This window comes from Trinickia soli, from assembly GCF_002879855.1.
GTDB classification, from domain to species: Bacteria; Pseudomonadota; Gammaproteobacteria; order Burkholderiales; family Burkholderiaceae; genus Trinickia; species Trinickia soli.
On record NZ_PNYB01000003.1, the window covers coordinates 222,654 to 279,140 of the forward strand.

Sequence of the window (56,487 nt, forward strand, 5' to 3'; positions counted from 1 at the left end):
ATTGCGTCGTCGGTATTTCGACGGCGATCCAAATTGGACGATTCAAGAGGGATCGGTGCTTAATCCGGAATATCTCGGACAACTCGGAAAATTCGATATTGTTTATTCCTGGGGTGTTCTGCACCACACAGGAAAAATGTGGGAGGCTTTAGAAAACGTAACGCCACTCGTCGCTAACGGGGGCAAGCTTTTTATTGCGCTCTATAACGATCAAGGCGGTGCAAGCGTCCGCTGGAAAATGCTCAAGAAGCTTTACAATAGCTTTCGAATTCTTCGCTTTCCGCTTTCACTCTATACCCTGGCCAAGCAATGGACTGTTACCGTCGTGAAAGAAATGTGTCGCGGCCAGTTCTTCAGGGCGTGGCGCACGTACAAGAGTGAGCGAGGCATGTCGCCGTGGCACGACATCGTCGACTGGATCGGCGGCTATCCGTTCGAAGTATGCAAGCCCGAGGAAGTTTTCGAGTTTTACAAGTCGAAGGGGTTCTCGCTGACAGCGCTAAAGACGTGCGCAGGCGGCCTCGGCTGCAACGAGTTCGTGTTCCGCCGAAACTCCGCTGGCCACTGATTGGTTTGAATCTGGGCATACACCGCAGCGACCCCGGTGGGCTTCGGCCTCCTGGACGCCCGCGGCGGTCGCGGGCACGCCAAAATCGTGTACACTCGCCCACGCCGAACGCCCCGTCGGCATAGCGCCGCCCCGCAACGAAAGCGAGCCATCCGCCGTTACGCTGCCCCATACCGAGTGACGGGTTCTCATCACCTTCCCCAAGACGAAGATCTTGATCAAAGCTGCTCTCATTCTTGACGACTGCGCGCTCGCCGCATGGCAAAAGAACGCTCTGGACTATGCATCCGAGCACCTGGACATCCAACTTGTCCTATCCTGCTCGAATACCGCGAACCGAAAGGACTACATCAAGAATTTCGGCTATTACGCCCTCAATCTCTTCACGCTAAAGAATCGGCAAACTCGCAGGGTCGCGTACGATTTGAAGGGCGCCAAGCTCGTCAGCTTCGAGTCGCTGTACGAAGGTGCGTGGCAACGGATACCCGATGACATCGCCCGGTTGATCGCCGAGAGTGGGATCAAGCTCGTCATCAAATTCGGCATGGCTCTGCTGCGTACAGATGGGCCACTTGCCAGCGTGGACATTTTTTCCTTCCATCACGGCGACCCTTCCGAATTCCGTGGCAGGCCTGCCGGCTTCTACGAGATGCTTCTCAAGAAGGACAAGGTCGGCACGATCGTTCAAAGCATCTCGAATAAGCTCGACGCCGGAAAGGTGTGGGCGATCGGTCACTCGAAGATGCAGCATCATTCGTATAAGAAGACTGCGGTCAACTTCTACGCGAACTCGCGCTTCTTGCTGCGCAAAGCGCTCGTGAATTACCTCAACAACAAACCGGTCGCCATCGAGTGCAACGGGAAAAACTATCGGTTGCCCGGCAATCTGACGGTGCTCGCGTTCTTGAGCAAACTGGCGTACCGGAAGGCGGCGCGGATCGCTTATGGCGCCTTCTACGAGAAGAAGTGGAACGTCGTGACGTTCGGCGCGTTCAGTCTACCGAAGCACCGCAGTGATCTGAGCGTTGATGCAGGCACATCGCCCGTCATCTCCGAAGGGTACAGCTTTTACGCTGACCCTTTCTTCAGCGCCAACGGCGAACTCATCCGCCTCGAGGCATTGAATGCGGCAAACGGCCTGGGCGAGATCGTCGAACTCGATCGGAGGGATCTTTCGATACGGTCGGTCCTGCTCAAGGGCAAGCACTACTCCTATCCGTTTTCGTTCGCAGAAAACGAGCGGGAATATGTCATCCCCGAGGTCGCCTCTCATTCAGCGCCTTATTTGCTCGCGCAACCATTCAAGGAAACCGAGAAGCTGCAACTGTCCGGCCTCGAGGATAAAAGGATCGTCGACGGCACGCTGCTGAAGTTCAACGACGTGTACTACCTCTTTTGCGGCCTCAACGAATCATCGGCCGATTGCCTCTTTCTCTTCCATAGCGATTCGTTGACAGGTCCGTTCGAGCCCCACCCGCACAACCCCGTGGTCGTCGATCCCAGCAGAGCACGCATGGGCGGTAGGGTGGCGAAAATCGACGGCGAATTGCATCGATTCGGCCAAAACAATTGCTTCGGCTATGGCGACGGCGTGACCGTCAGCAAGATCGTAAAGCTGTCGAAGACGGACTACGAAGAGCAGGTGGTGGGTAACCTGTCGTTCAGTGACGCTTCGGGCCCGCATACCGTCGACATTCACCAGTCGTCGGCCGTGCTCGACTATTACATCGACCGGTTTTCGCTGTTGGCGGGTTACAGGCGCTTACTGCCCGTTTTGCTCAAAAAGTGAAGCAGCGTCAGCTTCGTCGTCACCTCGACGGGACCAATTCTCGGTAGACGGCCAAGCTCGCGGCGAGCGCCGCATGTTCGCTGAACTGCGTCTGTGCCAGGCGCCGTCCATTCAATCCATAGCAGTGCCTGAGCGCAGGGTCTGCAATGAGCGTCCTTAGCGCGGCGGCAAGCGCGTCGACATCGCGCACCGGAACGAGCAGTCCGTTCTCGCCGTGCTCCACCACTTCGCGACATCCAGGCGTATCGGTCGTGACAATTGCCTTGCCTGCGGCGCACGCTTCGAGCAGCGCTTTCGGCAGCCCCTCTCGGTAAGAGGGCAGACAAACGAGATCGGCTTGCGCTACGACCTGCTGCATGTCGTCGCGCCAGCCCCACGCCTCGATGAACCCTTCTCTGACCCAACCATCGACTTCCTGAGAAGTCAGCGATGCCGGGTTTTGTTCATCGGGTGCACCGACGAGCGCAAAACGCGCGACGACACCATCGGCCTTCAACTGGCGCGCAGCCATCGCGAATTCGACCACGCCCTTGTCGCGCAACAGACGCGCGGGAAGAATGACGAGACATTGATCGGTGCGCAAGGTGGGTTCGGGATAGCGCCCGACGTCGACACCCACTCCGCGAATCATCCTCACTCTCTGCTCATCGATCACACGGCCCTCGACGAGCATTTGCCGGTCGTCCCTATTCTGCAGAATCAATAGGGTTCGCGCGCCTGCCATTGCAATACGCAGCAACCCATGCACGAACGGGCGAAGTAATCGCGCCTTGGGAGCGCTGGACGTGAAGACGAAACCGAGACCGCCAAGCGCGTTGACGACGTTGCGCACGCCGGCAAGCCGCGCGGCAATGCTGCCGTAGATCACGGGCTTCATGGCCACGTGATGGACGATATCGGGGCGCAGACGGCGATAGAGGCGATGCACCTTCAGGCAATAGGCGAGTTGCTGAAACGGATTGAGACCGCCGCGCTGGCCGGGCAAATGACACACGTCGACGCCCGCCTCCCGGATCACCCTCTCGCAATCGCTTACGCGCGTGACCACAGTGACGCGAAAGCCCGCCGCCAACGCTGCCTTCGCAATCGACAGCCGATGAGAAACGAAATACCAGTCTTCTGTGACCAGAAAAACAATGTGTGGTTTGGCCGTGTCGCCGTTCATCATAAATCTGCCTACTACCCCGATCGGCAAAGCCGAGCGGCGCGCGTTCCCCCGGCGCGCCGCCTGCCTTTAATTCAAACGCTCGCCGCTGCGCCGACGCGTTGGTTTTCTCGATACTGCACGTGCCAAGCCTGGAACATCAAAACGTCCCATAACTGGTATTGCCAATTCCTCACGCCGCTTTGATGCTCCTGCCATGCGGTACGCACCAGATCGACGTCAAACAAGCCGTCCTCCGCCAGCGCGCGATCACCGATCAGCGACTCGCCCCATTCGCGCAACGGGCCTCTGAGCCATGAATCGAGCGGCACCCCAAAGCCCATCTTCGGCCGGTCGATCAACTCCTTGGGCACGTAGCGGTAGAGGACCTGCCGCAACGGCCACTTCGCGACGCCATCTCGACGCAGGATGGATGTCGGCAGCGTCGCAGCAAATTCGACCATGCGGTGATCGAGCATCGGGACGCGCGACTCGAGACTGACAGCCATCGACGCGCGATCGACCTTGGCGAGGATGTCGTCGGGCAAGTAGCTGACCGAGTCGAGGAACATCATTCGGCGCACGACGTCGGTCATCGAAGCAGGCACGCCATCGGGGCGCGTCATCCACGTCGGCGGTTCCTTCGCGCCGTGTACCAATGCCTCAGGCGATTGCCAATGCGACAGCAGGCGCAAGTAGACATCATCGTGCGTCCTGAGGCCGAGCAAATCGGCAAACTTGTGCAACTTGTCGCCCGGGTTCTTGAACCGATAGCGCGACGGCAAAGCGCACAACGGCAAGCGCAGCGCGCCGCTCCAGACTGAAGGACGCACCGCGCGAATCGCCGATGCAAGGCCCAGACGCAAAGGCGTCGGCACCCTCGAAATACGGCCCCACAGCGCTTCGGACATCGCGTAGCGCGAGTAGCCCGAAAAAAGCTCATCGCCACCGTCCCCCGACAGGGAAACGGTCACGTGTTGCCTGGCCAGCTTCGATACCAGGTAAGTGGGAATTTGCGACGAATCCGAAAACGGCTCGCTGTAAATTGACGGCAACCGGGGCACGACATCGAGCGCTTCGCGCGAGGTCACGTACAGTTCGGTGTGCGAGGTGCCCAAATGCGCTGCGACCGCTTTCGCGTGCTCCGCTTCGTTGTAGCCGGCGACATCGAACCCGATCGAAAACGTTCGCACCGGCTGGGTAGACAGCGATTGCATAACGGCGACGACGGTCGACGAATCGATACCGCCCGACAAGAACGCGCCGAGCGGCACGTCCGCCATCATTTGCCCTGAGATCGACTGCCGCAGCAGCCGTTCGACCTCGTCGACAGCTTCGGCCGGCGTCCCCGTGAACGGAGAACGATTCGCCCTCTCCGCCACTTCGCGCAGGCTCCAATATTCGCGAATCTCGGGATCTGTGCCGTGTTTCGTGAAACGCGCGACCGCAGCGGGGGGCAGCTTCGATATGCCCTTGAAAATCGAATACGGCGCGGGAATGTAGTTGTGCCGCATCAGCAGCGCCAAGGCGCCGCGGTTGATCTCGCCGTGCCAGTCGGGATGGCGGTAGAACGATGCAAGCTCGGAACCAAACACGAGCGTGTCTTGCAGCCAGCCATAATAAAGCGGCTTTTCTCCAAGCCGGTCTCGGCCGAGCGTCAGCGTCTTCGTCTCGCGATCCCATAGCGCGAAGGCGAACATGCCGACACACTTTTGCAGGGCCTGATCGACACCATAGACCTCGAACGCAGCCAGTATGACTTCCGTGTCGGAGTGGCCCCGCCAGCCGCTCGACCAGCCGCCGCGATCGAGCTCCGCGCGCAGCGCTTCGTGGTTATAAATTTCCCCGTTGAACGCGATCACCCAACGTCCAGAACGCGAGGCCATCGGCTGGTGGCCTGCAGCCGTCAGGTCGACGATGGCAAGCCGTCGATGCCCGAGAATCACGGCGCCGTTCGGATCGCGCCAGAAACCTTCGTCATCGGGGCCGCGATGTTCGATCGCGTCAGCCATGACCTTGGCGTAACCATCGGCCTCGGAAGCCAAACCATACCAATTCAACAGACCTACGAATCCGCACATTTAGCGATGCCCCAGCCGAATTTGCCAAATTTTTCCAGCTCCAGATACAACGAAGCTGATCAACACCGCTAACGCGGCGATGTAAATCGTCATTTTCATGATGCCCACTTCCGTAAGCACATCATTTCTATGCACGTAAAACCCCCACCACCCCACCGCGACCGCCACCAGCGCCCCTGTAACGGGAGGCAGCGCCCGCATCGCGGCCGCAAACGCGGCAAGGCACGAAGCATAAACCAACGCGAATACGAAAACCAACGCGAATCCGCCCGCCGCATAGGCTTGAGCCCAAGGATTGCTCGCCATCCCGAAGGTCACGCGAGGAAACAACACGGGGCGATACCGCGCGCTGAACAACGGCACGCCCGATACATCGATCCCGAACAGGGACTTGCCCCCGGGCACGCCGGATAGGCTTTGGTCCACGACGTCGCGCAGCGGAATGGTAAAACCGCGCCTCACGGTTTCGTTGAGAATGGCGGCAATGACCATAGGCTCGGAATACCGCAGCGCATCGAGGTAGACGTTTTCGCTACCCAGCATTTTGGCGGTATTCGCAAGGTTGGCGATATGGATTTCCGTCGGCGCCGCGGACAACGCTGTTTCCGCCGCCGCAACTTGCGCAGCCGTGACCGCCCCGCCGAGCGCCCCTTGCGCCGCGACAGGCAATGCGGGACATGCTACGGAAACCGTGTACTTGATATTCCAAGCGAGTTGTTTGACCACGAATAGCGCGACGGCGACGGCGCCTACGGCCACGATAAAGCCGATCCGCGTGCGCCAGGCTCCGAATAACGCGCGGCCATACAACAGACAAACACCGATGAAAGCGACCGCGCTCGCCCCTCGGAAGCCGATAAACAAGTCGCCGAACAACATGGCGCCAGCCACGGCGACGATCCACCACTTGCGGGCCGCAAGGGCGCTCACGAACGCCAGCGGCGCCGTATACGACGCGGCGTAGTACCAGTAGTTGATACGCGCCAACATGTCCGTCTTTTCAATGCACAGGTACCCTTTGCCGATCGTCGCTATCGAGACGATCAAGGCGGCTATCATGACCGCGCAAAGGATTTCCGGAACCCATCGATCCGACACAGTCGCACGGACGAGTGCATTCTGCACGACCCTGTCGTAACAGAACGTGACCATCACGAGCGTCGAGAGGACGAGCAGCATCGCGACGTAAGCGCCCGGCACGATGGGAGACATGTAATAACCCGCATCGCCCCCATACGGAAACTGAATAGAGCCGAACAGGGCCGGCAGGAAATAGACGATCGTCGCTATCGCCCCGACGAAAAGCGCATCAAATCGCTTTCGCCAAAGGAAAAAAGCGACGGTCAAAACGACCAGCAAAACATACCCGGTATGCAGATAGCTCGATAGCATCAGTGCCCTTCGCTCCGTTCTCCCCCGTATCCAAGTCTATATATTGATTCGTGACGGCTAACTGCCGCATCGACGGAATAGCGATCGATGACAATCCGGGAACGCAGACCGCGACGTTGTGCGCTATTGCACACTTCCTGTACCGCTTGCTTCAAACCGCTAAACAGCGACGCCGGATTTTTCGATTCCACGAGAATACAATCGGGCATCCCATCGAGCGCCTCGGGATTTCCACCCACCGACGTCGCCACCACCGGCAGGCCAGCCGCCAGTTTCTCGAGCAACGCGTTAGAGAACCCTTCCTCGTGCGACGCCATCACTCCGATGTCCATGGCGTACAGCAACGTCTTTACATCTGAACGGCGCCCCAGGAACCTGATCGCCGCCCCCACCCCGAGCGCGTCCGCCTTTGCAGCGAGCGCTGCACCGATCCCGCGATCCTCACCCACCAGAAACAGCGTCACATTGGCGCCTTCCGCTCTGAGCGCGGCAAACGCCTCGATCAACTCAGCGTGGCCCTTGTAAGGAATCAGGTTAGCGACGGAAACGAGCGCGATCTCGGTGTCCGAAAGCGACAGTTCTTGCCGCAGGCGCTGCCGAACCTCGACGATATCGCCAGGCACGGAGAACTGCAAACCGTTGTAGATCAGCGCCAGCTTCTCGCGCGCAATGTTATCGCGCGCAACGGTATCTTCCCCGACCGCCGCGGAATTGACCGTCACAATGTTCGAGCAAGCATTCGCAAACCGGTCGAACCAGGGCCACCAGGGATGACGATCCTGATGCAAGCCGAGAGCGCGTCGCGAGGTCACGATAACGGGCACGCGTGCAAGCTTACCAGCCATCGCACCGAGCAGATTCGAAAGAGGCAGGAACGCGTGGAGCACATGCGGCCGGTCGCGATGCAGCAGTCCTATAAGGCGCAGTTGCCCACGAACGAGCAGAGCCAGCTTACGCAGCTTGCCTCCTGCGGACGAATCATAGCCCCCCAGCACGACGCGGACCCCGCCCGATTCAAAGCTCGCACGCACCGGACCGTCCTCAAACGAAAAGAGGGTGACGTCCCACCCCCTGCGCACAAGCTCCGTCGCGAGCAATGCCATTTGCGTCTCCGCGCCGCCTAAGCTCATCGAACCGATAACGAACGTGATGCGTTGCTCTTTGCAGTCTTTCTTCATAGATTGAACGTGCTGACCCGAAATTAACCGGGCAAACGGATTCCTCTGCGCTTCGCCATGGCGTCTTCGCAAAGTGCCTGCCATTGGCGATATACGGTCTCGCGCGAAAAGCGCTCGACGATGTTTCGAGCGCAAGCACCCAAGCGCGCCCGCAGTTGCGCGTCGTCGGCGAGGCGACTCAACGCCAACGCCAGTGCGTGCACATCCTGGTCCGGCACGAGCAAGCCATCGACGCCATCGCGAACGATCGTCGACGGACCGCTATCGCATGCGAACGCCACGCTGGCGGCTCCGCATTGCATGGCTTCGACCAGAACATTGGGAAAGCCCTCGTAACGCGACGACAGCGCAAAAATATCGGCGTGCCGCAGCCAGGCCTCCGGCTCGCGAGTTCGGCCTGGCAGCGAGACGTATGACGCGATGCCCAGTCGGGCCGCCTGCTCGGTCAAGGCCTGACGCTTCGGTCCCTCGCCGAGAATCACGAGCGACCATCCACGGCCCGCAAGCCCTGCCTGCGCGAACGCATCCAGCAATAAATCGAATCCCTTCTCGTGGCTCAAGCGCCCCATCGCCGTGATGACTCGCCCGGCAGGCATGGCTGCCGGGCGCTCGGGATTGGTCGGCTCGAACGCCCTGACCGCATTGGGAATGACGACGACTTGCGCACGCGCGACAGCGCGCCTCGCCCAGTCCCGCACGCTGTCGGTCTGCACTACCACGCGCGCCGCCATGGGGTAAGTCAAGACGCGCAGTACTTCCCACAGTGGCCCGATACGATGATGACGCGGGTCGGTGCGCTCCGATACGACAACCGGAATGCCGGTGCCGATCAGCGCGCCCAACACACGAATGTTGGTCATGTCGATGAAGCTGATGACGACGTCAGGCTTCACCGAGCGAATCGCGCGTCGCATGATCGACAGCCGCCGCAGCGTATTGACGACGCGCTGGATCACAGTGGCCGAATCCCACATGATGTCGGCGCGCAAGCGCTGCACGCGCGGGTCGAGGGCGTATGCATCCTCCCTGTCGCCTTCGAGCGTCGTCAGCGTCACGCGATGGCCGCAATCGCAGAGAAACGATGCCAGCTCGGCAATGACGCGCTCCGCGCCACCTCCGCCGAGGCTCGACACAAGGAGCATTACATGCGGCTCGGGCATGCTGGCTCTGTGTTGAGAACCCACCGCGCTCCACCGCCGAGCTTCGCACTGGCGACGAACAGCGCCGTAAACACCGCGCCGCGGAACAACACGGGTACCGTCGAATTCGCCGAAGGCAGCACGTGCTGGATGACGAGATCGACCGCCACGGAAGGCAAGATCCACATCACGCAACGAGCGATCGACTCGAAGCGGCGCGGAAACAATCCGCCCTGCCCGAACTCGCGCCTGAAGCACCACAGGAAAAAGGCGAGCACGCAGATTTGCGCGCCCAAGGGCGCAAGCAGCACGGCGGAAAGGCCCGACACGCGATAGCCGAACAGGCAGCATGCAGTCGTCGCAATCAACGCCACCAGTGACGACATCGACAGCAACTGAGGCCGCAGCTTCGCTTGATACAGCTTCGCAAAAAACGTAGCGAGGCCGAACGGAAAAAGCGACAGCGTCAGCAGCAACCAGGCTTGGCCGACGCGTTCGCCGAGTACGTGATCGAAGTGGCCACGCCCCAGCAGAGTGAGCACCACAGGCGTGCCCAGGACCCCGACGCCTGCGGCCACGAACACGCAGATCATCAACGAAGCACGACCGATTCGCCATAGCAGTCGGACGATTTCGCTGCTTTCGTTACGAGCGAGCAACGCTGCAAAACGTGGCAGAAGCACTGTACTGATGCCGATGATGAGCACCTGGGTAGCCGCCCCGTGCAAACGGGAAGCATAGCCGTAAATGGCGACGGCCCCTTCTCCGAGTCGCGCGCAGGTCATTTGTATGATCATGACCGTGCCGTTCGAAAACACCACGGCGGGCATGATCGGCAATGCGAGCTTCAACGTCGCTTTGACATCGTCCGTAAGTCGCAAGAACTCCCAGACGAAATGCAACTGCGCACGACGCATCGCGAGCAGCAAGGTGCCCAGTTGCACTGCGCCGCCAAGCAGCAGCGACATCACGAGCGCGTCCATATCGCGCGTGGGCCACAACCATAATGCGCCAGCGGAGATCATCGCGTTGAGCACCGGTGCGGCTGCAGCGGCGCCAAATCGGCCGTGGCAATTGAGCACGAGCCCCATGTAGTCCGAGACCACCGTCAACGGCAACGTCCAGGCCGCGATGGCCATGGCCCCCTCGGTCAATTGGAGGGTAGTGATCGTATTGGCCGGCACGAGCGTACCCGCTATCAGCGAGCGCGAAACGACCATCACCAAAGCAAACGAAGCGCCGATCACCAACAACAACTGCCAGATGGCGGTGCGAAATTGCGCCGCCGCCTCCGCAGAGTGCGTGAGCCGCTCCATATATCGGCCGACGAAGCCCGACTGCACCCATCCACCGACGATGCCCGCGATCATGACGGGCACCACGAGGGCCAGATTGTAAGCATCGACGACGCTCGAGGCCCCGAAGATGTACGCCATGATGGCGGTTCTAACGAAGGCCGCTACCTGAGCGAGGATGGTGATCAGCGTCACCATGCGCACATTATTCAGCATTCGCTTCCCCGGTCGCTTTGGCGCATCGAGACACTCATCCGCGTGGCTGCGCGCCACCCAAGCTCGCGACATACCACCCGATCGCTTCCTTGAGCCCCTCACCGATACGATGCGTGGGTTCGTATCCAAGCAGGTTGCGTGCTTTGCCGACGTCCGCCATCGAATGACGGACATCGCCCGCGCGGAAATCGCGGTACTGCGCCTTCGTCGTCGTCGGGCAGCCGTAGGCAGCCAGATTCGCCACGATCATCTCGAACAGCTGATTGAGCGTCGTGCGATCGCCAACGGCAACGTTGTAGACCTGATTGACAGCCTCTTCATTCGTGGTCGTCGCTGCGAGCAGATTCGCCTGCACCGCATTGTCGATGTAGCAGAAGTCGCGGCTCGTCTCGCCGTCGCCGTTGATGAACACCGGCTCGTTCTTCAGCAGCGAGGCAATCCACTTCGGAATCACGGCTGCGTAGGGCCCGTTCGGATCCTGCCGCTTGCCGACGATATTGAAGTAGCGCAAGCCGACCGACTGCAAACCGTACACGCGACCGAAGACGTCCGCGTACAGTTCGTTGACGAGTTTCGTGACCGCATAGGGCGAAAGCGGCTTGCCGATGCGATCTTCGAGCTTCGGCAGACCCGGATGGTCGCCATACGTCGAGCTGCTCGCCGCATAGACAAAGCGCTTGACCTTCGCATCGCGCGAAGCGACGAGCATGTTCAGAAAGCCATCGATGTTGTGCGCATTCGTGCGAATCGGATCTTCGATGCTGCGCGGCACCGAGCCGAGCGCAGCCTGATGCAGCACATACTCGACGCCCTGCTCTTGCCCGTTCGCTTGCCACACCATCGCACGACGGCAATCGTCCAGCTGCTGGATATCGCCGCGGATGAAGACGAAGTTCGCCCACTGCTGCGGCGTCACGCTCGCCTGCACTTCATCGAGATTGTGCTGATGGCCCGTCGCAAAATTGTCGAGACCCACGACGCGTTGGTTCAGGCGCAGCAGCGTTTCGAGCAGATTGCTTCCGACGAAGCCGGCGCAGCCCGTGATGAGCCAGGTCGCGGGCTTCTCGACGAGGCTCGCCTTGAGAACTTGATAAGCAGTCATGATTTACAGGCGCAGATCGGAGTCTGCCGCATCGAGAACGTATTTGAGGTCGTAGAGCACGTGCGCGGGCTTGCCGAACTTGCGGATGTCCTTGCCCATTTCGCGGAACTGGTCGTGCGAAACGGCGATGATCATGCCGTCATAGGCGCCGTGCTGCGGCTCCTTCGTGAGCTCGAGACCATACTCGTGCTTCGCCTCTTCGGCATCCGCCCACGGGTCGTACACGTCCACCGAGCAATTGAACTCCTTCAACTCGTTCACGATGTCGACGACACGCGTGTTGCGCAAGTCGGGGCAATTTTCCTTGAAGGTGAGACCCATCACGAGAATGCGCGCGCCATTGGCATGGATGCGGCGATGCGACAACGCCTTCATGAGCTGGCTGACGACATAACGGCCCATGCTGTCGTTAAGACGGCGTCCGGCCAGAATGACTTCGGGGTGGTAGCCGATCGACTGCGCCTTGTGCGTGAGGTAATACGGATCCACACCAATGCAGTGACCGCCCACGAGACCCGGACGGAACGGCAGGAAGTTCCACTTGCTGCCCGCGGCCTTGAGCACGTCTTCCGTATCGATGCCCATGCGGTTGAAGATCAACGCAAGTTCGTTGATGAGCGCAATGTTCACGTCGCGCTGGGTGTTCTCGATGACCTTCGCGGCTTCGGCCACTTTGATGCTGCTTGCGCGGTGCGTGCCGGCCGTCACGATCAGGTTGTAGACCTGATCGACGAGGTCGGCCACTTCCGGCGTGGAACCCGAAGTCACCTTCTTGATCGTCGTGACGCGATGAACCTTGTCGCCCGGGTTGATCCGTTCGGAGCTGTAGCCGCAGTAAAAATCTTCATTGAACTTCAAGCCCGACACGCGTTCGAGCACGGGCACGCAGTCGTCTTCCGTGCAGCCCGGGTAGACCGTCGACTCATACACGACGATGTCGCCCTTTTTGAGCACGCTGCCAACGGTCTCGCTGGCTTTGATCAGCGGCGTGAGATCGGGCTGCTTATGCTCATCGATCGGCGTCGGCACCGTGACGATGTAGAGGTTGCAGCCCTTCAGGTTCTGCTTATCGGTCGTGAACGTCAGCTGGCGCGCAGCGGCGAGCTCCTCCGACGTGGTTTCGAGCGTGAAATCATGGCCTTCGCGCAGATCGGCGATCCGTTTCGCGTTTATATCGAAGCCCACAACGGGGCGCTGCTTACCGAATTCGACTGCCAAAGGCAAACCCACATACCCAAGGCCGATAATCGCAAGCTTGATATCCTCTAGATTCATCAACAACTCCGCAAACCAGTCAGCAGATAATTAGATAATTGACGCAATAACCCACGTGCGCGGCCGGTCTAGTTCCGCGACACCATCAACGTTTAGGAGCTGGGCGATTGAAGAAACGGTGGGGCGAGGTGCGCACGTGCCATCTCAGTCTGCACGCCGCCACCCTTTGAATGCCCCCGGCTGTTCCTACTGGCAACCGGGGACCGATGGAGCGCATGGTCTCTCGCCACGCATCTCGAAACCCGCAGATGCCAGTCTCTCCTGATATTTTACAACTCTTTACAATTCTTTACGCTTGCTTTCATCTCTTTGCCAGCAAGCGGCGGTATCCGTTCGTCATCGGGGTTTTATCAGATCTACCGTGTGACGAGCGAATTGCGACTTGTCTGCAAGAGAAACTCTGCCCTGCGACCGGCCCGTATGGTAGCACATCGCGTTGACCAAACTGTTCGCTTGGTGCGCCATTGATGCGCAATGCGCAACACCGTTGGCAGGCCACTCCCCCGGTCGTAACCGGCGCACCATCCGCTCCTACCGTAGCTCGCCCATGCGCTCGAACACATCGTCGAGAACGTCCTGCATGGCGGCGTCCCACGGTTGCCGCCACAAGCCGAAGCGCCGCTCGAATGCTGTATTGTCGAGCAGCGAGTTAGCCGGCCGGCGCGCAGGGGTGGGATATCGAGAAGCGGGGATCGGCTCGACCCGGCGTGCGAGTATCGCGTCATCACCCAATGCCCGCCGCGCTGCATCGACGATCTGCGTCGCGAAGCCGTGCCAACTCGTGCTACCGCTTGCCGTCAGATGAAAGAGCCCGCTAGCGAACGTGCCGCTCGCCCGCTCGGCGAGCGACTGACGCACGGCATGCGCGGTCCATTGAGCAATAGCGCGAGCAGACGTAGGTGCGCCGATTTGATCGGACACGACGCTGAGTTGCTCGCGCTGTGCGGCAAGGCGAAGCATCGTGCGCAGGAAATTGCGCCCCCGTGGCCCATACACCCACGAGGTGCGAAACACGAGCCAATCGCCCCCGGCCGCGGCGACCGCACGTTCGCCATCGAGTTTCGTGCGGCCGTACGCGCTGAGCGGAGTCACGGGATCGCTCTCGACGTAGGGCCCCGACTTCGCGCCGTCGAACACATAGTCGGTCGAATAATGCACAAAAAGCGCACCCGCATTGCGGGCAGCCTCGGCCAGCACACCGACGGCCTGCGCATTGACGAGCGCAGCGCTCGTCGTATCCTCTTCCGCTTTGTCGACGGCGGTATACGCAGCCGCATTGACAAGCACATCAGGTGCAACACCAGCCACGAGCGCCTTCAGCGTCTGCGGCATCGACAAATCGGCTCGCTCGCGATCGCACGAGACAACCTCGCCGAGCGCGGACAAGGTGCGCGTGAGTTCCCAGCCCACCTGCCCGTTGCCGCCCGTGACCAGGATCCTCATTCGTACACCTCGGCTTGCGCGAACGGTTGCCCGGCAGCATCCTTCGCCGCAACCTGCGGCGGGCCGTCGAGCGGCCATTCGATGCCAAGCGCCGGATCGTCCCACAGCAAGGTGCGTTCATGCTCCGGGAACCAGTAATCCGTCGTCTTATAGAGGAATTCCGCGCCATCCGACGTCACATAGAAACCATGTGCAAAACCCGGCGGTATCCACATCTGGCGCTTGTTCGCGGCCGACAAGAGCGCGCCCGCCCACTTTCCGAACGTCGGCGAACCGCGACGCAAATCCACCGCAACGTCGAACACTTCGCCGCTCACCACGCGCACGAGCTTTCCTTGCGGATGCCGGATCTGATAATGCATGCCGCGCAGCACACCTTTGAACGAGCACGAATGGTTGTCCTGCACGAACTCGACGCCCGGCGCGACCGCTTGTTCGAAAGCACGGACGTTGTAGCTCTCGAAGAAGAAACCGCGGGCATCTTCGAATACCCTCGGCTCGATGAGCTTGACTTCCGGCAGGGACGTTTCAATAACTTTCATATTCAAGCGATCGGATCGGAAAGGAGATTGCGCAAGTATTGTCCATAGGCATTCTTCGACAACGGCGCGGCCAGCTTTTCGAGCTGTTCGGCGGCGATCCATTTGCGCCGGAATGCGATTTCTTCAGGACACGCCACCACGAGCCCTTGCCGTTTCTGCAGCGTTGCGATGAACGAGGCGGCCTCGATCAGCGAATCGTGCGTGCCGGTATCGAGCCACGCATAGCCGCGCCCCATGATTTCGACATTGAGCGCACCATCGTTCAGATAGCGCGAGTTGACGTCGGTGATTTCGAGTTCGCCGCGCGCCGACGGCTTGATCTCGGCCGCGATATCGCACACGCGCTCGTCGTAAAAGTACAAGCCTGTCACCGCATAGTTCGAACGCGGCGTGCGAGGTTTTTCTTCGATCGAAAGCGCAGTGAAGTCGCGGTCGAACTCGACCACACCGTAGCGCTCGGGGTCGTTGACGTGATAGGCGAACACGGTCGCACCCGACTCGCGTTCGTTCGCGCGCTCGAGCTGGCCTGCCAGGTCGTGTCCGTAGAAGATGTTGTCGCCGAGAATCAGCGCCGAAGGGTCGGCCCCGACGAACTCCCGGCCAATGATGAACGCCTGCGCGAGCCCGTCGGGCGACGGCTGCACGGCGTACTGCAGACTCATGCCCCACTGGCTGCCGTCGCCGAGCATCGCCGAAAAACGCGGCGTATCCTGCGGCGTGGAGATCACGAGCACTTCCCGAATACCCGCCAGCATCAGCGTCGATAGCGGGTAGTAGATCATCGGCTTGTCGTACACGGGCAGCAATTGCTTCGACACCACGTTCGTGATCGGATACAGCCGTGTGCCGGAGCCACCGGCGAGAATGATGCCTTTACGCGCCATGCGTCGTTCTCCTCAAGCGCGTTTCGCGTAGTTGGTTTCGACCCACTTCCGGTATTCGCCGGACGCAACTTCGTCGACCCAATCCTGATTGTCGAGGTACCACCGCACCGTCTTCGCCAGCCCCGTTTCGAAGGTCTCGGCCGGCCTCCACCCGAGCTCGCGCTCGAGCTTGCGCGCATCGATCGCATAGCGCCGATCGTGCCCGGGCCGATCGGTGACGAACGCAATTTGCTCGCGGTACGAACCGGTCGCTTTCGGCCGGGCGTCATCGAGCAGATCGCAGATCGTTTCGACGACTTCGATATTCGCCTTCTCGTTCCAGCCACCGACGTTGTACGTCTGCCCCGGCTCGCCGCGCGCAAGGACTTCGCGGATCGCGCTGCAATGATCGCCGACGTAGAGCCAATCGCGAACATTGCGGCCGTCGCCGTAGACGGGCAACGGCTTACCGGCAAGCGCGTTGGCGATCATCAGTGGGATGAGCTTCTCGGGAAACTGATACGGCCCGTAGTTGTTCGAACAATTCGTCGTCAACGTCGGCAGCCCGTACGTGTGGTGATAGGCGCGCACGAGGTGATCGGAGCCCGCCTTCGTCGCCGAATAGGGACTGTTGGGCGCATACGGCGTCGTTTCGGAGAACTGCGGATCGGTTGCGGCCAGCGAGCCGAAGACTTCATCGGTCGAGACATGCAGGAACCGGAATGCGCCGCGCGCCGCATCGTCGAGCGTCGACCAATAGCGGCGCGCCGCCTCCAGCAGAACAAACGTGCCGACGACGTTCGTCTGCACGAAATCTGCCGGCCCGTGAATCGAGCGATCGACATGGCTCTCGGCCGCAAAATGCACGACCGCGCGCGGACGGTGCGCGGCAAACAGCGCATCGAGCGCCTGCGCATCGCAGATGTCGGCGCGCACGAAAACGTGCCTCGGGTCGGCGTCGAGCGACGCCAACGTATGGAGGTTGCCCGCATACGTCAGCTTGTCGACGTTGAGCACCGCTTCGTCGGAATGGCGCAACCAATCGAGCACGAAATTTGCGCCGATGAAACCGGCTCCGCCCGTTACGAGGATCATGAAGCTCCCTGAAGGATATGCGTGACCGGTACGCTGATCCGACTTTCCGTACAATCACAGTCAATGAACCAATGAGTCACGGCGCACGACATGCGCCATGAGCAGCCGCCGGCCGCGCTTGCCCGCAAGCGAGCGCGAAACAGCCGCTTCAATGTCGCCAATTATACGGCGGCGACGCCACACTACGACGAGCCGCAGCGGCTCTCTTCGCCCGATGATCGACACCTGTTCCGACGCCCCCTTCGCCTTCGGCGATCTCCAAGGCTGCCACGCACCGTTCCAACGTCTGCTCGCGACGCTCACCCTCACGCCCGACACCCCGTTGTGGTTCGCGGGCGACCTCATCAACCGCGGGCCCGACTCGCTCGCGACGCTGCGCGAGGTCGCCGGCTTCGGCGAGCGCGCCCATTGCGTGCTCGGCAATCACGATCTCCATCTCCTGGCCGTCGCGGCCGGCATCCGCAAGATGAAGGACAGCGACACGATCGCCGACATCCTCGCCGCCCCCGACGCCCAAGCGCTGCTCGACTGGCTTCGGCACCGGCCGTTCGCGCACTTCGAGCACGGCATGCTGATGGTGCATGCGGGCCTGTTGCCGCAATGGGATGTATCGCTGACGCTCGAACTGGCGGACGAATTGCAGCGCGCGTTACGCGCGCCCGGCTGGAAAGAAACGCTCCGGGATCTCTACGGCAACGAGCCGCGCCGCTGGTCGCCCGACCTCAAGCGCAAAGAACGGATGCGCGTGGCGTTCAACGCATTGACGCGAATCCGCTTTTGCACGCCCGATGGCGCCATGGAATTCGCGGCGAACGGCGGGCCCAAGGCGGCGCCGCCTGGCCACCTGCCCTGGTTCGACGCGCCCGAGCGCCGCAGCGCCGATGTGACGATCGTCTTCGGTCATTGGGCCGCGCTCGGTTTGATGCTGCGCGGGAATCTCGTCGCCCTCGATTCGGGCTGCGTGTGGGGCAATCGCCTGTCCGCCGTCAGGCTCGCAGCCAATCCCAACGAGCGCACCGTCGTACAGGTCGACTGTGGGGAGTGCGAAGGACAAGCGGCGGGCGAATGATGAAAGCGTGCCGGCGCAGCGTCTGCCCTTAAAGCTTGCCGGCACCGCGACCTTCCCGAAGGGGGCAGTCCCGTGCCAGCGCGCGCTATTCCGGTCACTGCCGCGGCGTAAGCGCGCCCTCGACCGCCGCGTCGTCGTCGCGCTCGCCGGCTTCGCCATCGTCTTCGGCGGCCGGCGACGACACGTCCTGATTCAGCGGGCGCGCCACCTTCCCTTGCAATTGACCGAGGCCGCTCGCCACCGCTTCGCGCGCCTTCGCCGCCAACGCGCGCCGATCGTCCATCGCGGGAATCGGCGTGCCGACGTACAGATGCGCCGTCAACGGCCCGCTGCGCAACACAGCATCAAGCGACGCACCAAGCGACATATCGTCGATATACGCCGGCGCCGTCGACTGACGCCCCTCCCCATCCTCATACATCAAACAGATGGGCTGCACGGGACACTGCGCCGATACGGCCGCCTGGAACAGATTCGCGTGAAACGGCAGCAGTGAGAAACCGTCCGAAGTCGTGCCTTCGGGAAACACGCAAACGACGCCGCCGCTTTCGAGGCGCGAAGCCATTTCGTGCATGGCGCGCTGCACATCCCGCCGCTTCTCTCGATGAATGAAAATCGTATCGAGCCGATGTGCGAGCCAGCCGACGACAGGCCATTGGCGCACTTCCGCCTTCGAGACGAACGGCGTGGGCCGCCACGCGTTGACGACGTAGATGTCGACCCACGAAACGTGATTGCCGACGACGAGCGCACCGTGATCGAGCCGCTCGTCGTCGTGATGCACGACGAGACGCATGCCGACCAGCCGCAACAGCTTGAGCGACCACGCGCGATTGACTTCGCGCTTGCGCGCGTCGGACCAACGCGGATAGCGCGTCGCAATGATCCACACGCCATGCAGCAAATGCAGAATGAGGCGCAGTTTGGCGAAGGTCGACTTCATCGCAAGCGATCCCGTTCGTGCCCGTTATGTCCGCTCGAACGCCACGCGACCCGCGACGATCGTCGTGCGCACGCGGGCCGGCAGTTCATAGCCGAGGAAAGGCGTATTGTGCCCTTGGCTCTTGAGCGCGCGCGGCTCGACGCGCCAATAGCCGTTGCGATCGAATACGCAGACATCGGCCGCCGCGCCGACCTCGATACGGCCGGCGGGCAGCTTCAACACCTTCGCCGGTTCGTGCGTGATCCGCGCGAGCGCTTGCGCCAGCGAAAGCCGCGCTTCGTCCGCCCACTTGACTGTCAGCGACAGCAGCAACTCGAGCCCCGTCGCACCGGGCGTGGCTTCGGCGAACGGCAGCAGCTTTTCGTCGTCGTCGACGGGCGTGTGATCCGAACAGATTGCGTCGATCGTGCCGTCGGCGAGTCCCGCGCGAATCGCCTCGCGATCGCGCTGCGTGCGCAGCGGCGGATCGAGCCGGAATTGCGAATCGAAGTAACCGATGTCGACATCGATCAGGTGGATATGATTCGCACTGACGTCGCAGCTGACGGGCAGCCCTTCGGCCTTGGCCTCGCGTAAGAGTGCAACACCCGTAGCCGAGGACAAGCGCGACAGATGCACACGCGCGCCCGTGCTGCGCACGAGCTCGAAGATCGTATGCAACGCGATGGCTTCGGCCGCCACCGGCACGCCCGACAAGCCCAGGCGCGACGCGACGGCGCCGCTGGCCGCTACGCCGCCCTTGGCGAGATAGGCGTCCTGCGGGCGCAACCACACGGTGTAGCCGTACGTGCTCGCATATTGCAGCGCGCGCAGCAACACCTGCGTATCGACGACCGGCACGTCAGCTTGCGTAAAGCCGACGCAGCCCGCTTCGGTCAGCCCGACCATCTCGGTAATGACGGCGCCTTTCAGGCCGACGGTCAATGCCCCCAGCGGGTGTACGTGCGCGCGATTCAGATTACGCGCGCGAAAACGCAGCATTTCGACCAGACCCGGTTCATCGAGAACCGGATCGGTGTCGGGCGGGCACGCGAGCGTCGTGACGCCGCCCGCAACGGCCGCCGCCATTTCCGAATCGAGCGTCGCTTTGTGCTCGTAACCCGGTTCGCGCAAACGCGCCGACAAATCGACGAAGCCCGGTGCGACGAACAGCCCCTTGGCGTCGATCGTCTTATCCGCCTGAAAGCCGTCCGGCGCGGCGCCGATCGCGGCGATCCGGCCGTCGGCGATGAATACGTCCGCCCGTTTTTCGGCGCCCGCGGCCGGATCGATCACCGTACCGCCTTCGATATGAATCTTCATGCGCTGCCTTTGTTTTCTTTCCGTCGCTCTTCTATGCGGTTCGGTCGTATCGACGCCGTCCGCTCACTCGTTGTTGCCGGCGACGATGCTCATCACGGCCATGCGAACCGCAATGCCGAACGTCACCTGATTGAGAATCACCGATTGCGGGCCGTCCGCCACTTGCGAATCGATTTCTACCCCGCGGTTCATCGGCCCAGGATGCATCACGATCGCATCGGGCTTCGCACGCGCAAGCCGCTCGGGCGTCAAGCCCCAGCTCTTGAAGTACTCCTGCGCCGAAGGCAGCAGCGCCCCGCTCATCCGCTCGTTCTGCAGCCGCAACATGATGATGACGTCGACGTCCTTCAACCCCTCGTCGAGGTTGTGGCAGACGCGCACGCCAAGCTCCTCCAACCCGCCGGGCAACAGCGTACGCGGCCCGATCGCCCGCACTTCCGGCACGCCGAGCGTCGTCAGCGCGTGGATGTCGGAGCGCGCCACGCGCGAATGCAGAATATCGCCGACGATCGCCACGCGCAGATTCGTGAAATCGCGCTTGTAATGTCGGATCGTGTACATGTCGAGCAACCCTTGCGTGGGGTGCGCATGACGCCCATCGCCGGCGTTGATCACATGCACGTGCGGCGCGCAGTGCTCGGCAATCAGATAGGGCGCGCCGCTCGATGCATGGCGCACGACGAACATGTCGGCATGCATGGCCGACAGATTGTTGATCGTATCGAGCAGCGATTCGCCCTTGCTCGTAGACGACGCGTTGATGTTCAGATTGAGGACGTCGGCCGACAGGCGTTTGGCCGCGATTTCGAACGTCGTGCGCGTACGCGTCGAGTTTTCGAAAAAGAGATTGAAGACCGATTTGCCACGCAACAACGGCACCTTTTTCACTTCGCGATCCGTCACGCTGACGAACTGCTCGGCCGTATCGAGAATATGCGTGACGATGGACCGCGGCAGCCCCTCGATCGTAAGCAGGTGCTTGAGCTCGCCGTTCCTGGTGAGCTGGGGGTTGCCCTTCAGAAAGCCGTAGCGAAAACGCTCGGAAGCGGCGGCCTCGCCGCCGTCGGCGGCATGGCTCGGGGTGACGGTGTTCATGGTCGGTCGACTGATTCAAACATGGGTGGACGACGCGCCGCGCGACGTGCGCCTGCCGTGGCGCGTGCGCGTTTCGTCGGAAAGCAATTGCAGCGAGTCCGGGGCACGCATCAAGCGCCACGCGCTTCGGTGCGGAACGTGAAGCGCATGTCGGCCCCTTGCTCCAGCACAAGCGTTGCATTGGCATCGGGTTCGGCGGATACACCCACGAAGCGCGCTTCGATTGGCATCTCGCGGCCGCTGCGCTCGGCCAGCACGGCCAGCTCGATCGCGGCGGGACGCCCGTAGTCGTACAGCTCGTTGATGGCGGCGCGCACGGTGCGCCCCGTGTGCAGGACGTCGTCGACGAGCACGATGCGCCGGTCGTTGACGTCGAACGGCAGCGAGGTAGGGCTCGCCTGGCTGTGCAAGCCCTTCTTGGCGTAGTCGTCGCGATGCAATGCGACGTTCACGACGCCAAAAAACCTGGCGCCGAGATCGGCGGACAAGCGCTGTGCGAGCCAGGCGCCCCCGCTGTAGATGCCGGCGAGCACGGGGCCGTCGGCAGCCGCGAACGATGTGCCGTAGGCGTCGCGAATCTGCGCAAGAAGCGTCTGGTACGACGCCTCGGCATCAATGTAGCTCATCGGAAAGTCCGTCCAGATACTGTTGAAGAATGATGCGCGCCGCTTCGGCATCTCGCATCTGCGCCGCTATCCCCTCCTCGCGCATGTCGAGATCGGCGGCCACTGAACTGTAGCGCTCGTCCACCCAATCGACGGGCAGGTTGAAACGCCCGTTCAGTTGATTGCCGAAGCGTTTCGCCATCTGCGTCATTTCGTGGGGCGCGCCATCCGGGTGCAGCGGCAGCCCGACGACGAGCGCCTCGGGCTTCCACTCGCTGATGAGCTTGCCCACGGCTTCGAAACGGGACTCGCGGCTGCGATTCGGCACGACGACGAGCGCACGAGCCTGGCGGGTCAGCACGTTGCCGATTGCCACCCCGATGCGCTTTTCGCCGTAATCGAACGCAAGCAGCGTCGCCTCACGCCCGACCGGTTTCATCATGCGTGACCCGCGTCGCCGGAAAGCATCGACGGCGTAACGCCGAGCAGCGCCAGTGCGGCTTCGAAACGCCCCTCTGCCGGCACGTCGAACACGATCTTGGGGTCGGCCTCGACCGTCAGCCAGCCATTGCGGGAAATCTCTTCTTCGAGCTGGCCGGCGCCCCAGCCGGCATGGCCGAGCGTCAGCAGGAAGCGTTGCGGGCCCTTGCCGCTCGCCACGGCTTCGAGCACGTCTTTCGACGTCGTCATCTCCAACCCGCCCGTGACCGCCATCGACGACGTGTAGGCACTGCCCTCGACCGGTTCGTGCAGCACGAAGCCGCGCTCCGTTTGGACGGGACCGCCAAAGTAGACAGGGACATGGAGCAGCGGCTCGATTTCGAGCTTCAAATCGATGCGGCTGAAAAGCGATTCGAGATCGATGTCGGTCGGCCGGTTGATGACGAGGCCAAGCGCGCCACGCTCGCTGTGATCGCAAAGGTAGACCACAGTCCCTGAAAAAGTGGGATCGGCCATATTGGGCATGGCGATCAGGAACTGGTTGGTCAGATTGATGCGATCGTTACTCTTAGGCATGGTTCGAATTTTAGCAAAGACGGTGCAGGTTGGACGCCACAAGTGCGTGCGAGCACGCAGTGACGGGCCACGCGCGGCAAGCCGGCGCGTCGTTCGCGCGAGCGATGGGCAGGCCGTTTCCCGCACTCTATCACGCAAGCAAGCGCCGCCTTCGGTCCTATGGCCGTTCGGACAAGCCAGTGTCGTGAAGATAGGGAATCGGGTTCGAATCGGGCGCGCCTCGTGCCCGAACGGGCGTCAGTCGAGGCCTCAAGTCTTGCAGTGCTTAAGGAATAACGGACGAAGCCGGACCGGCTCGCTCGATCGCCTGAGTCAGGAGCGCCAGCGGCACGGCCGAATCGGGCGGCGCCACGCCCGCCGCGACGCGCAGCAGCATGGCGCGCAGGGCCTCGCCGGCCTGCTCGATCGGGCGACGGGCGGGCGCACACTCCGGCGATCCAATCTGCGCCGCGTAGACGTGCCGGCGCCATGCGAGCCCCAGCGCATCGGCGAGCAAGCCGATATGCCCGAGCCCCACAGCCTGGGCGGCAGCGCCTAGCCGATAAGCCGACTGCACCGCATGCCCGGCCGCCACGGTATCGGGCGTCGATGTCGCGAACGCCGCATCCGTGCTCACAGCAAGCGCCGACATCGACGCATCGGCCGTTTGCAGGAAATCTTCGTACGCGTAGACAGGCACCGATACGGCCCCGAGCTCGCGCGACACGGCGCCGGCGTCGGCCGCAGCCTCGGCGCCGGTCGCACTCTGCTCCCAGGCCACCTCCGAGGATTGCGTCGCCGCGATATGCCAATCGACGGTCAAACCATAATCATTCAACAGTGCGACCGCATCGGCGTCCTCGGCCGCGGCGCCGTAAAGCGCGTAATCGCGCCATACCAGCGCGAGCGTCGCGCGCACGAACGAGCGCGGCGCTGGTTGCGATCCCTGCACGGGTTCGGCCAGCAGCATATTGCAGCGCGCATAGAATCGCTTCGCCTCGGAATCGCCCGCTTGCGCCCGCCCGCTCACGCGCAGACTGCGCGCACAGGCGCCGGCCAGACGCCAAACGTCATACGGATCGTCGCCAGCCAGCGCGTCGATGCACGCGTCCAGTTCGTCGATCGCAGCAGCAGCGCCCTCGCTGCCTTTCAACACGGGCAGCAGCGCTTGCTCGTAACGGGCGCGCAATACCGCAAGCTTCGGCGCCGGATTCGCACGCAAGGTTGCAGGCGCGATAGGACGCCCCGCAAGAGCCAGATCCTCGAACGCGACGGCGTAACTTTGGGTATGGCGTGCCACGAGCGCGTGGAGATCGCGATAGTGGGAGAAAAGCGTAGGCGAGCAAGCAAGCTCGCGCAGGTTGCGACGGATGAGCGCCGCATGAAAATCGGCCAGCGTCGTGTTGAACGGTGGCAAGCATTCGTCGGCGGCTGCGAACGGCGCTGCGAGCACGAGGGCATCAGCAAAGCGCTGCGATGGAAGCCACCCGGCTTGGCGCAACGCCTGGGCAGCGCGCAGCAGCGGCCCGACGACAGCCATGCGCGCCTCATTCGCCTTGCGCGCTTCGGCCAGCGCCGCTTCCGCGTCGCGCACCGCGCCGCCGCGCGGGTTCGGCAAGGCTTCGAGGCGCTGTAGATCGGCGGATGTCATGGCATCGTGGAAGGCGGGCGGCACGAACCCGATCGGGCCAGCCGCAAGACCTGGGTCAGATCTGAACCATCTCGAAATCTTCCTTGCGCGCGCCGCATTCGGGGCACGTCCAATTGATCGGGACGTCTTCCCAGCGCGTGCCCGGCGCGATGCCTTCTTCAGGCAGACCGGCCTCTTCGTCGTAGATCCAGCCGCAAATCAGGCACATCCAGCTTCTATATTCCATTCTTGTATCGCGTCGAAAGGTCCGTTGAGCAAAGAGCCATGATGGTACCGTTTTTGAGGCGGCCGTGGCTAGGAATCCTGGCAACAGCCGCGATGCGTCATTCGCGGTTGCGTTCGCTGCCGCATGCGCCCGCGCCGCCTGGGCGCACCGACACTCGCCCGACGAGGCCTGGCGTGGGCGGACCTACTGTCCTCGTCAGTGCCATCGGAGTGAATAAAGCCGCATAATGAGGCGTCCGCGCAGGCGCGCCGCCCGGCCCGCCGCCCGCGGTTTTCACGATATTTCGCTCCACGCCATGCACAGTGCCGCTCCCCCTATCGTTTTGACCTTCGGCTTGTCCGACCCTACCGGCGGCTTCGGGCTGCAAGCCGATCTACTCACGCTGGCGAGCATGGGCTGCCACGGGGTATCGGTGCTCACCGGCTATACGGTGCGCGATTCGGCCAACTGCGACGAAGTGACGGGTCTTGACCCTGACGTCGTCGCGACACAAGCACGCATGCTGCTGGAGGACATGCCCATCGCCGCCTTCAAAGTCGGCGCGGCGACGCGTGCCGAAGTGGTCAGCGCGATCGCCGAAGTCGTGTCCGACTACGACGGCATTCCGCTGATCCTGGCACCCGATTTCACCGTGGACGACGAGCACGTCCTTGCCGCCGACGAGCTGCGCGAGTCGATTGCCGATCTGCTCGCGCCGCAAACCACGATCCTGATCGCGGATCAATCGACCTTGATCACGCTCGCGCAGCCCGACGGCGAAGCCGAGGCGCCAAGCCTCGATGCGGCCATTGCGCATCTGCTTTCGCAGGGCGCCGAATATGTGCTGTCGACCCAGACCGGCACGCATCGGCTCGTCAACACGCTGTTTGGCGAAGAGGGGCAATTGCGGCAGGACATGTGGGATTGGCCGCAACACCGGCTGATGGGGATCACCGACACGCTGGGCGCGGCCGTCGCCGCCCTGCTTGCCAACGGGCAGGAACCCGCCGAAGCCGCGCGCGAAGCGCAGGAGTATCTCTATCAGGCGGTTCGCCAGGCGTTTCGACCCGGCATGGGCGCCTATCTGCCCGATCGCTTCTTCTGGGCACGTGACGACGCTGAAACGCCGCAGATCGGAGAAGAAATGCCGCGGCCCAAACCGACGCGAACGTAGCCGGAAAAACCGGACGAAAAAAAACCTGCATCGCTGCAGGTTTTTTTTTCGCAAGGGGACGCGCCTTGTGGCGCGCCCGCCATGTCGTTTCGACGTGCGGCCTGAAACGGCCGCAACGCCGAAATTACATGTCCATGCCCATGCCGCCCATGCCGCCGGGCATGCCGCCAGGCATCGGAGCATCCTTCTTCGGCAGTTCGGCAACGGCTGCGTCCGTCGTCAGCAGCAGGCCTGCCACCGATGCGGCGTTTTGCAGCGCCGTACGCGTCACCTTCGTCGGATCGACAACGCCGGCTTCCACCAGATCGCCGTACTCTTCCGTCGCGGCGTTGAAGCCGTAATTGCCCTTGCCGTTCGCAACCGCGGCAACGACAACGCCCGCTTCCAGGCCGCCGTTGATCACGATCTGACGCAGCGGCTCTTCCATCGCGCGCAGCACGATCTTGATGCCAGCGTCTTGGTCGGCGTTCGAACCCTTCAGATCGGCGATGGCCGTGCGAGCACGGATCAGCGCAACGCCGCCGCCAGGAACGATGCCTTCTTCAACGGCAGCGCGGGTGGCGTGCAGTGCGTCTTCGACACGTGCCTTCTTTTCCTTCATTTCGACTTCCGTCGCGGCGCCAACCTTGATGACGGCCACGCCGCCGGCCAGCTTCGCGACACGCTCCTGCAGCTTTTCGCGGTCGTAGTCGGACGTCGCTTCTTCGATTTGCGTGCGAATCTGCTTCACGCGCGCTTCGATGTTCTTGCCTTCGCCTGCGCCGTCGATGATCGTCGTGTTTTCCTTGCCCACTTCGATCCGCTTGGCCGAACCCAGCTCTTGCAGCGTCGCCTTCTCGAGCGTGAGGCCCGTTTCCTCGGCGATCACCTGGCCGCCCGTGAGGATTGCGATGTCTTCGAGCATCGCCTTGCGACGATCGCCGAAGCCAGGCGCCTTGACCGCAACGGTCTTCAGGATGCCGCGGATGTTGTTGACGACGAGCGTTGCGAGCGCTTCGCCTTCGACGTCTTCAGCGATGATCAGGAGCGGGCGGCCGGCCTTGGCCACTTGCTCGAGCACCGGCAGCAGATCGCGGATGTTCGAAACCTTCTTGTCGTGCAGCAGCACGAACGGGTTTTCGAGGACGGCGACTTGCTTGTCCGGGTTGTTGATGAAGTACGGCGACAGGTAGCCGCGGTCGAATTGCATACCTTCGACCACTTCGAGTTCGTCGGCGAGCGACTTGCCGTCTTCGACGGTGATCACGCCTTCCTTGCCGACCTTGTCCATCGCTTCAGCGATGCGATCGCCGATCGATGTATCGCTGTTGGCCGAGATCGAGCCGACTTGAGCGATTTCCTTGTTCGTCGTGCAGGGCTTGCTGATCTTCTTCAGCTCTTCCACGGCGGCGTGCACGGCCTTGTCGATGCCGCGCTTCAGATCCATCGGGTTCATGCCCGATGCAACGTATTTCATGCCTTCGCGCACGATCGACTGAGCCAGCACCGTGGCCGTCGTCGTACCGTCACCGGCGTTGTCGCTGGTCTTGGAAGCGACTTCCTTGACCATTTGCGCGCCCATGTTCTGGAGCTTGTCTTCGAGCTCGATTTCCTTGGCGACCGACACGCCATCCTTCGTGACCGTCGGGCCGCCGAAGCTGCGCTCGAGGACAACGTTGCGACCCTTCGGGCCCAGCGTGACCTTCACTGCGTTCGCAAGGATGTTCACGCCTTCAACCATCTTGGCGCGAGCGCTGTCGCCGAATACGACGTCTTTAGCTGCCATCTTGTAACTCCTTGAAATCTTTGTGGAATATCGACCTGGACGGGATTTACTTCTGAACGACCGCCATGATGTCTTCTTCGCGCATCACGAGCAGTTCGTTGCCGTCGACCTTGACGGTCTGGCCTGCGTACTTGCCGAACAGGACGCGATCGCCGACTTTGAGGTCGAGCGCGATTTGCTCGCCCTTGTCGTTGCGCTTGCCCGGCCCGATCGCGAGCACTTCGCCTTGATCCGGCTTCTCGGCGGCGGCGTCAGGGATCACGATGCCCGAGGCGGTCTTGGTTTCCTGATCCAAACGCTTGACGATGACGCGATCGTGCAAAGGACGAAGGTTCATGCTTACTCCTCTCTGGGTTTGAGACTGAAGAACGCTGAAGTTAAGTAAAGGCCGCTGGGTGCGGCCCGACGGAACTTTGTTAGCACTCACGTGCAGCGAGTGCTAATTATATGGACCGACCATGGCAAATTCAAGAAGGGGAACAGAGAGATTGCGGAGATGTAGGCGCGCAGACAAACCCGGCAATCGTGCGCTCACAAACGCGGCAGAGACTGACCGCCACTGGCGGTGCGATTCGGCGCTCGATTTATCGGGTAAACCCTAGAATCCCAACCTCAATGCAGAGGAGCCGACGAGGGCTGTTTTCAGGAATCGCAAACGGGTACGCTTCCGGTTGTGCCATTTACCTGACTCTCTACGGGACAGCCCATCGTCATGGCCACTTCGAACAACAAACCGACCATTCCAAACCCGCAACCGGTCTACCGCAGCCCAACGCATGACCGCAACAGTCAACGTCCGACTTCGCCAGGGAGCGGCAATCGTCCTATCCCTACTTACCAGCCGCCCGCGCGGCCATCGCGGCCACGATGAAAATGACGGGGCTGCCAACGGCGGCCAGTCGTAAACCGTTCAGCCACTTCGCCACTTTGGCATTCCTGGATGCCGCCGTACCGATGCGCCACTGGAAACCATCCAGTTCCGCCTCCTTAAGCGCATCCAGGTCGAAACCGGCCTGATTGAGATTTCGTGGCTCGTTATAGACTGGAGCAATGGGCTGCATCATCAGGCATTTCCAGACGAGCAGCGCGCTCAGCGAGAAAAACCAAACGGTAAACGCCGTCGCCCCGAAGGAGAACCAAGTCCAGCTCTTCTGCTCGATCGCCTTCGCCGCATAGGTCATCGCACCGGCCATCGCCGCGAGAAATACGGTCAGCGTAGTGGCAGCATCCTTCGCGATTACGTCCGCGCAGACATGATGCGCCTTCATGTTTTCGACTGCCGCTTGTTCTATCCAGTCCAAGCGCTCGTCACTCACCACACACCCCGCAATTAAAGTCGTCCAACTATACCCGACCACAGGGGTGGCGCACGATGCCCCCCCGCCACGAGGCAGTCGACGATTCCACGTTCATCGCCATCGCAACTAAGCACCCCTCTCGGATTTATCAGGTTGTGCCGCACCGCGACGCTTGATACGGTTTCCACCCGCGATTCTTGAAAAGAGGAATTTGGCATGGGATTTTCGTTCATCCGAGAAGACGATACGACCTCTCACGGCGGCCGCGTGCTCAAGTGTTCCCCTGAGAACGAGTCGGACGGCAAAGCAATTGCGCTGCTCGGCGACATGGTGTCGTGTCCTCGCTGCCATGGGATTTTTCCGATTGTCCGAGTCAAGCAGTTAAACATGACCTTCGACGGTCGGCCCGTGGCAACGGAGGGAGATCAAACGGCTTGCGGCGCAACGCTCATTGCCTCGCAAAATCGCACTTCGGCATCTCACACCCAAGGAGCAGGACGTTCGGTCGGCGCAGGTAGAAGCGTGTTATCACAATTGGCCGATAGCACGGAGGCCGGCTCGCAACGTGGACGATTTCAGGTATTGGACGATGAAACAGGGCGCCCCATCCCAAACCATCCGTACACTGTGAGAAGCGGCAATGGAGAGATGATCAAAGGGAAAACCGATGACAACGGATATACCGACTGGCTCAAGACGGCCCCGGCGTCGTCACTGACTTTCGACCACGATGGAGCAGCCCCCGCATGACGGACTACGCGAGGGGGCAAGGAGGTGGCTCGACTGGCCCCGGCAATGGACACACGAACACCGTGCGCTTGCGGCGCAATGCTCTCGATCCGAAGGATCGCCAGGTGCTTTGTTCGATGGTCTGCAAATGCAATTCGATGCCGTCGATCGGCGCGGACGGCCAAAAGCTGAAGCAGCAATGTGTGAGCGGTCGATTAAAAACTGCTGACGCGCTCACCGGCAATCAGAGCCCGTACAAAGCCGAGATCAACTACGACATGTCGCGCGACCCGCCCGCACCGATCATGGACTCAGGGGTCTCAACCAAAGCGCATGACTACCTATCCGGCTGGATTCAGAAGTATTGGCCGGGCGGGCTGGATTCATATCGACCCGGCATCGGAAACATCCGGCGTCCTGATGTGGTTGTCGTCAACGACCCATCGCGTCCCCCTACACAAGCCAACCTAAAGAGCGTAGTAGAGATAAAGTTCCCTGGCGATTCGATGTCGGAAGCGCAACAGGCGGCCTATGAACGCATCGCTGGCAGCCCTGATAAAGTGGCAGTTCTGGGGCCAGATAGCTGCGATTGCGGCGTTGACGGTAGTGGGCCGCAAACTCAACCGGCAACATCGAACGCGCCGGACGAGCTGTCCGATGGGGCTCGTACTTTCCTTCGTAGCGGTGCGCCGCCGATAATTCCCCCCTTCCCTGGTTTTGCATTCTGACGATGAGCGATTATCTCCAAGCATGGGCAAAAGACCCATCGCGAGCCGGTACCCTTCCCTATGCGGCCTTCGAGCCTCGCTATCCGCACAAGGGCGTGGGTGCAATTGTCGTTGTGCGCGGCGTGCTGTACTTCAAGGGAGGCTACTCGCGCGAACGGCGTGCAGCTATTGCCAAGTGCTTCGAGCAGTACCGGACCGCCCTCGGCGCGCCACTGAGTTGGTTCTTCCAAGAGGGAAAACGCGCGACGAAATTCGAGAAGGCTCCGAGCCTCGCGGCCGTCGCTACGAGCCTAAGCGAAGACGAGACCTTCACATTCGCATTCACCGACGCGCAAACCTCACGGGAAGCTGGAGCCTTTCAATTCTCGGCTTTCTGTCTCGAAAAATGGCAAGCTTCTCTCGGAACGCGGGGCCTCGACGCACTTACGTTCTCCGCCCCCGTACCGCTCGTAAAAGCGAATCCAGAACTCGTACCGAAGCTCTTCATTGAGTTCGCCAATCTGCTCGACGCGATTCACGGTCACGCCGGCTATGCTGTCAATCTGCCGCCAACCGGCAGAGAAGAGAACGAGAGCAGCGAATACTACTTCTCCCGCCAACTTGGGCCAGGGGTCGACGTAGGCAATCCGTTCCGAAGCACTTTCCGCGACCTGATCGACAAGCTGAAGACTGCCGATTGGCTTGTTGCCATCGGCCCCGAGATGGTCGCCAAACTCGGGGGCATACGGGCGCTGGCTCTTCCTCCAGACTGGTTCAGAGCTGCGCCGTACGGCGAAGGTGGGCTTATGATTCAGGCTGGCATGCAGCCTCGCGCCGGATCGGAGGAAGTCGCAAAGGGCGCGCCCGCAATTGCACCGCCCGCATATGTTGTCCTGAACGCGGCACTCCGCCCGATCATCGCGCAAAGTATTGGAAGCCTACAACGCGGCACGGCGACGGGTGACGCGCCCGTGTACAACACAGAATCAAGTGGAAACGAGTGGTTACATCGATTCGATGTCACACCCGGCGAATTGCTCGCCGCGCAAGCCGCAGTGCTCGATACGCCGAAGTTGCCACCGCTCTGACTATTGCCCGCTATCCGTCGATTCGATGCGTTGGCCATTCAACGACCAGGCGCGCTGCGAAAGCTATACAGTTTTCTCAAGATGGAACTTCGTTCGCTTAGTGTCGAACTCTGCGGCGTCCGTCACCCAGGTGCGGAATTGATTTGTACGACTATTCGCCGTATTTTCGTGAGCAGGAGGATACCACCATGCCTAAAGCCACTTCCACCGCTCCTCTCGAAGCCCGGATCAGCACCGATCTACATGCGATGCTCAAACGTGCCGCTGAACTTCAGGGCGAACCATGACCGATTTCGTCGTCTCGGCCGTTCAGGACGCGGCGCAGCGCGCCATCGAACAGGCCGAAATCATACGCCTGTGGCTGGCCGACCAAGAGTGTTTTGCTCTGGCATTGCTGTCACCACCACAGCCTGCGCCGGCGTTGGAACGTGCCTTTGCCCGTCGTAACAAGCTCTTGCGTCCTGAATGAGCGATGCACCCTTTTCGACTCAGCGCGCTCGACATCGCCCATGATCGAAGCGCGTTTGACCGGAAATCGCGTCAAGGCCCGTCGTTCACGGCGGGGAAGGAAAGCGCGGACGGCGCAGCCGTCCTTCTGAGGCGCTAGTGCGGCGTCTGCTGCTGTTCGATGTACTGGCGCACGACCGCGATGGGCGCACCGCCGCAGCTACCGGCGAAATAGGACGGCGACCAAAGCGCGCCGTCCCACAGCTTGCGCTGGATGGTCGGGTAGTTCTTCTGCCGGATCATCCGGCTCGAAACACCCTTCAGGCTGTTCACGAGCGCTGAGACGGCGACCTTCGGTGGACAAGGCATCGACCACGATTAGCAAAAACCACGCAATGGTTGCGGTCGAAGACCTGAAAATCAGCAACATGTCGAAGTCGGCGAAGGGTACGGTAGACGCACCGGTGCGCAATGTCCGCGCGAAGTCCGGCCTGAACAAGTCGATTCTCGATCAGGGGTGGGGCGAGTTTCGCCGCCAACTCGAATACAAGACGGCATGGCGCGGCGGCTTTTTCTTCGCGGTGGACCCGAAAAACACGAGCCGTACATGCCCGTGTTGCGGCCATGTCTCGAAGGACAACCGGAAGACTCAGGCGCTGTTCGCCTGCGTAGACTGCGGACATGAAGCGAACGCCGATCACGTCGGCGCGCTCAACGTTCTAGCGGCAGGACATGCCGTTATGGCCTGTGGAGGGATGGCGCAGTCTGGCCACCCGGCGAAGCAGGAACCCGCCGAAGCTACTAGCTCCATCACGGCCTAGCGCAGTAGGAATCCTCGCTCTTCAGGGCGAGGAGGATGTCAACGATCTACCGGCTGCCATCGGGAAAAAACTGCCGCGCTATCCAACCGTGCCAACCGTTCGTATGGGCCGGTTGGCCGTCGATCAAGCGTTCAAAGGGCAAGGGCTTGGCGGCGCCTTACTGGCCGATGCGCTTGACCGGGCCGCTCGATCAGAAATTGCCGCCTATGCCTTGATGGTGGACGCGAAAGACGACGATGCCGCGGCCTTTTATCAACATCACGGTTTCATCGCCCTGCCCGATGCACAACGCACACTGTTCCTACCCTTGGCTACAGTTCAACGTTGAGCGAATCGAAACCGGGAAAACGATGCGCCGCAGGTAGACATATCGTTTTAGTTCGACCACCCACCGTCGATCACATGAATCTGACCGGTCGTGAACGACGACTCGTCGGAAGCGAGATACAGCGCGAGCGCCGCGATTTCCTCCGGCCGCCCTACCCGCCCCATCGGCTGTCGGGCGACGAATGCCGCGCTCACCTGCTCGACGCTCAGCCCCTGGGCCTGCGCCTGCTCCGCAATGCGCTGCTGCAGCGACGGCGAATCGACGGTGCCGGGACAGATCGCGTTGCAGCGGATGCCACGCGTCACGAAATCCGCGGCGATCGCCTTCGTCAGCCCGATCACAGCCGCCTTCGAGGCGCCGTAAACGAAGCGGTTCGGCACGCCCTTCACGCTCGATGCCGCCGACGACATGTTGATGATCGACCCGCCGCCGCGCTCCAGCATGGCGGGCAAAAATGCGCGAATCATCCGATACATCGCCTTCGCATTCAAATCGAACGCGAGATCCCAATCGGCTTCCGTCGCCTCGAGGATCGAACCCGCATGCACGAAGCCCGCGCAATTGAACAGCGCATCGATCGCACCCACCTCCCGCGCCAGTGCTTCGATGGCCGTACTGTCGCGCACATCGAGCCTGCGCGCGTCGAACGGACTGCCCTCGAGCAGATCGGTACGGATATCGGTGGCGATGACGCGTGCGCCCTCACGAGCGAACAGCTCCGCCGTCGCACGGCCGATGCCCTGCGCCGCCGCCGTGATCAACACCGTCTTTCCTTGAAGTCTTTGTGTCATCTATCGAGCTCCAGTTGTTTTGATGCTGGCCGTTGCCGGACGGCGGGGCCGGCTTGCACGCCCCGACTTCCGTCGCCGCACTATACTTCCAAGCGATAGAACGCGGCCGCATTGCCACCGAAAATCGCATCGCGCTGCGCATCCGTCAGCACATCGAGCAAAGTCGTCGCGATCGAATGCCACAGCAGATAGTCGCCGTTCAGATTCAGCACCGGCCAATCGCTGCCCCACATCAATCGGTCGGGGCCGAACGACGCGAGCAGATGGTCGACATACGGCCGCAGCGTCGCCTCGGTCCAACGCGGAGCGGCCTCGGTCGCCAGCCCGGACAGCTTGCAATGCACATGTGGCAGGCGCGCCAGTTTCGCGATACGGTCGGCCCACGGTTGCCAGCCTGCAGGGCCTTCGACGATCGGCGGCTTCGCGCCGTGATCGACAACGATACGCAGCGACGGATAGCGCGATGCGAAGCTCTGCAACGCATCGATGTGGCGGGCAAAGACCAGCGCGTCGAACGCAAGTTCGTGCGCGATCAATGCTTCGATCGCCGGCGCAAGCGCCGGGTTCGCGATCCAGTCGTCGTCCGGCAGATCCTGCAGCATCGGGCGCACGCCTTTGAACTTCGCGTCGCGCGCCAGTTCCGCGATCAGCGCGGGCGCCTCGCGATCGAGCAGCGGCACCCAGCCGACCACTCCCGCGATGGAATCATCATCCCGTGCGAGGCCGAGCAAATAGCGGGTTTCGTCGACCGTGGGCGCAGCCTGCACGACGACCGTGCGCGCGATGCCGGCACGCTCGCGCAAGGGCGCCAGGTCGGCCGGACCGAAGCGGCGGTATAGCGCAGCGAGATCCGGTGTGAGCCAGCCGTAATCCCCGCGCGCCGGATCCCAGTAGTGCTGATGAGCGTCGATCTGCATCGTCACATCACTCCCCGACGACAGGAACAGGAGCGCGCGCGTCCAGCAACCCTTCTTCGCGCAACGCCTTCCATAGTGCGGGCGCGATCGCGTACTCGAACGACGCGACGTTCTCGCGCACTTCGGCTGCGTTGCGCGCGCCCGTCAGGACGGTCGCCACGGCAGGATGCGCGTACGGAAACTGCAATGCGGCCGCGGCCAGCGGTACGCCGTGCGCGCGACACACCGCTTCCAGCCGGGCCACGCGCTCGACGATCTCGCGGGGCGCCTCACCATAGTTGAACTTCAAGTCGCCTTGGACGCCGCGCGCGAGAATGCCCGAATTGAAGGCGCCGCCAAGCAGGATGCTGACGTTGCGTGCCGTGCAGGCAGGCAGCAGATCGGCGAGCGTCGCCTGTTCGAGCAGCGTATAGCGGCCGGCCAACAGCGCGCAGTCGAGGTCGCATTCTTCCATCGCTTCGAGAATCGCCGCGCCTTCATTGACGCCCAGTCCGATCGCCTTCACCGCGCCCGACGAACGCAAACCGTCGAGCGCTCGAAACCCTCCGCCCTCTGTCAGTTGCTTCCAGTAGTGCGCGTTTTCCTCTCCATGCGTGACACGGCCGATGTCGTGAATCAGCACGATATCGATGTCGACGATGCCGAGCCGCTGCTGGCTATCTTCGAATGAACGCATGATGCCGTCATGGGTGTAGTCGTAGATCGCCTCGAACGGCAACGGGTTCTGCCAGCCGTCGCGACCGTCGTAGGGCGTCGTGCGCGGCACGAAGCGGCGCCCCACTTTCGTCGACAGCACATACTCGCTGCGCGGATAGCGGCGCAAGGCATCGCCGAGGCGATGCTCCGCTTTCGTATGGCCGTAATGGGGCGCGGTGTCGAAGTAACGCATGCCGGCATCCCAGGCGGCGGCGATCGTCGCCATCGCCTCTTCGTCGCTCAGGTCGCGATAGAGGCCGCCCAGCGGCGCGCTGCCGAGCGACAGCGCCGTCACCTCCAGCGCGGTCCGCCCGATGCGGCGCCGATCGCCGACTCGTCGTAGGCTTTCACTCTGCACGAGCAATACTCCCGGCCGCAACGGTTGCGCGACCTTTCGGTCCGGCGATGGGCAAGCACGCCGGGCCGACGGGCTCGAACGTCTTGTACGTCAGGATGAATTCCTGGTGCCCAAGCAGCTCCGATTTCGATGCGGCGCCTTGCGCCACGGCGACCGTCTGCTCGAACACCTCGCGCCCCACTTCGTCGAGCGTGCCGCGCCCTTCGAGAATCCGGCCGGCATCGACATCCATGTCGCCCGCCAGATTGCGATAGGTGGTCGGGTTGGCGCATACCTTGATCACCGGCGAAATGGCCGAGCCGACTACCGATCCCCGCCCGGTCGTAAACAAAATCACATGGGCGCCGCATGCAATCAGCTCGACGATCTCGGCGTTGTCGCTGATGTTCGGAAACCCGAAGCGCGGCTCGCCGTCGGGCACCACGTCGAGTAGATAGAGACCGCCGGTCGGCGGCACATCGCCGGGTTTGACGATGCCGGCGATCGGCGATGCGCCGCTCTTGGCGTACGCCCCCAGCGATTTCTCTTCCTGCGTCGTCAACCCGCCATCGGCGTTGCCGACCGAGAAGCTGCCGTGGCCGAGCGTCGCGTAATAGCGCGCCGCCTTCTCGACGCAGGCGACGATCTCGTCGCCGAGCTCCGCCCTGGCGGCACGGCTTTTCATGTGAAATTCGCAGCCGACGAGCTCGCCCGTTTCCTCGAAGATGCACGTCGCACCCGCGTCGATCAGATGATCGAAGGCGCGTCCCACGGCAGGATTGGCCGTAATGCCGCTCGTGCTGTCCGAGCCGCCGCAGATCGTGCCGACGACGAGTTCGTCGAGCGACATCGGCACCTTGCTTTGCGCGGCAAGCTGCCTGCGTGCGTCGCGCACCCAGTCGACCCCGTATTGGATCGTGCTGCGCGTGCCGCCCTTTTCCTGAATCGTCAGCACTTCGACGGGGCGTCCGCTGGCCCGCACAATATCGGCCAGGTAGTGCTTGTTCATGCTCTCGCATCCGAGCGATACGAACAGCACGGCGCCGACGTTCGGATGCGTGGCCAGCCGCTGCATCATCAATTCGGCGTAACTGTTCGGATAGCAGCCGGGAAAGCCGATCAGATGCACGGGCGGTTCGACTTCGGCGGCAGCGTCGTCCGACGCACCGGCGAAGTCGGATAAAGGCGCGCGAAACTGCGCGACGATCTCGCGCGCGACGTGGTGCGCGCACTCGACGAGATAAGCCACCGCCACGACGTTGCGAATGCCCTTGCGGCCGTCGCTGCGTAGATAGCCGTGCAGCGCCGGCGGCGCATCGGTGGTTGCCATGGAAGAGTCGGTCATGTTCGTCCCAACACGGCGCAAGGCCGTTTCAGTAATGCACAAATCAGTGATGCACGAATTCGTGTCCCGCATCGTGCGTGAAGGTCGGCAGGTAATCGCTTTCGAGGTTTTGCGTATGCAGATGTTCGCCCCGTGCGACGTCGCAGGTAACGTGGCCGATGACCGCGCCGTAACGAAGCACTTTCGCGTTTTTGGACAACGCGTAGCGTGCGATCTTGTGGCCGAGCTCGATCGTGGTCGCAAGCGTCACGCGCTCTCCATCGATCACGACCTGCGTCCCCGCTTCGAGGCGCGTCGGTGCGATCAGGCAGTTGTCCTGCGGGCTCAGCAAAATGAGGTCTGTCATAGGGTGGTCGATGTCGTTCGTTGTGAGGCGGGCGGCAGATTCGCCACGCTCAGTTCTGCCCCTCGCCGCTTGCGATCCGGGCCACCATCAGCGAGCCGAGAATGATGGCGCCGTAGATCGCCTGAATCCAGAAGGACGGCACTTGCGCGAGCGTCAGCAGGTTCTGCACGATGCCAAGCAGCAGCACGCCGAGCAGCGCGCCCGGCATGGAGCCTTTGCCGCCGTCGAGCGAAATGCCGCCGATCACCGCCGCCGCAAACACGGTGAAGATCATGCCGTTACCCTGGTTGGCGTTGATCGCGCCCACGTAGCCGGTCACGACGAGTCCGCCGATCGAAGCCAGCACGCTGCCGAGCACGAACACGCCCCAGGTGATGCGCTCGACGCGTATGCCGGCCGCACGCGCCGCTTCGGGATTGCCGCCGATCGCATAGAGCGCACGCCCGAGACGGTGATAGCGCAACATGAAAGCCGCGATCGCGAACGCCGCAGCCGCGAGCCACACCGACAGCGGCAGCCCGAACACGACCGATGTCGCGAGCGCGAAGAACGCCGGCGGCATGTCGAACAACGTGCCGCCTTTGGTCGCGCCTACCAGCATGCCGCGCAATACGATCAACATCGCCAGCGTGACGATGAACGCGTTGAGCCTCAGCCGCACGACGAGAAAGCCGTTGATGAAGCCGACCACCGCGCCCACGACGACAATCGAGAGCAAGCCGGCCGCTACGGGCCATTGAAGACCAAAGCCCGCCGATGCGGCCGGCATCACGAGCATCGCGCCGATAGCAGGCGCGATGCCGACGGTCGACTCGAGCGAGAGATCGAACTTGCCCGTCAGCACGATCAACGATTCGGCCAGCACCACCAGGGCCAGCGCGGCCGAAGCGCCGAGCACGCTGACGAGATTCGCTTTCGTCAGAAAATTGGGATTGATGAACGCGCCGATGACGATGAGCAGCACGATCGCCGGCAACAGGGCGAGATCGCGCAGACGTGCAACATCGACGCGCAGGGCCAGCGGACGCGTCGGCGCAACCGCCGCGGTACCGGCGATGGCGGAACCGGGGACATTACTTTTCATCGGAATTCACTCCTTCCATGGCGGCGATCAGTTCATGGTCCTGCCAACCGGCTCGGAATTCGGCTTCGACGTGGCCGCGAAACATCACGAGCACGCGGTCGCACGTACGCAGATCGTCAAGCTCGCTCGATGCGACAAGCACGGCCTTGCCTTCTTCACGTACGCCGTCGACCACCGAAAGCAGCGCTTGTTTCGATTTCACATCGACGCCGGCCGTCGGATCGATCAGCACGAGCACCTTCGGGTCCGTGGCGAGCGCGCGCGCCATCACGACCTTCTGCTGATTGCCGCCGGACAGGCCCGATACGACATGCATCGGCCCTTGTGCTGCCTTGATATCGAGCGCATCGATCATCTTCGCGCCGAACGCGTTCTTCCTGGCCGGCGATGCGATACCGAACCTGCCGAGCGCGCGCATGATCGTCATCGATGCGTTTTCGGCGACCGATTGCGTCAGCACGAGGCCTTCGTGATGGCGGTCTTTCGGTACGCAGCCGATGCCGTACCCGAGTGCCGCGCAGACATCGCCACGCGGCAGCGAAGCTGCCCCTACGCGAATGTCGCCGCGCTCGTGGGCGCGCAAGCCCGCGATCGCCTCGGCAACGCTCGTGCGCCCGCTGCTCGTCGCGCCGGTCAGCCCGACAACCTCGCCGCGCTTCACCGCGAACGACACGCCCGTGTAATCGGCGCCGCCCAGGTCGACCACTTCGAGCGCGGTTGCGGCGTCGGCCGGCAGCGGCTCGCGGGCGGCCGCATCGGCGACGGCCAGCCCGCCGCTCTCGCCCGTCATCGCCTCGATCAGTTGAGCGCGCGGCAGGGCGCAAACGGGGGCGCTGACGATATGGCGGGCGTCGCGCAACACCGTGACGGCCTGACAGACTTCATAGATTTCCTGCAGATGATGCGAAATGAAGAGGAACGTCACGCCCTCGCGTTGAAGCTCTTCAATGCGGCGAAACAAGCGCTTGATTTCATCGCCGTCGAGCTGCGCGGTCGGCTCGTCGAGGATGATGAACCGCGCGCCATACGACAAGGCCCGCGCGATTTCGACGAGCTGGCGCGCTTCGACCGTCAGATCGCCCGCGCGCGCATTCTCGTTGACGTCGATCTTCCAGTGTTCGAGCAATGCACGCGCGTCGCGGCGCATCGCTCGCCAGTCGATCACTGAGCGCCGTTGCGGTTGCCGATTGATGAACAGATTCTCGGCCACGCTCAGGTCGCGAATGATCGTCGAATGCTGGTAGACGCAGGCGACGCGTTCGCGCCATGCATCGCGATCGGAAAGCGGCGGCGCCGGCATGCCGCCGAACTGAACGTCGCCGCTGTCGGGCTTGGTCAAGCCGGTCAGAATCGACACCAGCGTCGATTTGCCGGCCCCGTTGCGCCCGACGAGCGCATGCGACTCGCCGGGCATGACGCAGATACCGACGTCGTTCAGCGCCGCCGTCACACCGTACCGCTTGGTGACGCCACACGCTTGCGCGACCGGAATACTGCGCGTATCCGTCGTCGTGCTCATGATCGTCACTTGATCGTGTTGCCCCAGAGCGACTTGTCGTCGACATTCGACTTCGTGACGAGCGGCGCGGGCAGTTGATCTTCGAGGACGCCCGGCGACAGTTCGATGATGTTGCTGTCATGATCCGTCTTCCCCGTCTTGAACGTCTTCCCGTCCAGCGCGGCCTTGATGTAGTACAGGCCGTACTTCGCGTAGAGGTCGGCCGGTTGCGACACCGTTGCATCGATCTCGCCGCGGCGGATTGCGTCGTATTCCTGCGGGATGCCGTCGTTGCTGACGATCACGATATGTTTGGCGTTGCCGGCCGGAAACAACATCTGCTTGCGGCGCAGCGTTTGCAGCGTCGGCGCAAGATAGACGCCGCCCGCCTGCATGTAGATCGCCTTCACGTCGGGATTGGCGGTCAGAAGGCTATCGAGTGCCGTGGCTGCGACATCGCCCTTCCAGGCCGCCGGAATCTCGAGCAGCGACAGGCCGGGGTATTGCTTCAGGCAGGTGCGGAACGCCTCGGAGCGGTCGCGACCGTTCACCGACGCGAGATCGCCCATGATCTGCACGACCTTGCCCGCCTTCACGTGCGTGCCGATGTATTCGCAAGCCTTTTGACCATAGGCGCGGTTATCGGCGCGCACGACCATGGCCACCTTGCCCTCCGTCGGCGCCACGTCGACCGCGACGACGGGCACATGCTTCGCCGCCGATGCGGCGAGTGCGCGGCTGATGGCCGCCGAATCGAGCGGACCCACGACGATGCCCTTTGCACCTTGCGTCAGCAGGTTGTTCATGTCCGTGATCTGCTGGGCGGGATCGCCGTTCGAGTTCACCGGCGCAAGCGTATCGAGGCCCATTTCCTTCGCGTACTTCGGAAGGTAATTGTTGTACGACTGCCAGAACGGTGAAGTCAAAAGAGGAAGATCGAGCCCGATCTTGCCCGCTTCGGCCGCATTCGCCGAGCCGCCAACGCCCGAGCATAGACCGATGACAGCGAGCGTCGTCGCCGAAATGCCCCGGCGCGCCACGCGCCGAACCGACCAATGCTGCTTCATGGATTTCATTGTCTCTGTCTCCTCAGATCTGCCCAAGGCTTGGGATATGGGGGTACGACGGGGCACAACGCCGGGCTTCGCTCGCGACGCCAATCGCTCACGCGACTTATTTATCGGTGAACAGATTGTTTATCTGTGGACCTTGACGAGTCAAGCGACGAATACGGTCCCGCGGTCGGGACTTTCCCTAAGGCCGGCCAGGGAAGCGGCTCGAGGCGATCCGGAAGATGGGCGACGGGGAGATGGGGTCGGGTGCCGCGCAGGGTCGCTGCGGGAGTCACGCAGCGCAAGATGACGGGCGAGCGGCGAGGACATCGACCGCCGACGCGGATCGCGCGTCAGTCGCGGCTCGATATCCCCGGGTACGGTGAATCGGGCTTCAGTCCGGCCGAAAGAGGTCGAAGCCGCCCAGTGCGACGACGCCGCTCAATGCGATGAAAGCGACGCTATGGCGGCCGAAGTAAAGTACCGCGGCCGAGGCCCAGGTCGCGACGAAAAACCCGCCGATCCGTAAAGCCGCGAGCCGGCCGCCGCCTGCGGCGGCTTGCGCGTCGGAACGGCGCTCCGCTCGATCGTCCGACCGCGTCGACCATCCCGGCTGCTGCAAGGCGCCTCTGTTCGGCTCACTCCCTTGTGAATTCGTACTCGACATACTGTGTGCTCCTTTCCTCAGATAATTAGCTATGCAACGATCGCGTAGGCTACGTTGCATCTAACAAACATCATTCCAGCGCCGAGCGGACCGTGCGAATCTGCGCGACCGCATCGACAAACGTGGCCGCGCCCATACGCGCCTTCAAATGCGCCGTGACCGCAGCGCTGGCCTCGTTGAGCGGGCGCTTGATCGCCAATGCTTGGGCAGTCGGGTAGATCGCCACCTCACGCCCGTCGCCTTCGACGCGACGACGCTCGATGTAGCCGCGCTCCTCCAGCCCATCGAGCACGCGCGTGGCGGTAGGACGCGCAATCGACAACACTTCCGACAACTCGCGCTGAAGCATGCCGGGACGATCGAGAATGGCGCGCAGCATAAAGCCCTGCGGCGGCGTGACCCCGAACGGCTCGAAGGCTTCGGTCCATTCGCGCTCGAGACGCCGCGCAAGCGCCGATGTATTGAAATAAAGGCATTGATCGAACATAGGCGGCACTCTACCGAATACTCGTTAGCTATGCAACGATCTCTTACGATTCGCAACATTTGCAAGCCGCTCCGGGGAGTGGCACAGAAGCCCTCATTTCCGCAGGGGTTTCCGAGGCCTCGTCAGCGGCGAAAGCGGCCGTTTGGCACAATGCCCTCTTACTTTTTCTTCTCCGCGATCTGGCATGGCAGCGTCGAACGCGTCACGCGATCGTGCCGACTCCCGCCCCATAGCGCTTGCACAAGATGATCCCTTTCTCGGTTCTCGATCTGTCTCCCATCCCGCTGGGTCAAACGGCGGCCGACGCTTTTCGTCATTCGCTCGATTTGGCTCAGCATGCCGAGCGCTGGGGATACAAGCGCTTCTGGCTGGCCGAGCATCACAACATGCCGGGCATCGCCAGCGCCGCGACGGCCGTCGTCATCGGCCATATCGCGGGCGGCACCCGCACGATCCGCGTGGGCTCGGGCGGCATCATGCTGCCGAACCACGCACCGCTCGTGATCGCCGAGCAGTTCGGCACGCTCGCCTCGCTCTATCCCGGCCGCATCGATCTGGGCCTCGGCCGCGCCCCCGGCACCGATGGCACCACCGCGCGGGCATTGCGCCGCGATGCGCTGCAGGACAGCGCGGAACGCTTCCCCGAAGACGTGCTCGAGCTGCAACGATACTTCGCCGAGCCCGTCCCCGGCCAACGCGTACGCGCCGTCCCTGGCGCGGGCCTGAACGTGCCGATCTGGCTGCTCGGCTCGTCGCTCTTTTCCGCACGATTGGCCGCCGGGCTGGGCCTGCCGTTCGCATTTGCCTCGCACTTCGCACCGGCCGACCTGCTCAGCGCGCTCGATGTGTATCGGACGCAGTTTCGACCGTCGGCTGGGCTGGACAAACCCTATGCGATCGTCGGGGTGAACCTGTTTGCTGCGGATACGGACGCGGAAGGTGCGCGTCTTTTCACGTCGCTGCAGCAGCAGTTCCTTCTGCTTCGACGCGGCACGCCCGGGCAGTTGCGTCCTCCGGTGGATCGGCTCGATGCCGATGAGTTCGAGCTCGCGGGCGTGCGTCACGCGCTTTCTCATTCCGTCGTCGGCAGCCCGGAAACGGTGCGCGCGGGGCTCGAATCGATCATCGCGCGAACCGGCGCGGACGAGCTCATCCTCACGGCGCAGATCTACGATCACGCGGCAAGGCTGCGATCGTTCGAAATCGGGGCGCAAGTGCGCGATGCGATCGCAGCGGCCGCGCGCTCCTAGCGGCTCGCGCGGTTCCTGCCCGGGCCTGTCGGCGCACGGATCAAGCGTTCGCTGCTACCGGCCGCCGCTGTGCCCAGCGCCAGAACAGTGCGGTCAGCAACCCGAGCGCGCCGGCCGCAAGCGTAAGCTGCCCCATGCTTGCCAGCGCCATCAGCACCGGGCCGGCAGTGAAGAACGGATAGAGGAACGAGGACAGCAGCTGCTTCTTGAGCGCGAGGATCAATACGACGAACAACGCAGTCTGCGCAAGCGGACGGCCCGGCAGATGCCGCCACACCAGCGCGATGCAAGCGAAGCTGGCCAGCGCCGGCTCGATGGTCGTCGCATAGGCTGCCATCATGATGTCGACGCCATAAGGCTGCTTGCACCATCCGGCGCTCGGCAACAGATCCGACAACTGCGCGTAGATGGCCCGCTCCATCATCGACACGCCGGGCGAGACGACGAACACCAGCATCAGCGCCACCGCCACGCCCGCTGCCAGCCGCGCCCAATACGGGCGAAACTGACAGGCGCCGGCCGTCAATGCGGCGGCCGCGGCGAAATAAGCGGCGGGCCGGACGGCCGAGAGCGCGCCGAAGAACCAGCGTAGTGGGGTTGTCGTCGAACAATAGCCCGTCATGAACGCATTCCTGACGGTCCCGTTCAGGCACGCCAGCAGCGCGAACAACAGGAAGATGCGCATGGCCCCCGAGCGAATCCCAGGCTGCGCCTGCAAGCAGCCGTACAGCCAGATTGCCGCGCACGTCATCACGGCAGCGTTGAGCAGTTCAGGGAATACCGAATCGAATGTCGGATTCGTTATGTTCAGCCACTGCACCATCGCGATGTGAATGCTGAGCGCGAGTGCACCCGTGAGACACACCCCGACGGCCAGGCGCGGCCATCGCACAGCGGCGAACATGGTCGGCGCGTCATTCATATCGGCCCCCTTCCCTTTAACAAAATAACGATTGGGGGCCGAATATCGGACGGAACGAGGACCGACGATAGGCGAATCGTCTCATTCTGCCGCGGCACCAGGGCAACGGGCGCGCAATGCGATGGCCGTGCGCTCGATCGTCGGCTCCCGGATCGAGCGCGGGCCTTTCGATTGCTGCTCAAACGGAGAGACACGATGCGGCGCAACGGCCGCGAAGGAGTAGCCGATGGACTCGATAGATTCGATGGATTCGATCGCTCGACAGTTGGTGCGCGCCGCCATGGTCGCGGCGCTTTTCTGCGCCTGCGCGGGACCTGCGGCCGACGCCTGGGCGCAACGCGCGACGAAGGAAGTGGGCGCTTCCATGGTGCAGCCGCCGCAGTCGCCCGCCAGCGGTGTCAGCGCGCACAACCCCGACAACATGCCGATCAAACGGCCCCGGCCATCGCCGCATGATCCGATTTCACGGCAGCCGCCCGCCAGCGCCACCCACGCGAAGTAGCGGATCGGCGCTCAAGGCAATGCCCCGGCGGCCGGCGTCGGCTGCCCGCAAGTTCTCCCAAGGAATATTTTCGACTCTCCCCCGGTAACGCATATCGAGGGCTGCGCAGCGGGTGACGGTCACCATGATGGCCGTTGCCGACATCGCGCACAGCGCCCTTCGCCGGCTCACGCACGGTGTACCCCTTTCGTTTTCGAGGAGAGCAAGATGGACCACGATGACGCCCCTGGCGACCACGCATCCACGGACCGCCGCCGTTTTCTCAAATGCATGGCGTGGGCCGGCGCCGGCACGCTTTGGACGATGCATGCCGGTGTGCTGCAGGCGCGCATGCTCGGAGGCGAAAGCGATGCCGGCGCGGCAGCGGACGCGCTGAAGGACGCCACGTTCAGCTTCGTGCAGATCAGCGATTCGCACATCGGCTTTACCAAAGCGCCGAACCCCGATGTGACCGGCACTTTGCGAGCGTCGCTCGCACGCATCGACGCCCAACACATCCAGCCCGATTTCATCATTCATACCGGCGACCTCACGCACCTGTCCCGCCCCGACGAGTTCGACACGGTCGATCAGTTGATGCGCACCTCGCGAACGAAGCGTGCGTTTTTCGTGCCGGGCGAGCACGACGTGATCGGCGATAACGGTCGCGAGTTCTTCCATCGTTTCGGCGAACGGCAAACGGAAGGCGGCTGGTACAGCTTCGATCACCACGGCGTCCACTTCGTCGGGCTCGTCAACGTGCTCAATCTGAAAGCCGGCGGGCTCGGTTGGCTCGGCCCCGATCAACTGGCATGGCTCAAGCAGGATCTGGCGGCGCGCTCGTCCGAGACGCCCGTCGTGGTCTTCGCCCACATGCCGATGTGGCAGCTCTATCCGGCCTGGGGTTGGGGCACCGACGACGCCGGCGAAGCGCTTTCGATGTTGCGCCGGTTCGGCTCGGTCACGGTGCTCAACGGACACATCCATCAGATCCAGCAACAGGTCGAAGGGCAAATCACGTTCTATACGGCGCGCTCGACCGCTTATCCGCAGCCCGCGCCCGGCGTCGGTCCGGGGCCCGGCCCGCTCAAGGAGATCGCGCCCGGCCAGCTCGCCAGTTATCTCGGCGTGCGTGAAGTCCGGCACGTACACGCGGGTCGCACGCTCGCGCTGACCGACGAGGCGTTGTCATGAAACCCTTCACCCCTGCCCGCCGCACGCTGCTTTCCGCGCTGTCCGTGACGCCGCTGCTGCTGATCGCGGGCACGCGGCGGCTACGCTGCGTCGAACGCTGTCCGGCATGCGGCTGCCTCCACCGCCGACATGGCCCACACGGCCGCCGATTCCGCACAGGCCGGCCCGTCCTACCGCATCGAAATTCACAACTTCGCCTTCTCGCCGAACCCACTCACGGTGCCGAAGGGCGCCCGCATCGTCTGGACCAACCGCGACGATGAGCCTCACACGATCGTCAGCGCGGCCGGCGCATTCCAGGCGTCTCGGGCGCTCGATACCGACGATTCGTTCGCGACCGTACTCGAGCAGCCTGGCACCTACGCCTATTTCTGCGGCATCCATCCGATGATGGTCGGTAAGATCGTCGTGCGTTGAGCACCGAGCGATGCGCAATGAGACCGCCATGTTCGAAAAGTACGCAGGCGCCGCGCGACGCCAGGGCACGCGGTTCACTGTGGTGCGCACTGTCACCGCAGTCGAGCCGCATGGGAATAAACTCGACGCATCTCCGGTATCGCAACGGTCAACCAAGGAGGCGCTCCCGGTGGCCGAAACCGACAAGCAAGCGAACGATGCGTTCAGCAAGCGCCCCTCGCAAAGCGAAGAGGCGGGCGCTGACGTTGCCGGCGCCGAGTCCGGCGACGCCGAGCGCAGTCGCCGCTTCGCGCAGGTGGCGCTGCCGCACCTGGACGCCGCCTACAATCTCGCGCGTTGGCTCAGCGGCAACCCAGGCGACGCCGAAGATATCGTGCAGGAAGCGTTCATGCGCGCGCTGCGCTTCTTCGATACGTTCCGCGGCGAGAACGCGCGGCCCTGGCTGCTCGCGATCGTGCGCCGTACCTGGTACACCGAGTGGGAGCGGCGAACGAACGCGCGTGAAGTGGCACCGTTCGACGACGCGCTCGATCAGATGAGCGTGTTCGAGCCGATCTGCGAGACGCTCGCCGACCCGCAAACGTTGCTGCTGCAAGGGGAACATGCGCGGCTCGTGCGCGAAGCCCTGGCGAGTTTGCCGGTGGAGTTTCGCGAGGTCCTGATTTTGCGCGAACTCGAGGACATGAGTTATCGCGACATCGCCGTCATCGCGGACCTGCCGGTGGGCACGGTGATGTCGCGTCTCGCGCGCGGCCGGCGCAAGCTCGCCGCGTTGCTTGCACCGCTCGTCGGCGACATGCGTGCGGGCGCGGAAACGATCGCCAAGGAGGGCCCCGATGGATTGCAATGAAGCCCGCCCGCTGCTCGACGCTGCAACGGACCGCGAGCTCTCGGCGGCCGACGCCCAACGCGTCGAGCAGCATCTGGCCGCCTGCGCCGAATGCCGACGCGAGGCGCAGGCGCTGCGCGCTCTCAGCGAGACCACGCGCGCGGCGCAGTACTTCCATGCGCCAGACGCGCTGCGCGCCCGTCTCACTGCGGCACTGTCCGCCGTCGAAGCGCCGACGCATCGCGATCGGCACAACCAGCACAACCAGCACAACCAGCGCGACCAGCGCGAATCGACGAATGCCGTCGAAGCACCGGCCTCGCCGCCCTCGGACATCGTCGATTCAGCAATGGGAGAAACGCACGCGAAGAAGCCCGGTCGGGGCCGTTTCGGCTGGGTATGGAGCGCATGGCCGGCCTCGCGCGGCGCGCGCACTTCGTCCCAACGTCCGAGCAGCGTGCTCGGCTGGCCGGCCGCAATCGCCGTTGCCGCGATCGCGCTGGCTGCAAGCCTCGTGCTCGTCTCGCACCGGCCAAGCCCGGCCGGCTCGCCGCTCGTCGACGACCTCGTCGCCAGCCACGTCCGCGCCCAACTGTCAGGACACGATATCGACGTGGTCTCGTCCGATCAGCACACGGTCAAACCCTGGTTCAACGGCCGCCTCGACTACGCGCCTCCCGTCGAAGATCTCGCCGAAGACGGCTTCGCGCTGGCGGGCGGCCGGCTCGACTATGTCGACCATCGTCGCGTCGCCGTGCTCGTCTATCGCTACCGCAAGCACATCATCGACGTCTACGTCATGCCCGCAACCGGCTCCGGCGCCCGCGCGCCGACCGCCCTCACGAGCGACGGCTATGCGCTGGCCAGTTGGCGCGCGCGCGGCATGATCTGGTGGGCAGTCAGCGACGCGGAGCCGGCCGTGCTCGCGCAATTGCAGACCGCGCTGAACAACCGCCTGGATCGCGCGCAAGCCGGGGCATTGCAGTGACGCGTCGTTGAGCGGCGCGCGGTCGGGTACTTTTTGCGGGGGAAACGATCAGCGCTGCGCCGCGAGCGAAGCCGCGATGTGGTCGGCCAACTGCCCCAGTACGCGGCTCATCGCATCGGCGATCGCGCCCGAATCCGCCGACGACATCGGCTCGCTGAGCACGACGTTCTCGGTCAGAAGAGCTTTGGCCGGCTGGCCCGATGTCAGGGTCCAGCTTCCTTCGAGGACCAGTTGCCCCTTCGAACCGTTCGGCATGTTCGACCCGTTGGACGCCTTCGTATTCGCGCGCAGATCGAGCACCGTCACGACGATGCCCCGCGTTCCGTCGGGCGCCGGTGCATCGGGCAGCACGAACGTGCCGGCCGGCAGGCGCGCAAGCAGATCCTGAGCCAACGTGCGTCGCATCATCTGCGCCAAAGGCGCGCCCCAATGGTCGCCGTCACGCACCGAGAGCGTATGCGTCGCGTCCTGGGCGACCACCTCGGGCCGATCGAGCGACGCCGGCACGCGCACGGCGCCAAGCTGGACCCTCGGCCCCTCGGGCGACCCGATCGCACCCGTGGTTTCGAGCGGTGCACGCGGCGGCACGGCGTCAAGCGAAAAGTAGCGGGTCGGCGGGCTGTGCCCGCACGCGGCCAACGCCAACGCAGCCGGCCACCACCACATCGATCTCGATTTCATTGCCCGCTCCCTTGCTTGCCGCGCACCAGCGCTTCGGGGTGCCGATCGAGGTAGTCGGCCAGCGCGCGCACCGTTCGCGCCATGTCGGTGAGTTCGCGCAGCGTGTCCGGCAAGTCGTTCTGATTCATCGGATCGCCGCCGATCGTACGATTGGCGGCGGCCACGGCGCTGTCGGCCTCGCGCGCCGTTTGACGCAACTGCGTGACGAGCGGCCCGACTTGCGGCGAGACCTCCCGCAACGTGCGGTCGATCTGGGCGATCGATCGGTCAAGATGGTCGAGGCTATCGGCGATTTTCGGCGACGAGGACAGGGTGCGAATGTGCGCTGTGATGCGGCGGATATCGTCGCCCGTTTGCTCGATCGGCAAGGCGTCGATCTTCGTCATGACGCGATCGACCTTCGACATGACCTGATCGGTTTTCGCCATGATCGCGTCGACATCGCCCGACGAGGCGGCCGGGATGTCGGTCTCGTCCGCTCGCGTCGCCAATGCGGCGCTCGGCGCACCCGGCACGAAATCGAGCATCACCTCGCGCGCGCCGATCAGCGGCGGGTCCTGCGAAACCCGCGCGCGCAAGCCCGATGCGATCAGGCGCCGCAACATGTCGTCGACGACGGGACGCCAGTCGCCATTCGCCGGTTTGGCCGTGTCGGGCAAACCGAGCTTCGACGAATCGAGCGCGATTTCGACCGGCGTATCGAGCGTGCCCGTGGCCGCGTCGTAGCGGAGCCCGACATGGACGACCTCGCCGACATGAAAGCCGCGCAACTGCACTTGCGCACCTTCGTCGAGTTGCCCGACGGCGCCCGGAAAGCGGATCACGTACTTCACGACCGGCCCACCCGGCGCATACGATCGTTCCCCGCCGACGAACCGTCGCGTAGCCGGCCCGCCCCCCGGCACCATCACGATCTCCGGCCCGCCGAGCATCGCCTTCGCCGTGGATAGATCGCTCAAGTCCACATGCGCGCCCTTGACCCAGAAGCGGGTGCCTGCGCGCAGATATCGCTTGGCGCTGCGGTCGATTTCGGCTTTGACGTCCACATGGCGGCCATCGTCATCGAGCGAGACGTCCCTGACTTCGCCCACTTTCACGCCGTGCAGCGTGACGGAGGTGTCGTCGACCGTCATGCCGTAAGCATCGTCGAACACGAGCGTCACGGTCTCGCCGCCATGGACCAGCGCGCGGATGCCCAGCCACAGCGCGACACCGCAGGCCGCGATCGGCACGGACCAGATCCAGCCGGGCCAGCGCGTGCGCCGCAAGTCGGCCGCCTCGGTGCGCATTTCGCTTTGCTCGCTCATGTGCGCCTCGCTTGCGCGGCGTCCCACATCAGCCGCGGATCGAAGGCGCGCGACGCCGCCATCGTCAAGACGACGACGAGCGCGAATGCGGTCGCGCCGTCGGCCGGCCGCGAACTGGCCAAGCCGCCGAACTGGATCAGCGGCGCGAATGCGGCGATCGTAAAAACGTCGACATTCGACCACCGCCCCAGTTCGTCGATGAGCCGGTGCAGGAACGTCTTCGTGCGCAAATGCCGCTTCGATCCTCGCAGCGACGAGACGATGAACCATGCCATGCCGAACAATTTCGCAAAAGGAATGGCGATGCTCGTGCAAACGATCAGGATGCCGAGCGGCCACAAACCGGCCTTGAAAAGCTCGGTGACGCCGTCGATGATCCGGTGCCGGACTTCATGCCCCATCTCGAGCGAGCGCGTCATGGGATACAGATTGGCGGGGAAAGCCAGCACGAATGCGGCCAGGCTCAACGCGGCGGCGCGCGAAATCGCCGCGCGCTTGCGCTTGCGAAGCTTCAACCCGCAGCGTGGGCATGGGCGCCCCGCATCCTCGATCGGCGCGACCAGATCGCACGCCGTACACGAAAGCACGCGTTCGCCGGGCGCGACATGGCGCTCGGGCGCGATTGCACGCCAGACCGTGCGGCGATCGAGCGTCGCACGCGTGACCATCGACATGAACGCCGCGGCGACGAAGCAGTAGCCGCCCGCGTCGATCGACCCCGTCAGGTTTTGCATCACACGCGTATAGCCGACGAAGCAGCCGAGCAGAAAGACATCGGGCATGGCCCAGGCATCGAGCCACAGGGTCCAGCGATAACAGGGGCCGAGCCAACGCGGCCGCCAGCCCATCAGCACCGAGGCCAGCACGGCCGATAACGCGCTGAAGCGAACGAGCGGGAGCACGATGCCGGTCAGACCGAGCACCAGGGCCAGCAATTCGAAGCCTTCCCGCCACATCAACACGATGCCCGATGCGAGCACCGCCGAGCGCTCCGAGCCCAACAGGTGGACCGTCATCAGCGGCGACAGATTCCCCGGCAGCAGCAGGACGAAAGTGGTCAGCGAGCAGGCGAGCGCGGCAGCGACCGAGCGGCCGCTCGCGCGTTCGAGCGGGTAGTGGCAGACGCGGCAGCGGGCGAGCGTGCGTCCCGCCAGCGCGGACGTGTGCGCCAATGCGCCGCATTCGGGACAACCGATCGTCATATCGCTTCGCGCACCGATCGGAACGCCGCCCTGCTCTTGCAGGCGCAGGCTGTGACGATTTCGCGGGCCCAGGGCCTCGCGGCGAGGAAACAGATACAGCGGGACATCGTAACGGCCTCCCTACGCGATGGCGTCAGTAAACGGGGACAAAGGAACGAGCATGGGGCAAGCACGCGGCGTTCCCGGCATCCGTTGCCCACCGCCCGCCGGCAACTGTCATCTGGAAGACAACTTCGAATCGCGCCCGCTCCTACACTGCGGCGCAGCAGGTGACACGAAAGCGGGCGAAGCGAAGCGCGGCCGCCCCGCATGGGCAGGGACGGGTCGTTTTGCATGAACAGTGGGGAGACAGATGCGATACGCAAACAAAGTCAAATCGATCGAGGCAGCACTCGCGCCGCTGCGTTCGGGCATGCGTCTCATGCTCGGCGAGTTCGTCGGCGCGGGGGAAGCAGCCTGCTGCATCGAAGCGCTGCTCACCAGCGACATCCGCGACCTGACGCTGATCGCGAATACCCCGGGCTTGCGGGGCGGCTTCCTGAAGGCGCAGCTTTTCGCATCGGGGCAATTGGCGGAATTTATCGGCACGCATGTCGGGACGACCGACGAGTCGACGTCGGCCTATTTGACCGACGCCGTCCGCGTCACCGAGTTCTTCCCCATGGGAACCTGGGCCGAAAAAGTACGCGCGGGCGCGATGGGCCTGGGCGCCGTGCTCGTGCCGGTCGGGATCGGCATCCTCGATCAGCCGGGCATGTTCCCCGCGCGCGCCCAGCCGAAGGAAAAGCTCGCGCTCGACGGTCGCGAGTTCTTCGTCGAACGGCCCCTGACGGCCGACGTCTCGATCATCAAGGGCTGGCGCGCCGATATGTTCGGGAACGTCGAGTTTCGCGGCACGTCGCTGCAGAATCAGCGCGAGATCGCCATGGCCGGGCGCTACACGGTGGTCGAAGTGAACGAGATCGTCGAAGTCGGCGCGATCGCGCCCGAGCGCGTCGGCTGCCCCGGCGTATTCATAGACGCCGTCGTGCAGGGGCTCACGCTCGAAGCCCAGCATGCCCTTTACAAGGCTCAATGGGCGAAGCTGGGCCGTCTGCCGCAAGACACCGCCGCGAGCGCCTGAGGGCCGGGCGCCGTTCGAACGACTGCCGAACGACAAGCGCCCCGGCAATGAACGATGACCGACCGATCCATCCGCGAGGAGACCACGATGCTGACCCGCACCTACCCGACCGATCCCAAGCAACGCATCGCCGCACGGTGCGCACAGGAGTTCATCGCCGGAGAAGTCGTCAATCTCGGCCTTGGCATCCCGACCCTGACAGCGAACTACCTGGATGCCGACGCCGGCATCATCTTTCATACTGAAAACGGCGCGTTCGGGTTCGGCGGACGGCCTTCGCTCGCGGCCCTCGACAGCGACTGCACGAACGCCGGCACCGAGCCGATCACGCTGCCGCCCGGCGCCGCGCTGATGGATCTGGCCACTTCGCTCGGCGCAATGCGCAACGGTTATCTGGATGTGACGATACTGGGCGCGCTGCAAGTCGACGCACTCGGGAATCTGGCCAACTGGGCATGCCGCCGCGACGGCAAGTGGTGGCCCGGCATCGGCGGAGCGATGGACCTGTGCTACGGCACGCCGAAAGTCATTGCGGCGCTCGCGCATACGGACAAGCACGGCCGCTCCAAGATCCTGCCGCGCTGCACGCTGCCGCTGACGGGACGCGCCTGCGTCAAGGTGATCGTCACCGAACACGCCGTCTTCGACGTGGCCGAACAGGGCTTGCTGCTGCGCGAAATCATTTCGCATGCGACACTCGACGACGTGCGCGCCATGACCGCAGCGCCGTTCTCGCTCTCGCCCGCTTTCGAGCAGGTTGCGCGCTGAGCGGGCGGCCCGCCGGCGAATCCCATCACGCGCTGAGGCGCGGTCGGGCTACACCGGCGCCACGAGTCGCCGTCGCCGTCGCCGTCGCCGTCGCCGTCGCCGTCGCCGTCGCCGATTCGACATCCAACCTCGGGAGAATGCCAACGATGTCCAGTTCCGCCGCCGGCCGCTCGGCCGAATGGTTCTTCGATTTCGTCTCGCCGTTCGCTTATCTGCAACTCGAGCAGTTCCACAAGCTGCCCGCCACGCTGACCGTCGAGCCGCGGCCGATGGTGCTCGGCGCGATCCTCGCCCATGTGGGGCAACGCGGCCCGGCCGAAATCGCGGCCAAACGCGTTTTCACCTATCGGCATGCACTTTATCGAGCGCAAAAGCTCGGCATCGCCTACACCATGCCGCCCGCGCACCCGTTCAATCCGATCAAGACGTTGCGGCTCGCCATCGCCATGGGCGGTTCGCTCGAAGTCATCCAGCGCATCTTCCGCTACATCTGGCGCGACGGCCGTGACGTTTCCTCGCCTGAAGGGTTTGCTTCGCTGTGCGAAGCCATGGGCTATCCGCAAGGCGTCGAAGCCGTGGAAACGGCAGCGGTCAAGGATGAACTCAGACGCAACACCGACCGCGCGCTCGCACTCGACGTGTTCGGCGCACCGACGTTCGTGCTCGACGGCGAATTGTTCTGGGGAGAAGATGCGACCGATATGTTCGTCGACTGCGTGGCTTCGCGCGACTGGCTCGATTCGGCGGAGGTGAAGCGCGTGAGCCAACTGCCGATCGGCATTCAGCGCAATACAAGCGATGCTGCTGCGAACAAGCCTACCCCAGCGGCGGCCGCGCCTGCCCCGAGCGCATGAGCCTGACCTTGCCGCGCAGCGACCCCGATCCGGGCGGACCGGGCATCGGCCGCGCGCGGCTCGCGCATATCGCCGCCTGGTCGCTCGATTTGCCCGATGACGAAGCCGAGCGTGCGTGCGCCGGTATCGTCGAAAGAACGTTCGCGCGCGGCGCCTGCATCTGTCCGAAGAATACGACGCTCGAAAGCTGGACCGGCGTCGTCTCGGGTCTCGTCAAAGTGGGCGCCGTCTCCTCCGAAGGCCGCAGCGTCACATTTACGGGGGTGCCGGCGGGTGGCTGGTTCGGCGAAGGCACCGTACTGAAGAACGAGCCGCGCCGCTACGACATCGTTGCGCTGCGCAACACGCGCATGGCGTTCATGGACCGGGCGACGTTCATGTGGCTCGTCGAGCACAGTGTCGTCTTCAACCGCTTTCTCGTGCGTCAACTGAACGAGCGGCTGGGCCATTTCATGGCATTGCTCGAATACGACCGCATGCTCGATGCGACACCGCGTCTCGCGCGTTGCATCGCATCGCTGTTCAATCCGGTGCTCTACCCCGGCGGCGGCGATCATCTGGAAATCACGCAGGAAGAACTGGGCTTGCTGTCGGGGATCACACGGCAGGTGGCCAATCAAGCGCTCAAAGCGCTGCAGAAAGATGGCGTCGTCAGGCTCGAATACGGCGGCGTGACCGTGGTGGACCTGGAACGGCTGCGCAACTACGGGGCGTAAGCCCCGATGCGGCGCAGCCGGAATCGCGTCTGCGGTCGATCAGTCAGGCGCCCAGTGCCCGCGCACCCAATCCTCCCTCGTCTTCGGTCACACGGTGACGAGCCCTGTCAGCGGTTTCGTCTGCCGCGTCTGCGGAAAGAGCGATGCACCCGTGCGCTGCGGATCGAGGCCGAAGGTCTCGCTCGCCGCCCCGGCGAGCAGGGCGTCGAGCGACGTGGTCGGCTGCAGGTCTCGTCCCTCGTAGAGATCCGCCGGGCGCAGCCCCGGCCAATCGGCCAATACGCGGCCGCCGCGCACGCCGCCGCCGAGCAGCATCGCCGCCGACGCGGTGCCGTGATCGGTGCCGCCCGTGCCGTTGACGGCGGCCGTGCGGCCGAACTCGGTAGCGACGACGACCGTCGTCTTCGCCCATACGGGGCCGAGGCCGTCGTGCAGCGCGCCCACCATCGCATCGAGCGCCTTGAGCTGCGCCGCAAGGCGCGCGGTCTGCCCGCTATGCGTGTCCCAACCGCCCGTTTCGATCATGGCGATGCGGGGCCCGTCGTCGCGCGCCAAAAAACTCGCGGCGACTTTGCCCAGACCTGCGGCGTCGCCGTGTGCGCGCGTGCCGCCGGCCATATCGTGCGCGGACATCGCCGAGCGCCAGAGCGGCCCCAGTTGCGCGTCGTTTTCATACAGGGCGCCGACGCGCAGCAGCAGGTCGTCGGGCGCGCTTGGCAGACCAGACGGCGCGTACGAGGCAACGTCGACCTTGCCGCGCAGCGCCGCGGGCACCGTCGGCGCGAACGCGATCGCCTGCGCACGGCTCGGCCCTACCAGCGCGACCAGGCGATTGAGCCAGCCGTCGCGCACGCTGTAAGGGGCATTGCTGCCCGTTTCGAGCACGTTTTGGCCGTCGAAGTGCGAGCGATCACGGTATGGCGTGGCCACGGCATGCACGAACAACGCCTGGCGCTGCGCGTAGAGCCGGGCCGTTCGCTGCAACGACGGATGCAGCGCGAAGGTGCCGTCGAGTCGCGTCGCAGCCGGTCCGGTCGCGCCGGCCGACACGTCCACGGCGATCGGGCCGCGCAGCGTCGCGTAGGCCGGCTCGGCATACGGCACGACGATATGCAGGCCGTCCGCCGCGCCGCGTTGGATGATGAACACGAAACGGCGATCGGATTGCACGCTCGCAAGCACCATCTGCG

Annotated in this window: 54 protein-coding genes and 5 pseudogenes (2 of these 59 running past the window's edge); 19 read left to right on the plus strand and 40 right to left on the minus strand. The window is 63.4% G+C overall.

Annotated features, from left to right (window positions below; all coding sequences use genetic code 11):
• Together C0Z19_RS05215 and C0Z19_RS05220 are read left to right on the plus strand one after the other, a co-directional pair.
• On the plus strand, window positions 1-568 hold the 3' portion of the coding sequence (locus tag C0Z19_RS05215) for a class I SAM-dependent methyltransferase (RefSeq protein WP_102608728.1). Its footprint begins 275 nt before the window's first position; 568 of the gene's 843 nt are visible here — the last part of the coding sequence; the start codon falls outside the window, past its left edge; it ends in the stop codon at window positions 566-568.
• A gap of 214 nt (window positions 569-782) precedes the next feature.
• Window positions 783-2,357 carry a glucosamine inositolphosphorylceramide transferase family protein gene (locus tag C0Z19_RS05220; RefSeq protein ID WP_199180757.1) on the plus strand — a complete coding sequence of 525 codons (1,575 nt, stop codon included), beginning with the start codon at window positions 783-785 and terminating at the stop codon, window positions 2,355-2,357.
• Between the two features lie 19 nt (window positions 2,358-2,376).
• Here C0Z19_RS05220 and C0Z19_RS05225 read toward each other — a convergent pair whose 3' ends face one another.
• From C0Z19_RS05225 to rfbB, 12 genes are all read right to left on the minus strand, one after another.
• Window positions 2,377-3,525 carry a glycosyltransferase family 4 protein gene (locus C0Z19_RS05225; RefSeq protein WP_199180758.1) on the minus strand — a complete coding sequence of 383 codons (1,149 nt, stop codon included), beginning with the start codon at window positions 3,523-3,525 and terminating at the stop codon, window positions 2,377-2,379.
• A gap of 71 nt (window positions 3,526-3,596) precedes the next feature.
• Window positions 3,597-5,582: an asparagine synthase (glutamine-hydrolyzing) gene (asnB, locus tag C0Z19_RS05230; protein ID WP_102608730.1), complete on the minus strand. Its 1,986-nt coding sequence runs from the start codon at window positions 5,580-5,582 to the stop codon at window positions 3,597-3,599.
• A complete protein-coding gene (locus tag C0Z19_RS05235) occupies window positions 5,583-6,974 on the minus strand; it encodes a hypothetical protein (RefSeq protein WP_102608731.1) in 1,392 nt (463 codons plus the stop codon).
• Window positions 6,974-8,152 carry a glycosyltransferase gene (locus C0Z19_RS05240; RefSeq protein ID WP_158242943.1) on the minus strand — a complete coding sequence of 393 codons (1,179 nt, stop codon included), beginning with the start codon at window positions 8,150-8,152 and terminating at the stop codon, window positions 6,974-6,976. The genes C0Z19_RS05235 and C0Z19_RS05240 overlap by 1 nt, the downstream gene beginning before the upstream one ends.
• A 23-nt stretch (window positions 8,153-8,175) precedes the next feature.
• Window positions 8,176-9,312 (minus strand): glycosyltransferase family 4 protein, encoded by a 1,137-nt coding sequence (locus C0Z19_RS05245; RefSeq protein ID WP_102608733.1) that lies wholly within the window; start codon window positions 9,310-9,312, stop codon window positions 8,176-8,178.
• Window positions 9,294-10,802: a murein biosynthesis integral membrane protein MurJ gene (gene murJ, locus C0Z19_RS05250; protein ID WP_158242944.1), complete on the minus strand. Its 1,509-nt coding sequence runs from the start codon at window positions 10,800-10,802 to the stop codon at window positions 9,294-9,296. Before murJ ends, C0Z19_RS05245 begins: the two co-directional genes overlap by 19 nt.
• A gap of 34 nt (window positions 10,803-10,836) precedes the next feature.
• Window positions 10,837-11,904, minus strand: a complete 1,068-nt coding sequence (locus tag C0Z19_RS05255) for an NAD-dependent epimerase/dehydratase family protein (RefSeq protein ID WP_102608735.1) — start codon at window positions 11,902-11,904, stop codon at window positions 10,837-10,839.
• A gap of 3 nt (window positions 11,905-11,907) precedes the next feature.
• On the minus strand, window positions 11,908-13,179 hold the full coding sequence (gene tviB / locus C0Z19_RS05260; protein WP_102608736.1) for a Vi polysaccharide biosynthesis UDP-N-acetylglucosamine C-6 dehydrogenase TviB: 1,272 nt from the start codon (window positions 13,177-13,179) through the stop codon (window positions 11,908-11,910).
• A 531-nt stretch (window positions 13,180-13,710) separates the two neighbouring features.
• The gene (gene rfbD, locus C0Z19_RS05265; protein ID WP_102608737.1) at window positions 13,711-14,622 is read right to left on the minus strand and encodes a dTDP-4-dehydrorhamnose reductase; all 912 of its coding nucleotides are present in this window, start codon (window positions 14,620-14,622) and stop codon (window positions 13,711-13,713) included.
• Window positions 14,619-15,170 carry a dTDP-4-dehydrorhamnose 3,5-epimerase gene (gene rfbC / locus C0Z19_RS05270; RefSeq protein WP_102608738.1) on the minus strand — a complete coding sequence of 184 codons (552 nt, stop codon included), beginning with the start codon at window positions 15,168-15,170 and terminating at the stop codon, window positions 14,619-14,621. The genes rfbD and rfbC overlap by 4 nt, the downstream gene beginning before the upstream one ends.
• Window positions 15,167-16,048 carry a glucose-1-phosphate thymidylyltransferase RfbA gene (gene rfbA, locus C0Z19_RS05275; protein WP_102608739.1) on the minus strand — a complete coding sequence of 294 codons (882 nt, stop codon included), beginning with the start codon at window positions 16,046-16,048 and terminating at the stop codon, window positions 15,167-15,169. The genes rfbC and rfbA overlap by 4 nt, the downstream gene beginning before the upstream one ends.
• Window positions 16,049-16,060: 12 nt before the next feature.
• Window positions 16,061-17,122 (minus strand): dTDP-glucose 4,6-dehydratase, encoded by a 1,062-nt coding sequence (gene rfbB / locus C0Z19_RS05280; protein WP_102608740.1) that lies wholly within the window; start codon window positions 17,120-17,122, stop codon window positions 16,061-16,063.
• 214 nt (window positions 17,123-17,336) lie between these two features.
• On the opposite strand from rfbB, the gene C0Z19_RS05285 reads away from it, so the two are divergent.
• On the plus strand, window positions 17,337-18,191 hold the full coding sequence (locus C0Z19_RS05285; protein ID WP_102608741.1) for a symmetrical bis(5'-nucleosyl)-tetraphosphatase: 855 nt from the start codon (window positions 17,337-17,339) through the stop codon (window positions 18,189-18,191).
• A gap of 94 nt (window positions 18,192-18,285) precedes the next feature.
• On the opposite strand, the gene C0Z19_RS05290 is transcribed toward C0Z19_RS05285, so the two are convergent.
• From C0Z19_RS05290 to C0Z19_RS05325, 8 genes are all read right to left on the minus strand, one after another.
• Window positions 18,286-19,134 (minus strand): lysophospholipid acyltransferase family protein, encoded by an 849-nt coding sequence (locus tag C0Z19_RS05290; RefSeq protein ID WP_102608742.1) that lies wholly within the window; start codon window positions 19,132-19,134, stop codon window positions 18,286-18,288.
• 24 nt (window positions 19,135-19,158) lie between these two features.
• On the minus strand, window positions 19,159-20,436 hold the full coding sequence (locus tag C0Z19_RS05295; RefSeq protein WP_102608743.1) for a dihydroorotase: 1,278 nt from the start codon (window positions 20,434-20,436) through the stop codon (window positions 19,159-19,161).
• A gap of 63 nt (window positions 20,437-20,499) precedes the next feature.
• Window positions 20,500-21,531, minus strand: a complete 1,032-nt coding sequence (locus C0Z19_RS05300; protein ID WP_102608744.1) for an aspartate carbamoyltransferase catalytic subunit — start codon at window positions 21,529-21,531, stop codon at window positions 20,500-20,502.
• Between the two features lie 110 nt (window positions 21,532-21,641).
• Entirely contained in the window at window positions 21,642-22,157 is a 516-nt protein-coding gene (pyrR, locus tag C0Z19_RS05305; RefSeq protein WP_102608745.1) for a bifunctional pyr operon transcriptional regulator/uracil phosphoribosyltransferase PyrR, read from the minus strand.
• A complete protein-coding gene (gene ruvX, locus C0Z19_RS05310) occupies window positions 22,144-22,578 on the minus strand; it encodes a Holliday junction resolvase RuvX (RefSeq protein ID WP_102608746.1) in 435 nt (144 codons plus the stop codon). The genes pyrR and ruvX overlap by 14 nt, the downstream gene beginning before the upstream one ends.
• Complete coding sequence (locus tag C0Z19_RS05315) at window positions 22,575-23,153, minus strand: YqgE/AlgH family protein (protein ID WP_102608747.1); 579 nt, start codon at window positions 23,151-23,153, stop codon at window positions 22,575-22,577. Before C0Z19_RS05315 ends, ruvX begins: the two co-directional genes overlap by 4 nt.
• 265 nt (window positions 23,154-23,418) lie before the next feature.
• Window positions 23,419-24,783 (minus strand): FimL-related protein, encoded by a 1,365-nt coding sequence (locus tag C0Z19_RS05320; protein ID WP_102608748.1) that lies wholly within the window; start codon window positions 24,781-24,783, stop codon window positions 23,419-23,421.
• A 55-nt stretch (window positions 24,784-24,838) separates the two neighbouring features.
• The gene (locus C0Z19_RS05325; protein ID WP_025527884.1) at window positions 24,839-25,009 is read right to left on the minus strand and encodes a rubredoxin; all 171 of its coding nucleotides are present in this window, start codon (window positions 25,007-25,009) and stop codon (window positions 24,839-24,841) included.
• A gap of 295 nt (window positions 25,010-25,304) precedes the next feature.
• On the opposite strand from C0Z19_RS05325, the gene C0Z19_RS05330 reads away from it, so the two are divergent.
• Window positions 25,305-26,162: a hydroxymethylpyrimidine/phosphomethylpyrimidine kinase gene (locus tag C0Z19_RS05330; RefSeq protein ID WP_102608749.1), complete on the plus strand. Its 858-nt coding sequence runs from the start codon at window positions 25,305-25,307 to the stop codon at window positions 26,160-26,162.
• A 124-nt stretch (window positions 26,163-26,286) separates the two neighbouring features.
• On the opposite strand, the gene groL is transcribed toward C0Z19_RS05330, so the two are convergent.
• The 3 genes from groL to C0Z19_RS05345 form a co-directional block, all read right to left on the minus strand.
• Window positions 26,287-27,927, minus strand: coding sequence for a chaperonin GroEL (gene groL, locus C0Z19_RS05335; RefSeq protein WP_102608750.1), 1,641 nt, complete (start codon window positions 27,925-27,927; stop codon window positions 26,287-26,289).
• Window positions 27,928-27,973: 46 nt separating this feature from the next.
• Window positions 27,974-28,264 (minus strand): co-chaperone GroES, encoded by a 291-nt coding sequence (gene groES, locus C0Z19_RS05340; RefSeq protein ID WP_102608751.1) that lies wholly within the window; start codon window positions 28,262-28,264, stop codon window positions 27,974-27,976.
• 493 nt (window positions 28,265-28,757) lie between these two features.
• Window positions 28,758-29,243 (minus strand): hypothetical protein, encoded by a 486-nt coding sequence (locus tag C0Z19_RS05345; RefSeq protein ID WP_233196006.1) that lies wholly within the window; start codon window positions 29,241-29,243, stop codon window positions 28,758-28,760.
• Between the two features lie 198 nt (window positions 29,244-29,441).
• Here C0Z19_RS05345 and C0Z19_RS05350 point away from each other — a divergent pair, with 198 nt between their 5' ends.
• From C0Z19_RS05350 to C0Z19_RS05365, 4 genes and pseudogenes are all read left to right on the plus strand, one after another.
• The gene (locus tag C0Z19_RS05350; protein ID WP_102608752.1) at window positions 29,442-29,975 is read left to right on the plus strand and encodes a PAAR domain-containing protein; all 534 of its coding nucleotides are present in this window, start codon (window positions 29,442-29,444) and stop codon (window positions 29,973-29,975) included.
• Window positions 29,972-30,682, plus strand: coding sequence for a VRR-NUC domain-containing protein (locus C0Z19_RS05355; RefSeq protein WP_102608753.1), 711 nt, complete (start codon window positions 29,972-29,974; stop codon window positions 30,680-30,682). Before C0Z19_RS05350 ends, C0Z19_RS05355 begins: the two co-directional genes overlap by 4 nt.
• Window positions 30,679-31,749, plus strand: coding sequence for a type VI immunity family protein (locus C0Z19_RS05360; protein WP_102608754.1), 1,071 nt, complete (start codon window positions 30,679-30,681; stop codon window positions 31,747-31,749). The genes C0Z19_RS05355 and C0Z19_RS05360 overlap by 4 nt, the downstream gene beginning before the upstream one ends.
• A gap of 188 nt (window positions 31,750-31,937) precedes the next feature.
• Window positions 31,938-32,218 (plus strand): annotated as a pseudogene (locus tag C0Z19_RS05365) (type II toxin-antitoxin system TacA family antitoxin).
• Between the two features lie 134 nt (window positions 32,219-32,352).
• Here the strand turns inward: C0Z19_RS05365 and tnpA are convergent.
• Window positions 32,353-32,556, minus strand: a pseudogene (gene tnpA / locus C0Z19_RS05370) (IS200/IS605 family transposase); the annotation flags it as partial.
• Here tnpA and C0Z19_RS05375 point away from each other — a divergent pair.
• Window positions 32,541-33,017, plus strand: a pseudogene (locus C0Z19_RS05375) (RNA-guided endonuclease InsQ/TnpB family protein); the annotation flags it as partial. The pseudogenes tnpA and C0Z19_RS05375 sit on opposite strands and share 16 nt — an antisense overlap.
• 43 nt (window positions 33,018-33,060) lie before the next feature.
• Window positions 33,061-33,345, plus strand: a pseudogene (locus tag C0Z19_RS05380) (GNAT family N-acetyltransferase); the annotation flags it as partial.
• A 47-nt stretch (window positions 33,346-33,392) separates the two neighbouring features.
• On the opposite strand, the gene C0Z19_RS05385 reads toward C0Z19_RS05380, so the two are convergent.
• From C0Z19_RS05385 to C0Z19_RS05430, 10 genes are all read right to left on the minus strand, one after another.
• Window positions 33,393-34,136: an SDR family oxidoreductase gene (locus C0Z19_RS05385; protein ID WP_102608756.1), complete on the minus strand. Its 744-nt coding sequence runs from the start codon at window positions 34,134-34,136 to the stop codon at window positions 33,393-33,395.
• 80 nt (window positions 34,137-34,216) lie between these two features.
• Window positions 34,217-35,053 carry an amidohydrolase family protein gene (locus C0Z19_RS05390; RefSeq protein ID WP_102608850.1) on the minus strand — a complete coding sequence of 279 codons (837 nt, stop codon included), beginning with the start codon at window positions 35,051-35,053 and terminating at the stop codon, window positions 34,217-34,219.
• Window positions 35,054-35,060: 7 nt separating this feature from the next.
• Window positions 35,061-36,107, minus strand: coding sequence for an aldo/keto reductase (locus C0Z19_RS05395; protein WP_102608757.1), 1,047 nt, complete (start codon window positions 36,105-36,107; stop codon window positions 35,061-35,063).
• Window positions 36,097-37,431, minus strand: coding sequence for a UxaA family hydrolase (locus C0Z19_RS05400; protein ID WP_102608758.1), 1,335 nt, complete (start codon window positions 37,429-37,431; stop codon window positions 36,097-36,099). Before C0Z19_RS05400 ends, C0Z19_RS05395 begins: the two co-directional genes overlap by 11 nt.
• A gap of 43 nt (window positions 37,432-37,474) precedes the next feature.
• The gene (locus tag C0Z19_RS05405) at window positions 37,475-37,777 is read right to left on the minus strand and encodes a UxaA family hydrolase (RefSeq protein WP_175083922.1); all 303 of its coding nucleotides are present in this window, start codon (window positions 37,775-37,777) and stop codon (window positions 37,475-37,477) included.
• Window positions 37,778-37,826: 49 nt separating this feature from the next.
• A complete protein-coding gene (locus C0Z19_RS05410) occupies window positions 37,827-38,861 on the minus strand; it encodes an ABC transporter permease (RefSeq protein WP_102608760.1) in 1,035 nt (344 codons plus the stop codon).
• Complete coding sequence (locus C0Z19_RS05415; protein WP_102608851.1) at window positions 38,851-40,380, minus strand: sugar ABC transporter ATP-binding protein; 1,530 nt, start codon at window positions 40,378-40,380, stop codon at window positions 38,851-38,853. The genes C0Z19_RS05410 and C0Z19_RS05415 overlap by 11 nt, the downstream gene beginning before the upstream one ends.
• A 5-nt stretch (window positions 40,381-40,385) precedes the next feature.
• On the minus strand, window positions 40,386-41,435 hold the full coding sequence (locus C0Z19_RS05420; RefSeq protein WP_102608761.1) for a sugar ABC transporter substrate-binding protein: 1,050 nt from the start codon (window positions 41,433-41,435) through the stop codon (window positions 40,386-40,388).
• A gap of 370 nt (window positions 41,436-41,805) precedes the next feature.
• Complete coding sequence (locus C0Z19_RS05425; RefSeq protein ID WP_146012000.1) at window positions 41,806-42,078, minus strand: hypothetical protein; 273 nt, start codon at window positions 42,076-42,078, stop codon at window positions 41,806-41,808.
• A gap of 70 nt (window positions 42,079-42,148) precedes the next feature.
• A complete protein-coding gene (locus C0Z19_RS05430) occupies window positions 42,149-42,565 on the minus strand; it encodes a MarR family winged helix-turn-helix transcriptional regulator (RefSeq protein WP_102608763.1) in 417 nt (138 codons plus the stop codon).
• 245 nt (window positions 42,566-42,810) lie between these two features.
• On the opposite strand from C0Z19_RS05430, the gene C0Z19_RS05435 reads away from it, so the two are divergent.
• Window positions 42,811-43,815 (plus strand): LLM class flavin-dependent oxidoreductase, encoded by a 1,005-nt coding sequence (locus C0Z19_RS05435; RefSeq protein ID WP_102608764.1) that lies wholly within the window; start codon window positions 42,811-42,813, stop codon window positions 43,813-43,815.
• A gap of 40 nt (window positions 43,816-43,855) precedes the next feature.
• On the opposite strand, the gene C0Z19_RS05440 is transcribed toward C0Z19_RS05435, so the two are convergent.
• Window positions 43,856-44,737 carry a hypothetical protein gene (locus tag C0Z19_RS05440; RefSeq protein ID WP_102608765.1) on the minus strand — a complete coding sequence of 294 codons (882 nt, stop codon included), beginning with the start codon at window positions 44,735-44,737 and terminating at the stop codon, window positions 43,856-43,858.
• Window positions 44,738-44,818: 81 nt separating this feature from the next.
• The gene (locus C0Z19_RS05445) at window positions 44,819-45,169 is read right to left on the minus strand and encodes a hypothetical protein (RefSeq protein WP_146012001.1); all 351 of its coding nucleotides are present in this window, start codon (window positions 45,167-45,169) and stop codon (window positions 44,819-44,821) included.
• A gap of 277 nt (window positions 45,170-45,446) precedes the next feature.
• Here C0Z19_RS05445 and C0Z19_RS05450 point away from each other — a divergent pair, with 277 nt between their 5' ends.
• The 4 genes from C0Z19_RS05450 to C0Z19_RS05465 all read left to right on the plus strand — a co-directional run bounded on the left by C0Z19_RS05450 (window position 45,447) and on the right by C0Z19_RS05465 (window position 48,646).
• A complete protein-coding gene (locus tag C0Z19_RS05450; protein WP_102608767.1) occupies window positions 45,447-46,412 on the plus strand; it encodes a metallophosphoesterase family protein in 966 nt (321 codons plus the stop codon).
• Window positions 46,413-46,541: 129 nt separating this feature from the next.
• Window positions 46,542-46,829, plus strand: a complete 288-nt coding sequence (locus C0Z19_RS05455; RefSeq protein WP_102608768.1) for a cupredoxin domain-containing protein — start codon at window positions 46,542-46,544, stop codon at window positions 46,827-46,829.
• A 28-nt stretch (window positions 46,830-46,857) separates the two neighbouring features.
• A complete protein-coding gene (locus C0Z19_RS05460; RefSeq protein WP_175083923.1) occupies window positions 46,858-47,679 on the plus strand; it encodes an RNA polymerase sigma factor in 822 nt (273 codons plus the stop codon).
• A complete protein-coding gene (locus C0Z19_RS05465) occupies window positions 47,666-48,646 on the plus strand; it encodes an anti-sigma factor family protein (protein ID WP_102608769.1) in 981 nt (326 codons plus the stop codon). The genes C0Z19_RS05460 and C0Z19_RS05465 overlap by 14 nt, the downstream gene beginning before the upstream one ends.
• A gap of 48 nt (window positions 48,647-48,694) precedes the next feature.
• On the opposite strand, the gene C0Z19_RS05470 is transcribed toward C0Z19_RS05465, so the two are convergent.
• The 3 genes from C0Z19_RS05470 to C0Z19_RS05480 are packed head-to-tail and all read right to left on the minus strand — an operon-like array spanning window position 48,695 to window position 51,836.
• A complete protein-coding gene (locus C0Z19_RS05470) occupies window positions 48,695-49,327 on the minus strand; it encodes a PqiC family protein (protein ID WP_102608770.1) in 633 nt (210 codons plus the stop codon).
• Entirely contained in the window at window positions 49,324-50,634 is a 1,311-nt protein-coding gene (locus tag C0Z19_RS05475) for an MlaD family protein (RefSeq protein ID WP_102608853.1), read from the minus strand. The genes C0Z19_RS05470 and C0Z19_RS05475 overlap by 4 nt, the downstream gene beginning before the upstream one ends.
• Window positions 50,631-51,836: a paraquat-inducible protein A gene (locus C0Z19_RS05480; protein ID WP_102608771.1), complete on the minus strand. Its 1,206-nt coding sequence runs from the start codon at window positions 51,834-51,836 to the stop codon at window positions 50,631-50,633. The genes C0Z19_RS05475 and C0Z19_RS05480 overlap by 4 nt, the downstream gene beginning before the upstream one ends.
• Before the next feature lie 352 nt (window positions 51,837-52,188).
• Between C0Z19_RS05480 and C0Z19_RS05485 the strand changes: the two genes are divergently transcribed.
• From C0Z19_RS05485 to C0Z19_RS05500, 4 genes and pseudogenes are all read left to right on the plus strand, one after another.
• Entirely contained in the window at window positions 52,189-52,959 is a 771-nt protein-coding gene (locus tag C0Z19_RS05485; RefSeq protein ID WP_102608772.1) for a CoA transferase subunit A, read from the plus strand.
• Between the two features lie 54 nt (window positions 52,960-53,013).
• A complete protein-coding gene (locus C0Z19_RS05490; RefSeq protein ID WP_233196007.1) occupies window positions 53,014-53,727 on the plus strand; it encodes a CoA-transferase in 714 nt (237 codons plus the stop codon).
• A 146-nt stretch (window positions 53,728-53,873) separates the two neighbouring features.
• A pseudogene (locus C0Z19_RS05495) lies at window positions 53,874-54,515 on the plus strand (2-hydroxychromene-2-carboxylate isomerase); the annotation flags it as partial.
• 62 nt (window positions 54,516-54,577) lie between these two features.
• Window positions 54,578-55,297, plus strand: a complete 720-nt coding sequence (locus C0Z19_RS05500; protein WP_102608774.1) for a Crp/Fnr family transcriptional regulator — start codon at window positions 54,578-54,580, stop codon at window positions 55,295-55,297.
• A gap of 87 nt (window positions 55,298-55,384) precedes the next feature.
• Here C0Z19_RS05500 and C0Z19_RS05505 read toward each other — a convergent pair whose 3' ends face one another.
• Window positions 55,385-56,487, minus strand: the 3' portion of a protein-coding gene (locus C0Z19_RS05505; RefSeq protein WP_425330232.1) for a DUF1501 domain-containing protein. It continues 64 nt past the right edge of the window; the window shows 1,103 of its 1,167 coding nt (coding positions 65-1,167); its start codon lies beyond the right edge, outside the window; it ends in the stop codon at window positions 55,385-55,387.

Coding starts and splice junctions, on each gene's coding strand:
- C0Z19_RS05225 (WP_199180758.1), bottom strand. CDS start 3,525: ATGATGAACGGCGACACGGCCAAACCACACATTGTTTTTCTGGTCACA.
- asnB (WP_102608730.1), bottom strand. CDS start 5,582: ATGTGCGGATTCGTAGGTCTGTTGAATTGGTATGGTTTGGCTTCCGAG.
- C0Z19_RS05235 (WP_102608731.1), bottom strand. CDS start 6,974: ATGCTATCGAGCTATCTGCATACCGGGTATGTTTTGCTGGTCGTTTTG.
- C0Z19_RS05240 (WP_158242943.1), bottom strand. CDS start 8,152: ATGAAGAAAGACTGCAAAGAGCAACGCATCACGTTCGTTATCGGTTCG.
- C0Z19_RS05245 (WP_102608733.1), bottom strand. CDS start 9,312: ATGCCCGAGCCGCATGTAATGCTCCTTGTGTCGAGCCTCGGCGGAGGT.
- murJ (WP_158242944.1), bottom strand. CDS start 10,802: ATGCTGAATAATGTGCGCATGGTGACGCTGATCACCATCCTCGCTCAG.
- C0Z19_RS05255 (WP_102608735.1), bottom strand. CDS start 11,904: ATGACTGCTTATCAAGTTCTCAAGGCGAGCCTCGTCGAGAAGCCCGCG.
- tviB (WP_102608736.1), bottom strand. CDS start 13,179: ATGAATCTAGAGGATATCAAGCTTGCGATTATCGGCCTTGGGTATGTG.
- rfbD (WP_102608737.1), bottom strand. CDS start 14,622: ATGAGGATCCTGGTCACGGGCGGCAACGGGCAGGTGGGCTGGGAACTC.
- rfbA (WP_102608739.1), bottom strand. CDS start 16,048: ATGGCGCGTAAAGGCATCATTCTCGCCGGTGGCTCCGGCACACGGCTG.
- rfbB (WP_102608740.1), bottom strand. CDS start 17,122: ATGATCCTCGTAACGGGCGGAGCCGGTTTCATCGGCGCAAATTTCGTG.
- C0Z19_RS05285 (WP_102608741.1), top strand. CDS start 17,337: ATGATCGACACCTGTTCCGACGCCCCCTTCGCCTTCGGCGATCTCCAA.
- C0Z19_RS05290 (WP_102608742.1), bottom strand. CDS start 19,134: ATGAAGTCGACCTTCGCCAAACTGCGCCTCATTCTGCATTTGCTGCAT.
- C0Z19_RS05295 (WP_102608743.1), bottom strand. CDS start 20,436: ATGAAGATTCATATCGAAGGCGGTACGGTGATCGATCCGGCCGCGGGC.
- C0Z19_RS05300 (WP_102608744.1), bottom strand. CDS start 21,531: ATGAACACCGTCACCCCGAGCCATGCCGCCGACGGCGGCGAGGCCGCC.
- pyrR (WP_102608745.1), bottom strand. CDS start 22,157: ATGAGCTACATTGATGCCGAGGCGTCGTACCAGACGCTTCTTGCGCAG.
- ruvX (WP_102608746.1), bottom strand. CDS start 22,578: ATGATGAAACCGGTCGGGCGTGAGGCGACGCTGCTTGCGTTCGATTAC.
- C0Z19_RS05315 (WP_102608747.1), bottom strand. CDS start 23,153: ATGCCTAAGAGTAACGATCGCATCAATCTGACCAACCAGTTCCTGATC.
- C0Z19_RS05320 (WP_102608748.1), bottom strand. CDS start 24,783: ATGACATCCGCCGATCTACAGCGCCTCGAAGCCTTGCCGAACCCGCGC.
- C0Z19_RS05325 (WP_025527884.1), bottom strand. CDS start 25,009: ATGGAATATAGAAGCTGGATGTGCCTGATTTGCGGCTGGATCTACGAC.
- C0Z19_RS05330 (WP_102608749.1), top strand. CDS start 25,305: ATGCACAGTGCCGCTCCCCCTATCGTTTTGACCTTCGGCTTGTCCGAC.
- groL (WP_102608750.1), bottom strand. CDS start 27,927: ATGGCAGCTAAAGACGTCGTATTCGGCGACAGCGCTCGCGCCAAGATG.
- groES (WP_102608751.1), bottom strand. CDS start 28,264: ATGAACCTTCGTCCTTTGCACGATCGCGTCATCGTCAAGCGTTTGGAT.
- C0Z19_RS05350 (WP_102608752.1), top strand. CDS start 29,442: ATGGGATTTTCGTTCATCCGAGAAGACGATACGACCTCTCACGGCGGC.
- C0Z19_RS05355 (WP_102608753.1), top strand. CDS start 29,972: ATGACGGACTACGCGAGGGGGCAAGGAGGTGGCTCGACTGGCCCCGGC.
- C0Z19_RS05385 (WP_102608756.1), bottom strand. CDS start 34,136: ATGACACAAAGACTTCAAGGAAAGACGGTGTTGATCACGGCGGCGGCG.
- C0Z19_RS05390 (WP_102608850.1), bottom strand. CDS start 35,053: ATGCAGATCGACGCTCATCAGCACTACTGGGATCCGGCGCGCGGGGAT.
- C0Z19_RS05400 (WP_102608758.1), bottom strand. CDS start 37,431: ATGACCGACTCTTCCATGGCAACCACCGATGCGCCGCCGGCGCTGCAC.
- C0Z19_RS05405 (WP_175083922.1), bottom strand. CDS start 37,777: ATGACAGACCTCATTTTGCTGAGCCCGCAGGACAACTGCCTGATCGCA.
- C0Z19_RS05410 (WP_102608760.1), bottom strand. CDS start 38,861: ATGAAAAGTAATGTCCCCGGTTCCGCCATCGCCGGTACCGCGGCGGTT.
- C0Z19_RS05415 (WP_102608851.1), bottom strand. CDS start 40,380: ATGAGCACGACGACGGATACGCGCAGTATTCCGGTCGCGCAAGCGTGT.
- C0Z19_RS05420 (WP_102608761.1), bottom strand. CDS start 41,435: ATGAAATCCATGAAGCAGCATTGGTCGGTTCGGCGCGTGGCGCGCCGG.
- C0Z19_RS05425 (WP_146012000.1), bottom strand. CDS start 42,078: ATGTCGAGTACGAATTCACAAGGGAGTGAGCCGAACAGAGGCGCCTTG.
- C0Z19_RS05430 (WP_102608763.1), bottom strand. CDS start 42,565: ATGTTCGATCAATGCCTTTATTTCAATACATCGGCGCTTGCGCGGCGT.
- C0Z19_RS05435 (WP_102608764.1), top strand. CDS start 42,811: ATGATCCCTTTCTCGGTTCTCGATCTGTCTCCCATCCCGCTGGGTCAA.
- C0Z19_RS05440 (WP_102608765.1), bottom strand. CDS start 44,737: ATGAATGACGCGCCGACCATGTTCGCCGCTGTGCGATGGCCGCGCCTG.
- C0Z19_RS05450 (WP_102608767.1), top strand. CDS start 45,447: ATGGACCACGATGACGCCCCTGGCGACCACGCATCCACGGACCGCCGC.
- C0Z19_RS05455 (WP_102608768.1), top strand. CDS start 46,542: ATGGCCCACACGGCCGCCGATTCCGCACAGGCCGGCCCGTCCTACCGC.
- C0Z19_RS05460 (WP_175083923.1), top strand. CDS start 46,858: ATGTTCGAAAAGTACGCAGGCGCCGCGCGACGCCAGGGCACGCGGTTC.
- C0Z19_RS05465 (WP_102608769.1), top strand. CDS start 47,666: ATGGATTGCAATGAAGCCCGCCCGCTGCTCGACGCTGCAACGGACCGC.
- C0Z19_RS05470 (WP_102608770.1), bottom strand. CDS start 49,327: ATGAAATCGAGATCGATGTGGTGGTGGCCGGCTGCGTTGGCGTTGGCC.
- C0Z19_RS05475 (WP_102608853.1), bottom strand. CDS start 50,634: ATGAGCGAGCAAAGCGAAATGCGCACCGAGGCGGCCGACTTGCGGCGC.
- C0Z19_RS05480 (WP_102608771.1), bottom strand. CDS start 51,836: ATGACGATCGGTTGTCCCGAATGCGGCGCATTGGCGCACACGTCCGCG.
- C0Z19_RS05485 (WP_102608772.1), top strand. CDS start 52,189: ATGCGATACGCAAACAAAGTCAAATCGATCGAGGCAGCACTCGCGCCG.
- C0Z19_RS05490 (WP_233196007.1), top strand. CDS start 53,014: ATGACCGACCGATCCATCCGCGAGGAGACCACGATGCTGACCCGCACC.
- C0Z19_RS05500 (WP_102608774.1), top strand. CDS start 54,578: ATGAGCCTGACCTTGCCGCGCAGCGACCCCGATCCGGGCGGACCGGGC.